Source organism: Komagataeibacter sp. FXV3 (genome assembly GCF_015155755.1).
Taxonomy (GTDB): Bacteria; Pseudomonadota; Alphaproteobacteria; order Acetobacterales; family Acetobacteraceae; genus Komagataeibacter.
This window is the reverse complement of record NZ_VWPI01000143.1, coordinates 1-40,450: the sequence shown is the minus strand read 5'-3', so window position 1 is coordinate 40,450 and position 40,450 is coordinate 1. Positions and strand designations below refer to the sequence as shown.

Annotated in this window: 32 protein-coding genes and 3 tRNA genes; 22 read left to right on the top strand and 13 right to left on the bottom strand. The window is 60.9% G+C overall.

Annotated features, from left to right (window positions below; genetic code table 11):
* Positions 1–377: SPOR domain-containing protein (locus F1542_RS13485; protein WP_193733481.1), on the top strand; the 377-nt coding region annotated here is incomplete at its 5' end.
* Between the two features lie 150 nt (positions 378–527).
* Here the strand turns inward: F1542_RS13485 and F1542_RS13480 are convergent.
* Complete coding sequence (locus F1542_RS13480; RefSeq protein ID WP_227672742.1) at positions 528–2,570, bottom strand: glycoside hydrolase family 3 protein; 2,043 nt, start codon at positions 2,568–2,570, stop codon at positions 528–530.
* Between the two features lie 225 nt (positions 2,571–2,795).
* Between F1542_RS13480 and F1542_RS13475 the strand changes: the two genes are divergently transcribed.
* From F1542_RS13475 to F1542_RS13450, 6 genes are all read left to right on the top strand, one after another.
* Positions 2,796–3,329, top strand: a complete 534-nt coding sequence (locus F1542_RS13475) for a DUF3576 domain-containing protein (RefSeq protein ID WP_193733480.1) — start codon at positions 2,796–2,798, stop codon at positions 3,327–3,329.
* Between the two features lie 104 nt (positions 3,330–3,433).
* Positions 3,434–6,067 (top strand): leucine--tRNA ligase, encoded by a 2,634-nt coding sequence (gene leuS, locus F1542_RS13470; RefSeq protein ID WP_193733479.1) that lies wholly within the window; start codon positions 3,434–3,436, stop codon positions 6,065–6,067.
* Positions 6,068–6,070: 3 nt separating this feature from the next.
* A complete protein-coding gene (locus tag F1542_RS13465) occupies positions 6,071–6,925 on the top strand; it encodes a hypothetical protein (protein WP_193733478.1) in 855 nt (284 codons plus the stop codon).
* A gap of 5 nt (positions 6,926–6,930) precedes the next feature.
* Complete coding sequence (gene holA / locus F1542_RS13460) at positions 6,931–7,950, top strand: DNA polymerase III subunit delta (protein WP_193733477.1); 1,020 nt, start codon at positions 6,931–6,933, stop codon at positions 7,948–7,950.
* A 1,550-nt stretch (positions 7,951–9,500) separates the two neighbouring features.
* On the top strand, positions 9,501–10,736 hold the full coding sequence (locus tag F1542_RS13455; protein WP_193733476.1) for an NAD(P)-binding domain-containing protein: 1,236 nt from the start codon (positions 9,501–9,503) through the stop codon (positions 10,734–10,736).
* A gap of 53 nt (positions 10,737–10,789) precedes the next feature.
* Positions 10,790–12,118, top strand: a complete 1,329-nt coding sequence (locus tag F1542_RS13450) for an ATP-grasp domain-containing protein (protein WP_193733475.1) — start codon at positions 10,790–10,792, stop codon at positions 12,116–12,118.
* A 144-nt stretch (positions 12,119–12,262) separates the two neighbouring features.
* On the opposite strand, the gene F1542_RS13445 is transcribed toward F1542_RS13450, so the two are convergent.
* From F1542_RS13445 to F1542_RS13425, 5 genes are all read right to left on the bottom strand, one after another.
* Positions 12,263–14,395: an EAL domain-containing protein gene (locus F1542_RS13445; RefSeq protein WP_227672741.1), complete on the bottom strand. Its 2,133-nt coding sequence runs from the start codon at positions 14,393–14,395 to the stop codon at positions 12,263–12,265.
* Positions 14,396–14,543: 148 nt separating this feature from the next.
* Positions 14,544–16,262 (bottom strand): OprO/OprP family phosphate-selective porin, encoded by a 1,719-nt coding sequence (locus F1542_RS13440; RefSeq protein WP_193733474.1) that lies wholly within the window; start codon positions 16,260–16,262, stop codon positions 14,544–14,546.
* A gap of 162 nt (positions 16,263–16,424) precedes the next feature.
* Positions 16,425–17,417 (bottom strand): phosphate ABC transporter substrate-binding protein PstS, encoded by a 993-nt coding sequence (gene pstS, locus F1542_RS13435; protein ID WP_193733473.1) that lies wholly within the window; start codon positions 17,415–17,417, stop codon positions 16,425–16,427.
* A gap of 239 nt (positions 17,418–17,656) precedes the next feature.
* Entirely contained in the window at positions 17,657–19,114 is a 1,458-nt protein-coding gene (locus F1542_RS13430) for a mannose-1-phosphate guanylyltransferase/mannose-6-phosphate isomerase (protein ID WP_193733472.1), read from the bottom strand.
* 52 nt (positions 19,115–19,166) lie between these two features.
* Positions 19,167–19,844 (bottom strand): hypothetical protein, encoded by a 678-nt coding sequence (locus F1542_RS13425; RefSeq protein ID WP_193733471.1) that lies wholly within the window; start codon positions 19,842–19,844, stop codon positions 19,167–19,169.
* 172 nt (positions 19,845–20,016) lie between these two features.
* Between F1542_RS13425 and F1542_RS13420 the strand changes: the two genes are divergently transcribed.
* The 3 genes from F1542_RS13420 (at position 20,017) to F1542_RS13410 (ending at position 23,818) form a co-directional block, all read left to right on the top strand.
* Positions 20,017–21,285 carry a histidine-type phosphatase gene (locus F1542_RS13420; protein WP_193733470.1) on the top strand — a complete coding sequence of 423 codons (1,269 nt, stop codon included), beginning with the start codon at positions 20,017–20,019 and terminating at the stop codon, positions 21,283–21,285.
* A 208-nt stretch (positions 21,286–21,493) separates the two neighbouring features.
* Positions 21,494–22,245 (top strand): IS5 family transposase gene (locus F1542_RS13415; protein ID WP_193732857.1). Its coding sequence is split into 2 segments (ribosomal slippage): positions 21,494–21,824 and positions 21,824–22,245, totalling 753 coding nucleotides; the frame shifts between segments, so codons are not numbered across the junction.
* 223 nt (positions 22,246–22,468) lie between these two features.
* Positions 22,469–23,818: a gluconate:H+ symporter gene (locus F1542_RS13410; protein ID WP_193733469.1), complete on the top strand. Its 1,350-nt coding sequence runs from the start codon at positions 22,469–22,471 to the stop codon at positions 23,816–23,818.
* Positions 23,819–23,912: 94 nt separating this feature from the next.
* On the opposite strand, the gene F1542_RS13405 is transcribed toward F1542_RS13410, so the two are convergent.
* Together F1542_RS13405 and F1542_RS13400 are read right to left on the bottom strand one after the other, a co-directional pair.
* A complete protein-coding gene (locus tag F1542_RS13405; protein WP_193733468.1) occupies positions 23,913–24,239 on the bottom strand; it encodes a hypothetical protein in 327 nt (108 codons plus the stop codon).
* 389 nt (positions 24,240–24,628) lie between these two features.
* A tRNA-Thr gene (locus tag F1542_RS13400) sits at positions 24,629–24,703 on the bottom strand.
* Positions 24,704–24,798: 95 nt separating this feature from the next.
* Between F1542_RS13400 and F1542_RS13395 the strand changes: the two genes are divergently transcribed.
* The 3 genes from F1542_RS13395 to F1542_RS13385 are packed head-to-tail and all read left to right on the top strand — an operon-like array spanning position 24,799 to position 28,590.
* The gene (locus tag F1542_RS13395; RefSeq protein ID WP_193733467.1) at positions 24,799–26,292 is read left to right on the top strand and encodes a paraquat-inducible protein A; all 1,494 of its coding nucleotides are present in this window, start codon (positions 24,799–24,801) and stop codon (positions 26,290–26,292) included.
* Positions 26,289–27,953 (top strand): MlaD family protein, encoded by a 1,665-nt coding sequence (locus F1542_RS13390; protein ID WP_193733466.1) that lies wholly within the window; start codon positions 26,289–26,291, stop codon positions 27,951–27,953. Before F1542_RS13395 ends, F1542_RS13390 begins: the two co-directional genes overlap by 4 nt.
* A 4-nt stretch (positions 27,954–27,957) precedes the next feature.
* Positions 27,958–28,590, top strand: a complete 633-nt coding sequence (locus tag F1542_RS13385; protein WP_193733465.1) for a membrane integrity-associated transporter subunit PqiC — start codon at positions 27,958–27,960, stop codon at positions 28,588–28,590.
* Positions 28,591–28,751: 161 nt separating this feature from the next.
* Here F1542_RS13385 and nusG read toward each other — a convergent pair whose 3' ends face one another.
* From nusG to F1542_RS13370, 3 genes are all read right to left on the bottom strand, one after another.
* Complete coding sequence (nusG, locus tag F1542_RS13380; RefSeq protein WP_010508943.1) at positions 28,752–29,282, bottom strand: transcription termination/antitermination protein NusG; 531 nt, start codon at positions 29,280–29,282, stop codon at positions 28,752–28,754.
* Between the two features lie 8 nt (positions 29,283–29,290).
* Positions 29,291–29,485 carry a preprotein translocase subunit SecE gene (gene secE, locus F1542_RS13375; protein WP_007397644.1) on the bottom strand — a complete coding sequence of 65 codons (195 nt, stop codon included), beginning with the start codon at positions 29,483–29,485 and terminating at the stop codon, positions 29,291–29,293.
* A gap of 134 nt (positions 29,486–29,619) precedes the next feature.
* Positions 29,620–29,696, bottom strand: a tRNA-Trp gene (locus tag F1542_RS13370).
* A gap of 226 nt (positions 29,697–29,922) precedes the next feature.
* On the opposite strand from F1542_RS13370, the gene F1542_RS13365 reads away from it, so the two are divergent.
* The 7 genes from F1542_RS13365 to atpC all read left to right on the top strand — a co-directional run bounded on the left by F1542_RS13365 (position 29,923) and on the right by atpC (position 36,821).
* A tRNA-Gly gene (locus F1542_RS13365) sits at positions 29,923–29,996 on the top strand.
* Positions 29,997–30,094: 98 nt separating this feature from the next.
* Positions 30,095–31,519, top strand: a complete 1,425-nt coding sequence (locus tag F1542_RS13360) for an MFS transporter (protein ID WP_193733483.1) — start codon at positions 30,095–30,097, stop codon at positions 31,517–31,519.
* A gap of 303 nt (positions 31,520–31,822) precedes the next feature.
* Positions 31,823–32,419 carry an ATP synthase F1 subunit delta gene (gene atpH / locus F1542_RS13355; RefSeq protein ID WP_029329624.1) on the top strand — a complete coding sequence of 199 codons (597 nt, stop codon included), beginning with the start codon at positions 31,823–31,825 and terminating at the stop codon, positions 32,417–32,419.
* Positions 32,419–33,957, top strand: coding sequence for a F0F1 ATP synthase subunit alpha (gene atpA / locus F1542_RS13350; RefSeq protein WP_193733464.1), 1,539 nt, complete (start codon positions 32,419–32,421; stop codon positions 33,955–33,957). The genes atpH and atpA overlap by 1 nt, the downstream gene beginning before the upstream one ends.
* Positions 33,958–33,973: 16 nt before the next feature.
* On the top strand, positions 33,974–34,855 hold the full coding sequence (locus F1542_RS13345) for a F0F1 ATP synthase subunit gamma (RefSeq protein WP_193733463.1): 882 nt from the start codon (positions 33,974–33,976) through the stop codon (positions 34,853–34,855).
* A gap of 32 nt (positions 34,856–34,887) precedes the next feature.
* Entirely contained in the window at positions 34,888–36,363 is a 1,476-nt protein-coding gene (gene atpD / locus F1542_RS13340; protein WP_141261241.1) for a F0F1 ATP synthase subunit beta, read from the top strand.
* Between the two features lie 32 nt (positions 36,364–36,395).
* Complete coding sequence (gene atpC / locus F1542_RS13335; protein ID WP_193733462.1) at positions 36,396–36,821, top strand: ATP synthase F1 subunit epsilon; 426 nt, start codon at positions 36,396–36,398, stop codon at positions 36,819–36,821.
* 392 nt (positions 36,822–37,213) lie between these two features.
* Here the strand turns inward: atpC and queF are convergent, their stop codons facing one another.
* Positions 37,214–37,693, bottom strand: coding sequence for a preQ(1) synthase (gene queF / locus F1542_RS13330; RefSeq protein WP_193733461.1), 480 nt, complete (start codon positions 37,691–37,693; stop codon positions 37,214–37,216).
* 138 nt (positions 37,694–37,831) lie between these two features.
* On the opposite strand from queF, the gene rnd reads away from it, so the two are divergent.
* Together rnd and F1542_RS13320 are read left to right on the top strand one after the other, a co-directional pair.
* Positions 37,832–39,019 carry a ribonuclease D gene (rnd, locus tag F1542_RS13325; RefSeq protein ID WP_193733460.1) on the top strand — a complete coding sequence of 396 codons (1,188 nt, stop codon included), beginning with the start codon at positions 37,832–37,834 and terminating at the stop codon, positions 39,017–39,019.
* A 145-nt stretch (positions 39,020–39,164) separates the two neighbouring features.
* Positions 39,165–39,788, top strand: a complete 624-nt coding sequence (locus F1542_RS13320) for a GcrA family cell cycle regulator (protein WP_193733459.1) — start codon at positions 39,165–39,167, stop codon at positions 39,786–39,788.
* A 210-nt stretch (positions 39,789–39,998) separates the two neighbouring features.
* Here F1542_RS13320 and F1542_RS13315 read toward each other — a convergent pair.
* The coding region (locus tag F1542_RS13315; RefSeq protein WP_227672740.1) for a polymer-forming cytoskeletal protein at positions 39,999–40,450 on the bottom strand (452 nt) is incomplete at its 5' end.

Below are 40,450 nucleotides of genomic sequence, written 5' to 3'. Positions count from 1 at the left end.
CCCCCGTACAGCAGCGCACCGCCTGCGTGCAGGACGCGAACCTGGCGTATGATCCCACCAGTCCCACATGTCATACCGATGCCCGCACGGCAGCCGCACCGGCGGCCAGCGCCGGGGCCGGTTACGGCGCATGGATGGTGCAGGTCGGGGCCTTCACCGCGGAAGGGCAGGCCCGCTTCGCCACCACCATGGCCCGACAGGGGGATTTTGCCGCCCTGCAGGGCGCGCGCAGCATGGTCATCCCCGTCAACAGGCCCGCAGGCGGCATGATCTATCGCGCGCGCCTTGCCGGACTGTCACAGGCGACGGCCACGCAGGCCTGCGCCACGCTGAAAAACCAGGGCCTGCCCTGCACCGTGATCCGGCCGGGGCAGTAAGATTGATAAAAGATGGGAAAAGTTTTCGGGTGCCTCCTTTTTTCAAACAGGTGGCGTTCTTTGAAGCCTTCTGAAAAAAGCTTCACCAAAAAACTTCTCTGATTTTCAAACAGGCTTTCCATCCCGACAGGACTGATCGCGGCCTGTTCCCTATTCAGCCGTTACAGCCGACGCGGGCGTGCCGTCCAGCGTGCCGGGCACATGCAGCGCAGGCAGGTGCAGCGTCGCATGCCGCACCATCATGACGGATGACAGCCCGAGCGACAGGGTATAATCCCCCGCCGCCACATTCCAGTTGCCACCCGCCGGGTTCCACTGTCCCACCAGCCGCAGGCTGAACGGCACGCTCAGCCGTACCGTATGGCCCGGCGCCACCATGACGCTGCGCCAGCCGGCAAGGCGGCGCGCCGCACCCGGCAGGTCATCGGGCATTTCCACATAAAGCTGCGGCACCGCACGCACCGGCGTATCATCGGGATTGGTGACAGAGAAATTCGCGGTCACATGGTTCCCGTCACGCACGACACGCAGGTCACTGACCGTCACATGCCCATGCGTTGACAGGCCATAACCAAACGGAAACAGCGGAACCACATGGGCGCGCGCGAATGCCCGGTAGTCCGCATCCGCCATGCCCGGTGGATAGAAGCCCCCCGTCAGCGTGACCGGCAGATGGCCGGAAAAATCCTGCTGTCCCGACAGAAGGGCCGCCAGAGGCTGGGCATATTCATCACGCCATGCCCATGCCTGCACCACGCTGTCCACCGTATCCAGCCATGGCATCTGCCGGTCGGGATCATCGGCCACCAGCACAACGGCAACATGACCGCCCATTTCCGCCAGCGTGGAAATCATCTGGTTGTCGTCATTGCTGTTACTCAGCACCAGCGTACGGGCGGCCTGTGCCGTGGCGGGCGGCAGGGTGCCTGGGGCGCCCGCGCCCTCCGTCGTGACGGACAGCGTCACATTCAGCCCCGCATGGCGCATTGCGTCCGCCAGTTTTTCAGCCGCCGGACGCAATGCGGGACGGACCAGCATCAGGACAGGCCCCCAGGCAGGATCAAACGGTATGACCCTGTTTTCATTCTGCAGCAGGACCGCACCCTGCGCCTCCACATCCGCCACCAGCGTATCGGCGGATGCGGACTGCGCACCATCATGCACGCTGGCGAAAGAGGGCGGATGGTCAAGACTGCCCGACATGTAGAACGAGGCGAGGATATGCGTGACCATCGCCTGCACCTGCGCCGGTTTCAGGCTTCCGTCGCGCACGGCCTGCCGCAGGGCCACGCCAAGGACATCATGGCCGTCCTCACCCGGCGCCACCTGTTCCATGTCCACCCCTGCCGCCACGGCGGCCAGCGTGGGGGCGATATCCGTATCCCTGATCGTGCCCGCACCACCGGGCAGCGCCATGACCATGCCGGGAAAATGCCAGGCGTCATGCACCATGGCCCCAAGCCCGGTTACGGTCTGGCATGGCGCCAGGCCACCACACAGTATGGCACCCCCATGGGCCGTTTCCAGCGCCATCGCGATACCCAGCAGTCCCTGTGACGCCAGCCGGGCCGCAGGCACCGGCGTCATGCGGTCGGGCACGGTGCCATCGGCACGGGCGTGTTCTTCCCGCACCACCGAACCAAAGACCGGCAGCACGTGCCCCGCCAGTAGCCCCGCGCCGATCATGCCCGCCATGCTTCCGGCAAGGACCTGGTCCTCGCCTGCCTGCAGGCGTCCCGATGGCAGCAGATCAACACCACCCACACGCAGCACCGCACGCGCCTGCTGCCATTCGGCCCGTGCCCGCGCGCTGCCCGCACGGCGGGCCAGGTCGGGGTCCCATGTCGCGGCCAAGGCCAGCCATGGCAGCAGCGGGCGGGCATTGCCATCGGCAGGGGCGCGCGCGAAATCAGGCATGCGCAGCACCGGCAGGCCAAGCCGGGGCACGCCCGGCCATGCCAGCAGGCCCGCAGCCCCCGTACTTGTGCCCGTGCCCGGCGCCGGGGCGGGACGGGCCTGCAGGACCGCCTGCTGTTCGGCAGGCTGCATGCGCGCGGCCATGTCCGCCGCGTGGGCCGCCCCCGTGCCGCCGCCTGCTACCCCGGCCGCATGGGATGGCATGACCGACAGCGGCAGGAAGGCGGCACCCATGCACAGGGCGGTGACGTAGCATATGGCTGAGTGTCTCATCATGTCCCGTTGCTGTTGAAAGGTGCCCCCATTTTTGCGCCTGTAGGCCCGGATTGTCACGCGACGGCGGGTAAAGTGGCCGTGCGACTTGGCGGGACAGGCGGGGCAGGATATGAAGAACGGACAACGCGACAGGCCAGAACGCACCCTGCCCGGCATGGCCGGCAGTTCAGGCGCATGGCTGGATTACCACATGCGGGGGCCATCCCCGGCGTCCATAGAGGCATCATGACCCTTCGTCCGCCCAGTTTTGCCCCTCCTGCCGCCCCTACGGGCCGCCACCTGCTGCCGCGCGCGGCTGTACCAGCCCTGCTGGCCGTAAGCCTTCTGGCTGGCTGCGGCAGCGCGCCACAGCACGACAAAAGCGGGCTGGCCATACCCCAGAATCGCCTGCTGAAGGAAGATCGGGGCGCCAATGGCGGTTCAACCCCGCTGGAAAGCAACGGGGTCAACGCCTTCCTGTGGCGTGGTGCGCTGGATACGCTGTCCTTCATGCCGTTCGCATCCGCCGATGCGGTGGCGGGCGTGATCCTGACGGACTGGTACACGCCGCCCGCGACCAAGGATGAACGCTTCAAGATCACCTGTTTCATCCTGTCACGCAGCCTGCGTTCGGACGCGGTGCGCGTATCGGTGTTCCGTCAGGTGTTCCAGGACAACCAGTGGGTCGATACCCCGGTCGCGGCCAATACCGTATCCGACATCACCGCGCGTATCCTGACCCGCGCGCGCCAGTTGCGCACCGATAGCGGACAGCACTGACCCCAGCCTGACCCGTTGCCGATCCACCGGGTGGCGCGTCAGCGCATGGCCCGTACCTTTCCGGCGGGAATAGCCCCGCCCACCGCATACCGAACCAGAAGAAGATGACCGAAACCAGCACCCCACCGGACAGCGCCACCCCCGCCTATGATTTCCACACGGCCGAACCACAGTGGCAGGAACGCTGGGCTTCATCAGGCATCTTCGATGTCCCCGACGTCCCCCCCGCCGACCGGCCCAAATACTACGTGCTGGAAATGTTCCCGTACCCGTCGGGGCAGTTGCACATGGGGCATGTGCGCAACTACACGCTGGGTGACGTGGTGGCGCGGTACAAGCGCGCGCGCGGCTTCAGCGTGCTGCACCCGATGGGCTGGGACGCCTTCGGCCTGCCGGCGGAAAACGCGGCGCGTGAACGTGGCGTGCATCCGGGCCAGTGGACGATGGACAACATCGCCGCCATGCGCGCAACGCTCAAGCGGCTGGGCTTTTCATTCAACTGGGACCGCGAAATCGCGACCTGCCTGCCGGAATATTATGGCAAGCAGCAGAAGCTGTTCCTCGACATGCTAAGGGACGGGCTGGTTGAACGGCGCGAAAGCTGGGTCAACTGGGATCCCGTGGACAACACCGTGCTGGCGAACGAGCAGGTGGTGGACGGGCGCGGCTGGCGTTCGGGCGCGCTGATCGAACAGAAGAAGCTGTCGCAGTGGTTCCTGAAAATCACGAAATTCGCCCCGCAACTGCTTGATGGCCTGTCCACCCTGCCGCGCTGGCCCGAACGCGTGCGCACCATGCAGGAACGCTGGATCGGCCGGTCCGAGGGCGCAAAGGTCCGTTTCGGCCTGCATGAACCCCCCGCCGGTTTCGACACCGACCTTGATTCGATCGAGGTCTTCACCACCCGGCCCGACACGCTGTTCGGCATGTCCTTCCTGGCCATTGCCGCAGACCATCCGCTGGCGGCCAAGGTTGCGGCGAAAAACGCGGCGGCAGGCGAATTCATTGCTGAATGCCAGCGTCTGGGCACATCAGAAGAAGCGATCGAAACAGCAGAAAAGCGCGGTTTCGATACCGGCCTGCGGGTCAATCACCCGTTCATGCCCGATAAGTCCTTTCCGGTATGGATCGCGAATTTCGTGCTGATGGATTACGGCACGGGTGCGGTGTTCGGCTGCCCGTGCGGGGACCAGCGCGACCTTGATTTCGCGCGCAAGTACAACCTGCCCGTCACCCCCGTCATCCTGCCGCCGGGGGCGGAAGCCGCGACCTTCACCATGACCGACAAGGCGTGTGACGGGCATGGCACGCTGTTCAATTCCGGTTTCCTTGACGGACTTGATACCGAGGCTGCGAAGAAGGAAGCGATTACCCGGCTGGAAGGCATGGGAATCGGTCAGGGCGTGGTCAACTGGCGGCTGCGTGACTGGGGCATTTCGCGCCAGCGTTACTGGGGCTGCCCCATTCCCGTCATCCACTGCACCGATTGCGGCGCGCAGCCCGTGCCCGATGACCAGCTTCCGGTAAAGCTGCCCGAGGACGTGACCTTTGACCGTCCCGGCAACCCGCTGGAACATCATCCGACATGGAAGCACGTGGCCTGCCCCAAATGTGGCAAGCCCGCCCAGCGCGAAACCGATACCTGTGACACGTTTGTGGACAGCTCATGGTATTTCGCCCGCTTCACCGCGCCGCACGCCCCCACGCCCACCGTGCCCGCCGCGGCTGATGCCTGGTTGCCGGTGGACCAGTATATCGGCGGGATCGAACATGCGATCCTGCACCTGCTCTATGCCCGCTTCTTCACCCGCGCGATGCATGAGACCGGGCACCTGCATGTGGACGAGCCTTTCAACGGGCTGTTCACGCAGGGGATGGTCAACCATGAAAGCTACCGTGACGCGCAGGGCAACTGGCTTTACCCCGAGGAGGTCGAACGCCGGGGCGACAGCGCCGTACGCCGCGACAATGGCCAGCCCGTCACCATCGGGCGCGTGGAAAAGATGTCCAAGTCCAAGCGCAACACGGTGGCCCCTGTCGCCATCATCGAACGCTTTGGCGCGGATACGGCGCGGTGGTTCGTGCTGTCCGACAGCCCGCCGGAACGCGACATGGAATGGACGGAATCCGGCGTTGCCGCCGCCGCCCGCTTCCTGCAGCGCCTGTTCCGTATCATTCGCACCGTGGCGGAACAGGTCCCTGCGGGCACGGCGTGCCCCGCGACACTGGCACGCAATGCGGATGCCCTGCGCCGCGCCACCCACCGCACCATCGCGGCGGTAACCGATGCGCTGGAAACCTTCAGTGTCAACGTGGCGGTCGCGCGCCTGCATGAACTGACCTCCGCCCTTGCTGACGCGGAAAAGACGGCAGGCGAGGACGGCATGGCGTTCGCCCGGCGCGAAGCCGCCGCCACGCTGGCGCTGCTGTGCGCACCGATGGTGCCCCATCAGGCGGAAACGATGATGGCGCAGCTTGAACCCGGTGGCCAGCCGGTGGTGGAACGCAACTGGCCGGTGGCCATCGCCGACCTGCTGAAGGCCAATGAACTGACCATTGCGGTGCAGATCATGGGCAAGCTGCGCGGCACCATTGCCGTGGCGCCCGACCTGCCGGCGGATAAGGTGATCGCCATGGCCGAAGCCGAACCGAATGTCGCGCGCCTGCTGGACGGTGCGCGGATCGTCAAGCGCATCCATGTGCCGGGCCGGATCGTCAACTTCGTGGTGGCGAAATAATCCATGGCGCATCCCGTCCGTCATGCTGTCGTTCTGGGCGCCCTGCTGCTGGCGGGGTGCGGCTTTTCGCCCATGTACAAGACGACGGGAAAGCATATCGGCGCGGATGGCAAACCCACCGTGACCGATGTGCTGGCGGAACTGAAGGAAGTGTACGTACCCGTCATCAAGGAACGGTACGGCCAGCAGCTACGGCAGTTCCTGCAGCAGGACCTGAGCGGGGCATCACCGGAAAAACCGACCCGCTATGCGCTGCAGATCCGCACCTATCTCATGAACGAGGCCGTGGATATCCATGCGGACAATACCAGCGGCCGCACGCGGACAACCGCCTTCGCCCACTGGCAGCTTTACCTGCTGGGGGACAGTCCACGCCTGCTGGCGGGGGGCGATGCCTCGGTCGTGGATGGAACCAACAATACATATGAACAGTATTTCGCCCTGACGCTGAACCTGGAAACCGTGCGTACCCGTGTGGCCAAGAACATGGCCGATCAGGTGACACAGCAGGTTGCGACATGGTTCCGCACCCACGCCACCCCGGCGGTGGACGGGTCGATCGCGGACCAGAACCAGCCGCGCTATGTCGATCCCAACAGCATCGTCAATCCCAACAACCAGATGCCGTCCCAGCAGCCGGGCGCGGATGGCCTGCCCGCACTGGCGACAGGCCGGACCGATTCCCAGCTGAACGAGGAAAATAACGAAGGCAGCAGCATGTCCACCGAAAGCGGGCCGATGGACAACATACCGCCCTCCACCTCGGGCAGCGGTCAGGGCGGTTCGCAGTCCGGCGCCACGGCACCGGATAACGATACCGTTCCCGGTTCGGGCATCAGCATAGGCGGTGGGAACTAGGTCCGGTGAAGATTGATGCCCGCAGCACCAATGCCACCCTGCAGGCACCCGGTGCGCTGCGGGCCATCATCCTGCATGGGGAAGATGCGGGCCTGATCCGTGAACGGGCCACGACCGCGGCGAAAGCAGTCTGTCCCGACCTGCATGATCCATTCCGAGTCGCCATCCTGGGCCGTGAGGACCATGACCGGCTGGAGGAAGAAACAACCGCCCTCGCCCTGACCGGGGGACGGCGGGTGGTCTGGCTGCGTGACGTGGGCGACAGCGTGCTGGCGGCATTGCAGCACAGTCTGGCCCAGCCATCCGATACGCTGGTCATCATGGAAGCACCGGGGCTTGCCTCACGCTCGAAACTGCGAACCTTTGCGGAAAAGGACAGGCAGTGCGGGGTGATCGGCTGTTACCCAGAAGAAGGACGCACACTGGAAGCCGTCATCCGGCAGATGCTGTCAGCGCAGGATGTCGGCATCGACCCTGATGCGCTGGGGTGGATGGTGGAACGCGCAGGCCCCGACCGCGCTGCGACACGCAGCGAAGTGGAAAAACTGGCCCTGTTCGCGGGTAAGGGTGGCAGGCTGGGGCTGGAGGATGTCCGCGCCTGCGTTGGGGACGCGGCGGGCGTATCACTGGAAGATGCCGCCTTTGCCGCCATGGCGGGCGACCGCAGGGGGGCAGATGCCGCAGCCGAACGCGCGCTGACCACCGATGGCAGCAGCCCCATCGCCCTGACGCGCGTGCTGCTGTCGCATATCCACCGGCTGCGCCGGGCGCGCCTTGCGGTGGATGGGGGGGCAAGCCGGGCGGACGCCATGCGACAACTACGGCCCCCGGTCTTTTTCAAACGCACCGACAGCTTCGGGCAGGCCATGATGATATGGTCAGCCAGCGCCCTGCTGCACGCGGCGGAGGAAACACAGGCGCTGGAACTGGCCTGCAAGCAGACCGGCAGCCCCGATGTCGTGCTCTGCCTGCGTCATGTTGCGCGGCTGTGCGCACAGGCGCAGCAGATGCGCAGGCGCCATTGAAGGCGAAATATTCCCTCCGCTTTCGTGAAACACCTTGCCGCGCGTCGGGGCCTCGTTTAGAAAACCCAAGTGTGTCCGCGTAGCTCAGCCGGATAGAGCACAGGATTCCTGGTTTGCAATTGGGCGTCACGACGGGAAACCACGTGGCGGATCTGCTCAAATTCGGGGAACGCTCTGGCAAATGCCGTGCCAATCCCGAGCCAAGGCCGGTTTTCCGGCAAGGTGTAGAGACTGGATGGGCAGCACCTGTCAACCGCATGCGGTTTATGGTGAAGGGACAGTCCAGACCACGAACGCCATACCCCTATGGCGGCGGTGAAAGCCGAAGTGGTACGAATCCTGGGGCCGTGGGTTCGAATCCCGCCGCGGACACCACAAATCCCACATTGTCATGTGGCGCCTTCTGAAACCTGAAAAACGGTTTTCACGCGCGGCATCCTGCCGCCATGCGAAAGATCGTTCGGTCCCCAACCGACACGGCAGCAGAACAAAACCACATCCAGCCCCCATCACATCCCGTACCCACGCTGAACATGACATGCTGCCATCAAGGCGGGGTTGCCGTACGTTTTCTCCTGCCCGGAGGTAATCCACGGCACGGCACGCGCCAATGCCGTGCAGAGCAGCCAGGCTGCATCCGGCAGGGGGACCTGCCGCCAGGTTGCCCTGAACCCGATCATCCGACCGCATGACGTCCCTGTGCCGGGTTCATGGTCCTGCGTGATGTGGTCTTGAGACACTGTCCATGACCTGCCCCACGCATTATTGAAGAACAGCCTTCAAAAGCAGAATTAGAGACTGTTTGAAAAGTCGGCACATAATAGCACTTTAAAATTAAAGAAAGTTTTTGGTGAAGCTTTTTGCAAAAGCTTCAAAAGAACGCCGCCTTTTTGAAAAAAGGCAGCACCCAAAAACTTTTATTGTTTTTTTATCAATTGGTTGTTTTCAAACAGTCTCTTAACAAAATCAGTCCTTATTTATTAATGATCTATATGATAATCATCCAGAATTTACCAATATACATGCAATGAATTGCATAAATCACATAATTATTAATGAAAATATTAATCAATAAGGTAAAATAAAATAACAGATAAATATTACAAAATATAAAAAATAATCAAGACATTATAAAAAATAACAAAACATTTCCTTTTCATTCCATTAGTATCCGATCCATAGAGGACAAAATACATCCTGTTTTCGAAAAGCATGCGAATAGAAAAAAGTTCCATCGCCACAATAATTTATAAACGAAAATATTTCGCGACCCGATTCACGCATGAGAAACCGTTGAAAGTGTGTGATTTGTACCAACCCCACCATTGTAGGCCTGAACTGTTTTTTTTGTGATTGTTGTCCGAGATACGGTAAATGTATGGTTAAGATATGGCGGAACATAATGTCCGTTTTGAGCATCCTCGGGTCCTGACAGGCCTGAAACAAGAAACGTGCGCGTGTTTCGTTCCATACCGTAAGTAAAAACCTGCGTTTCCTGTTCCTCGCTAAATAACGCTCCGCTCTCGGACTTACTGGCTGGTGGATTTCTGATGAATACCGACGTAGCCATTATAGGGGCTGGCCCCTATGGACTTTCCCTTGCAGCCCATTTGCGTGACAGGGGGGTAAACTTTCGTATTTTCGGACGCCCGATGGGATTCTGGCGCGAACATGTTCCCGCCAGCCTGCGGCTGAAGGCGGAAGGGTTCGCGCTGGACCTGTTCGACCCCGGTCGCCGGTCTACCCTTGCGCAGTTCTGCAGGGAACGGGGATATCCCTATGCCCCCACCGGCGAACCCATTCCCACCGCGGTTTTCACGGAATACGGCGAAACGTTCCAGAAAACCCATGTACCGCAACTGCAACCCTGTCTGGTCACGCACCTGTCGCGCACGCTGGAAGGCTTTGTCGTGCATCTGGATAATGGGGAAACCGTCATGGCGCGGAATGTGGTCATGGCGGTGGGGATCCAGCATTTCGCCCATACCCCCCCGGCCGTGCGCGGCCTGCCGCCCGACCGGGTCAGCCATACATTCGACGAAACCACGTTCGAACGCTTTGCAGGCAAGCGGGTCGCCGTGATCGGGGCGGGTTCATCGGCGGTGGATACGGCATGTTTCCTGCACAACGTGGGCGCGCAGACCTTCATCTGCACCCGCAGGCCAAAGATCTGGATCAATCATCCCCCCCGCAAAATCAGTGGCCTGAAACTGCTGTGGACCCGGATCAAGAAACCCGTTTCCGGTCTGGGAACGGGATGGCGTTCCCGCATGGCCTGTGACCTGCCGGATGTGTTTCACATGCTGCCCGCACGCCTGCGCCTGCGCATTACGCGCGGCCATCTGGGACCGGCGGCAACATGGGTAACGGGCGATGTCGTGCGCGACAAGGTGCCGATCTGGCTTAACGTCGACCTGCAGTCCGCACGGATGCACGACAATGTCGTACAGCTGGAATTCCGGGATACACAGGCGGGCTGCCCGCGTGTCGTGGATGTCGATCATGTTTTCCTGGGTACGGGGGTCAAGGTGGATATGGAACGCATCCCGTTCCTTGACCGCGTGCTGGCGCGCGCCATCCGTACCGAAGACAACATGCCCGCCCTGTCGCACAGCTTTGAATCAAGCGTGCCGGGACTTTACTTCATCGGACCCATGGCGGCTGGCAGTTTTGGCCCCCTTCTACGCTTTGCCTGGGGCGCGCGCTTTGCCGCGCGCCGCCTCAGCGCCCGGCTGGGACGGCAATCCGTGTCACAGCCTGTTCCACAGCCCGCATTCGCGTCGTGACACCCATACGCCCCCAGGCTTGCGTCCTGACATGAGCTGGAAAGTCCTGAATCATGAAAAACGATTTTACAGTTCTCATCATCTCGTCCGTGTGGTGGTCCGCCATTACACGCGCTGCGGTGGAATTCATCGAAAGTGGGGTAACGGTCCATGCCATCTGCCCGGCCGGCCATCCCCTGCGCTGCCTGCAGGCGATCGAAAGCATACGGACCTATCCGTACGTCGCGCCGACCGTGGCACTGGCTGGCGCCATCGCGCAGCTACGGCCCGACCTGATCATCCCGGCAGATGACCGGGTGGTCGTGACGCTGCACCAGGTTTACAATGAGGCCGATCCCACAACCGCCATGGGCCACCTGTGTCGCAACACGATCGAACGCTCACTGGGGCGGCACGAATATTTTGGTTATGCACAGACGCGGCTCAAGCTGATCGATGTCCTGCGCGAACAGGGCATCCCGACACCTGCCGCCGCCAACATGGCCACCATGCACGATGTCAGGCAGTGGTGCGCCACCACACCCGGACCATGGGTGTTCAAGCGTGACCGTAGCTGGGGCGGGTCCGGCGTGGTGATCGCTGATACGCAACAGGAAGCCGAAAGTGGCTTCCACCGCCTGTCGCAACCGGTGCGGATGGTCTGTGCGCTGCGTGTGCTGCTGGCGGACCGCGATATCTATTCCTTCATGGAAGCAACGGCGCGCCGCCCGCTGCCCGTCATTGCACAGGCGCATGTAACCGGCATGCCCGCCAATATCATGGTGGCCTGCTGGGAGGGGGAAGTGCTTGGCACGCTTGGGGTCAATGTCGTGTCCTATCAGGGGCGCACGGGGGCGGCGACAGTCATCGAGATCACGCAATCCGCCGATATGGAACGCGCGGCGCGGGTGACCTGCGCGACATTGAAACTGTCGGGTTTTTTTGGCCTGGATTTTGTACGTTGCGCAAAAACCGGCACCTATCATTTCATAGAAATGAATCCCCGCCTGACCCAGATCGGGCACCTGTGCCATGGCGGCAATACGCTGATCCGCCGCCTTTTGCAGCATGTGCGCGGACGGGCACAGGTCGCCATGCCCGCCGCCGCCATGGAACTGCGCGAACACACCATGATCGCCCTGTTCCCACAGATCCTGCGCACCGAGCCGGAAACACTGGACAGCACGGCTGCCTGGATCGACATCCCGTGGCGCTACCCTGAACTGGTGGAGGAACTGCTACGCCGCCCATGGCCCCGGCGCGGATCGGTCGCGCGGCTGGAGGAACGCCTGCGGCCCAACATGCCCTATGGCAAGTCGGTGGACAGGGGGGAAGCACTGGGCAAGCTGTCCACGCTGCTGCGGGCCGGAATGATCACGGACATGCCCATGGCCACCCTGTGAATTTCAGGATAACAAATTGATAATGAAGTAATGACCGTTTTGGGATGCCGCCTTTTCCCAAAAAAGGCGGCATCGTCTGACGCTTCGGGCAACAGGCTGTGGCAGAACCTTCCTTGCGTTCCGCAGGCAGGCTGCCGAAACCGTTCAGGCATGTGAAATGATGGACTGGCGGATCATATCGGAAGGCTGCGGCCGACCCAGCAGGAAGCCCTGGACCTGATTGCACCCGAGGTCATTGAGGTGCGTCCACTGGTCTTGCGTTTCCACCCCTTCCGCCGTGATGGGGATATCCATGCTCTGTGCCAGGCTGATAATCGCCCGTACGATGCCCGATGCGCTGCGTTCGGGCAGTTCCTGCACAAAGGAACGATCAATCTTGATTTTCTGGAACTGGAAGGAACGCAGGTATCCCAGCGAGGAATAGCCCGTACCGAAATCATCCAGCACGATACTGCATCCGATCCGGCCCAGCTGCTGCAGGATATCGCGGTTGGTGGCGCTGTTCTGGACAAAGATGTTTTCCGTAATCTCGATTTCCAGCCGGTGTGGCGCAAGGCCAGAATGCGCCAGCGCATTTTCGACAATGCCAAGGAAACGCGGGTTACGTAACTGGATGGGCGACACGTTCACCGCGATCTTGACCTGCGCGGGCCAGTCCGCCGCTTCCATGCAGGCCGCCCGCAGGACCCATTCCCCCAGGTCATGGATCAGGCCGTTTTCTTCCGCCAGTCCCACAAACTGGTCCGGCGGGATCATGCCATGCGTAGGGTGGTACCACCGCACCAGTGCCTCACATGCGCTGATCCGGTTGCCCGGCATTGAATACAGGGGCTGGAAATGCAGGCTGATCTCGCTGCCGGCAATGGCGGCGCGCAGTTCATTGCCCAGCCGCACGCGTGTCCGGATTTCATCACGCAGGGCCGCATCAAAGAACTGGAAGCCATTACGTCCCTGTGACTTGGCACGGTACAGGGCGATATCGGCATATTGCAACAGGGTTTCGGCGTTATCCGCATCCTGCGGGTACAGCGCCGAACCCACGCTGGCCCCAATGACGATATGATGGCCGTCAATGACATAGGGTCTGCTTACGGTCTCGACGATTTCACGCGCCCGGCGTGTCAGTTCCACCGGTTCGGGAACAAGCGGCCAGATAATGGCGAATTCATCCCCGCCCAGCCGGGCCACCAGGTCTTCGGGCCGGCTGCAGGCCAGCAGCCGTTCCGACACCAGCCGCAGCAGCGCATCCCCCGCCGCGTGGCCATACACGTCATTGACCGTCTTGAAGTAATCAAGGTCGATACACAGCAATGTGGCACCCCGCGCGCCCGCGCACAGCGCATCCAGCCGGGAACTGAACAGCGCACGGTTGGCAAGGCCGGTCAGCGGGTCATAATGCGCAAGCTGTTCGACCTGGTGCTGGGCATTGCGCCGTTCCGTGACATCATCGGCCACGCACAGTTCCCAACGCGGCCCCCCGCGTTCATCCGCAATGGTGACATGGCGGGTGGAAATGGCGCGCGGTTCGCCGCGTTGGTTGCACAGGACCTGCTCACGCACGCCCTGCCGGTCCGCGTCCGGGCGGCTGACCAGCAGGAAACCGATTTCCTCCGCGCCAAAGGCCTGCGCGGTATCCTTTTCAATCAGCAGGTCACGCCTGCATCCCATCATCTCCTCGGCCGCACGGTTGACCAGAACGGGATGACCATGCCGCACGGACCGGACGACAAGGGCGGAGGGAATATTTTCCACAATCGTATCAATGAACAGCTTGTCGCGTAATATCTTTTTATTTGCCCGGCGCAGGTCTTCCGCCGCTTCTTCAAGGCTGGCGGCGGACGCCACCGCATGGGAATGGGATGCGTTGATCAGGTCCAGCGCCGATCCCGTCCCCCGGTAACATCCGTTTTCCGTAACAATATAGCCACGGATCAGGTCGGATGGCTGGCCCATCAATGTCTGGGCCGTAAAATCGGATGCGGATACCCGTGCGTCAATCATGACCGGGCTGGCATCCATCAGCAGGGCGACAGGGCGGCGGTTGAAAAGCGAATGCCCGAATTTGCCCGATACCTTCAGAAAAAAAGCCTGTCGCTCGACCAGACCGACAGGCACATCATCCTCCCCCACAACCGCGACCAGCATCAGTTCCGGGTCCGCATGAAAAAGATCGAACAGACATTCCCCCAGATCGGAGGGCCTTATGACGGGACCCTTCCGGGCGATGTCGCCCATGACAAGAAAGGAAGACGGCCCTGCCGGTACGGTAATGTCCATCAATCAGATCCCCGCATCAATTGCTTTTTATTATGATTTTTTATTCAATTACTTATTATTTTATGTAATCCGGTCGTCATGAAAAAGCATCCTGCCAGTATCCACATGGCACTGGCAGGCATCGCGTCATGAAATGATGGAAGGCACCTTAGAACGCTGCCTGGATACGCCCGGCGACGGAGTTGCCATCACGACCGACCGCGTCATACAGGAAGCTGTCCTTGCTGACGATGATGTGGTTGTAATCCAGCATGAAACGGAAATGCCGGTTGGGATACCAGTTCAGGCCCGCGGACCAGACCGTCTGCTGCCCACCACGGATTGCAGTGGCCGTGCCAAGCCCGCTGTTCAGGTCCGCCACACTGTAACGGGCCGAAACTTCCAGCGCGCCCCAGTGACCATGGGCCGGATCGAATGCGTGATCCACACCGGGGGCGGCAAATGCGCCTTCCTTGATGTTGTAGGAACGCGCCTTGCCAAAGATGGTATAGTTGGCCGCACCGTAGAAACCCTGGAAGCCAACCGAACCCCGGCTGCTTGCACCTGCGGCATAGTTGTCGCCGCGCGTCACGCCAATGTGGTAGTATTCACCCTTCAGCACCAGCCGCTTCCAGCGAAAGCCCAGTTCGGGACCGGCGGACCAGACACTACCCACATTCCCCACCGTCTCGTTCAGGAACTTGGTGGTCGTCAGGTCAACTTCGGGCCCTTCGGCAAAATTCGCGCTACGTACGCCATTCTTTTCCGCCACCTTGAACGCGGCGATGCCAGACACACCCACATGCACGTCAATATCCTTGGACATGTAAGGACGACCCGCGATACGGAAGGTGCCACCACTCTGGCTGTCGGTCACACCGCTCGTCACGCCAGAACTGGACACCGCTGCTGCATTCGAGCCTCCACGCGCGCCGTAGCTCTGCCCGGTCAGATAACCGGCAATCCACCAGCGCTTGCCATAATGCAGGGCGCCGACACTCATGCGGGCATCACCGGCAGCGATGTTACGCACGATATCGGTGATGGCGGGACGTTCCATCATCTCGAATTCGTTCGAGCTTTCGGAATCTTCTTCCGTCACGCGCGGCTGGAAATAACCTGCGGTGATGACGGTGTTGTGGAAGCCAGCATAGTTCAGGTTGGCTTCATACAACGTGGCCGCACTATCAGAACTGGAAGCGCCGAAATCAGGCGTGATGTTGGCAATCCAGTTCTTGTAACGGAACGAGATGGGAATACGCAGACGGCGGGCATTCTCGGTCAGGCCAGCGAAGTCACCCTTCACCTCACCCGCACGGGGGGACATGCCCATGAACCCGCCAATGTCCTCATGGAAGGCCAGGCCGATGGACATGGCATACATGCCGTCTTCAGACGAGATGGTGGGACGCCCACCGGGGAAGCCCACGATCATGCCGCCCATGTGCACGGCTTCTTCCTTTTCCGTCGCCGCACGGAACGACGCCCAGGAGGATGAGACACCACGGTCAGACGGCGGCGTGCCCAGATCAGCCTTCTGCATGGCGCTGCCCAGGCTGCTGCCCAGCCCGCCACCCATGCCGCTATCACCACCGATATGGATGTCACGTGCGTAGCTTTCGGGCAGTGGTTCACCCTTGCTGGCTGCAACCCGGCGGGCCTGTGCCGCGTTGGCTGCGGGGGTGTTGCGGGCTTCGGCCCGGACCAGGCGCTGGCGCAGCACGCTGATCTGACCGGACATTTCCCGGCGCATTTCCTGCATTTCACGCTGCAGGGCCTGGATCTGCTGGGCATCCGACGCGGATGCTGCATGGGCCTGATGGAAGGAGGATGCACCCCAGAGGGCGGATGAACCAAGCAACAGCGAAACAGCGGACCGGCGGATCATATTAATTATTCCGTAATGAAGGATGAGTTCATTTAGAATGTCCGCACATTCCTGTGTGTTATGTTTCCGATACAGTTTTATGAAGGATTTATGACAGTCCATAAGACAGAAAAGCCGCCCGGAATCCGGGCGGCTTCGCACTGTCATTACTGTAAAGTTATATTATTTGGCCGCATCCCACTGCTGCAGGATATCGGTTTTTACATTCGCAGGCACCGGCACATAATCCAGACGGTAGGCGGCAGCGTCCCCGTTCTTCAGCGCATAGCCAAAGAATTTACGCACTGCCGGGCCATGTTCGGTTTTGCCCGTCGGCACCGGCACCAGCACGTAAGTGGGGGAAACAATCGGCCATGCCCCCGCGCCGCTGGTATCCAGCAGGTCAACGGCGAAATGCGATGCATCCTTCCAGTCGGCGGCTTCCGCCGCACGGCTGAAGCTGTCCATGCCGGGGGCGACATAGGCGCCGCTGTGGTTCTTCAGCTTCACGGTGGTCATGTGCGCATTGGCGGCAAAGGCATATTCGACATAGCCGATCGCCCCTTCCGTATTGCGCACGGACGCGGCCACGCCATCATTGCCACGCGCCCCGATCCCGCCGGGCCACGAAATGGAAGCACCCGCCCCCTGCCCTTCACGCCATTCGGGGGAAACACGGGCCAGATAGCCGGTGAAAACTGCCGTCGTGCCCGACCCGTCCGCACGATGCACGGTAGCAACAGCGGTATCAGGCAGCTTCAGACCGGGATTGAGGGCCGCGATCCTGGGATCATTCCACTGTTCGATCTCGCCACGGTAGATCGCGGCCAGTGTCGGGCCATCCAGCTGGATCTGGTTGGCGGCAATGCCGGGCAGGTTGATGACCGGCACGATGCCGCCCATGACGGTCGGGAACTGGAACAGGTGGGCATTTTCCAGCTTCTGGCGATCCATGGGCACATCGGATGCGCCAAAATCAACCGTGCCGGCCAGAATCTGGTTCTGTCCGGCGCTGGATCCCACGGTCTGGTAATTCAGGTTGACGCCAGCAGCGCTCCGTCCGTCAGCCCCCCATGCCCCGTAAATGGGCGCGGCAAAACTGGAGCCGGCACCGGTAATATCCGCAGCATGCGCCATGACCGGCAATGCGGTCGCCAGCAGGGCACATGTAAGCATTCGAGCAGGAAAGTACATAATACTCATGTTCTCCGACATGAAGAAGACAGACGTGTCTGGCTATCCATCAGACATGTGGGGACATTAAGAAACTGCCGGAACAAATAACAATGATATGTCCATGACAGTTTTATGAAGGATTCATGAAATTTCCTGTCCGGTTGTGCCTGCCCCAAAATAAAAGGGCATGGAATGGCCGCAGCCCCCATGCCCCGATACGTCAATAATGAAAAAACAGGTCAGGAACGACTGTAGACGTCTTCCAGCCGGACAATATCATCCTCACCAAGATAGGGTCCGGACTGGACCTCGATCAGGGTCAGGGGAATGCGACCGGGATTTTCCAGCCGGTGCACGGCACCAAGCGGCAGGTAGACGCTTTCGTTTTCACGTACAAGGATCATTTCCTCATTACGCGTCACCTGTGCCGTCCCTTCCACCACCACCCAGTGTTCGGCACGATGATAGTGCTTCTGCAGTGACAGCTTTTCCCCCGGTTCCACCACGATCCGCTTGACCTGGAAACGGTTGCCTTCGATCAGGGTCTCGTAAAAACCCCACGGGCGGTAACAGCGGCTGTGGGTGGTCGCTTCCTTGCGGCCGTCTTTTTTCAGTTGCGACACGATGGCCTTTACATCCTGCGCATGGTCACGATGCGTCACCAGCACCGCATCGTCATTGACCACCACCAGCAGGTCTTCCACCCCGGTTACGGCCGTCAGGACACCATCGGTACGCACATAGCTGTTGGATGTATTGAACACCGCGACATCACCAATGGTCACGTTGCCATGGTCGTCTTTCGGGCCAAGTTCCCACAATGCATCCCAGCTTCCCACATCGGACCAGCCGAAATCACCGGGGATCACGGTCATGAGGTCGGTGCGTTCCGCCACCGCGTAATCAATGGAAATATCGGGCGAACTGGCGAAGGCTGCCGCATCCAGCCGTTCAAAATCAATATCCGACCTGCGCTCCTGCACGGCCTGCCGCATGGCGGTCAGGATGGCAGGTTCATATTTTTCCATTTCCTGCAGCATGGTGCGGGCGGTGAACACGAACATGCCGGAATTCCACAGGAACTGACCTGTTTCCAGCATGCGTGCGGCATTCGCGGCATCGGGTTTTTCAACAAAACGTGCAACGCTGTAGGCCCCATCATATCCGGCCAGTGGCGCGCCCTTTTCAATATAGCCGTAACCCGTTTCCGCCTTGGTGGGCGTCATGCCGAATGTCACGATCCGGCCCGCACGCGCCACCTTTACCGCGATATCCAGCGCAGGCCCGACATTTTCAGGTTTCTGGATCGCGGCATCGGCCGCCATGACCCACAGCACGGCGTCGGGATCGGTTTCAGCAGCCAGCAGGGCGGCCGCCGCAATGGCGGGGGCCGAATTACGGCCAACCGGTTCCAGAAGGATGCGCGGCGCGGTAATGCCGACTTCCTTCAACTGTTCCGCCATGACGAAGCGGTGTTCGTTGTTGCAGACGATAATGGGCTGGGCAAATCCCGGTCCCTGGCTGCGCAGCGCGGTTTCCTGCACCATCGTGCGCTGCGAGACCAGCGGCCAGAACTGCTTGGGAAAGGAACTGCGTGAGACGGGCCACAACCGGCTGCCACTGCCGCCAGACAGGATAACAGGCACCACTGGCGTAGAGGGAGACTGCGATGGTGCATGCGTGACGGAAACGATCATTCTCACTCCTGAAAAACCAGTAATCGGGGCATGTTAAAGTCTGCGGAAGCCCTTAATGGACTGTCTGTGCCGTCGTACGCAAAACGTCCAGGGACGCACGCAACTGCATTATCTTTTCAAAATCAGCTATTTCCTGCCGTTTGGCGGCAAACAGGATGGCATCGACATGAATGACCAGCTTGCGCAGGCGCCAGAACTGCTCGGCATCCATAATCAACGTGCGCGACATGTCCTCCAGCGCACCCACCTGTACGTATTTGGTGTGTTTGACGGGATCATCATGCAGTTCCTCGACAAAGATCGGAACGAAGCATAGCGGCACGGAACAGGGCGCGGGGACAAAAGGACGTGTTTCATGCCCGTCATAGACCTTGACGCGGCTGATATCGAATTTGCGGTATTCCTGCAAAAGCCAGGCCATCTGTGCCGGGGGGGCAATCTGGGCGAACTCGGCACGCGTGATGTCAAGGAACACACGGCGGTCGCGTATGATCGTCGCATCATATTGCGCAAGCTGCTGGGCGTAGGCGGCTTCTTCCTGTGAATGCTTCATCAGGATATTATGCCTGGCAAAATTGGCATCGTTGTGGCTGCTCCAGCCCAGATAGCCGCCAAAGCCAGCCAGCACGCACAAAAGGACCGGCAGGGCCATGCATATCCACCAATGCCGCATCATGAACGCCCATAGACCCGTGCGCTCCAGTGCCTGCACCGGATGATAGATCATCATCCACCGGTTCTCCCTGACTGTATGCCCCGCCCTGACAGGAATGCATCATGCGTCAGGCAGTTTCCTGCCCCTTGCGGACAGGGCCGTTTTTCTGCGCTGACATACTAGCAGAACCGGCATGTTGCTGTCATGCAGGGATATATTCCCTGTCCCCGATCAGGATCGTGCCCGCATGTCCCGTCTGTTGCGCAGTCTTGCCATCCTGTCCTGCATCTGGCTGCAGGGGGCGGACGCGCGGGCCGCGACGCCTGCATCGCCCGCTGCACCCGTGCTGGAACGCGTGGTGCTGGTCGCGCGCCACGGCATACGCAGTCCTACCCACCCCATTGCGGAACTGGATGCCCATACCCACCGGCAATGGCAGGCATGGCCCGTCCCCCCGGGTGAACTGACCGGGCATGGACAACGTGACCTTGCGCTGTTGGGAACGGCGCTGGGACTGCATTACCGGCAGGCTGGCGTCCTGCCCGCACAGGGATGCAGGACGGGGGAACTGGCGGTCTGGTCCGATGCAACGGACGAGCGCACGCTGCAGACCGGGGATATCATGGCCCATGCCCTGATACCTGGCTGCCCGGTCACACCCGGCAGCCTGCCCCCCGGCACGCATGACCCGGTTTTCAATGACCTGCCCATGCAGGCCAGTCCCGCGCTGCAACATACCATCATGACCGACCTGTCCACCACGCTGGCGCATGACCGGGAAAACCGCCCGGCCGATGTGCGCCACGCGCAGGCGATGGCGCAGGCCGTAATCCAGCCTGCCGGATGCACCACGGGCATGCCCTGTTTCACCCGGCCGGACAGGGCTGGATGGCACAAGGGCGCCCCGCACCTGTCCGGTGGCCTGTCACAATCGGCGGATGTGGCGGAAAACATGCTGCTGGAATACACGCAGGGCATGCCATGCGCGGCGATTGGCTGGGGATATCCGGACATGCGCCATGTCATTGATACCCTGCAGCCTGCCCACAATCATGCCAGCCGGCTGGTGCGCCGCCTGCCCGCCCTGGCCTTTCCGCGCGGGCATGTCCTGGCGGTCATGATCGTGGATCTGGTGGCGGGCCGGGCCGTGCGTGAACCCGATGGCGGCATGATCGTAGCCACCACGCCGGTTATCCTGTTTGCGGGACATGACAGCACGCTGGACATGCTGGCGGCGATTTTTGACCTGGACTGGTCCTTTGCCGACCTGCCGGACCCCACTGGCCCCGACACCACGCTGGGGTTCGAGACATGGCGCATGGCAGATGGCCAGCGCCGTGTGCGGGCCGTGATATTTCATCAGGGAATGGATGCGCTGCGTACGGAACAGCCCGTGACGGCACGGCCTGAAACCCTGCCCCTGCCGGCCTGCCACCCCGAACAGGATGGGAGTTGCGCACTGGGTGATTTCACGCGGACCTTTACCGAACGCCTTGATGCCTACCAGTACAAATGACGGCACCTGTCAGCAACCGAAAAAACATTCCAGAAGCCTGCCAGTGAAATGCTCTGAAAATCAGAGGCACTATGGGGAAAGCTTTTTTTTAAAGCTTCGGAAAACGTCGTCTTTTTGGAAAAAGGCAGCACCCAAAAACTTTTATTTTTATCAGGGTCTGTTGGGAATTATACTTTTTCAAAGTCACCAAATGTGATTCAAAATCCGTATGGATCGCTTCGTACTGACAGACGCCCAATGGGCGCAAATGGAACCGCTGTGCCTTGGCAAGAAAACAGATCGCGGGCGCAGCGGGCAGGACAACCGTCTTTTCATTGAGGCGGTCCTCTGGATTGCCCGGACCGGCAGCCCATGGCGGGACCTTCCGACGTATTTCGGACATTGGAACTCTGTCTATTCCCGTTACAGCGACTGGATGAAAGCCGGTGTTTTCAAACGGCTTTTTGAAGCGGTCTCTGACGATGCCGACATGGAATATGCGATGATCGACGGCACGGTGGTCCGGGTTCACCGCCATGGCCAAGGCGCAAAAGGGGGACCCGAAGTCAGGCGATAGGACGCAGTGTGACGGGATGGTCCACCAAGATCATCGCCATGACTGACGCCCTGGGCAATCTGGTACGCTTTACGCTTATCCCCGGCCAGCATTACGACACGGTCGGGGTGGCGCCGCTTCTCGAACCGGCTGATTTCGAGGGACTTCTTGCTGACAAGGCGTTCGATGTCCACTGGATCGTGGACACCATACGCGCGCAAGGGGCCCGCGTGGTCATTTCCCAGCGTCGGAACCGCCTCGACAGGCGATCCTTCGATGGCGCCCTGTTCAAGGCGCGCCATCTCATCGAGAACTTCTTCTGCAAGCTCAAGGAGTTCAAGCGCATCGCCATGCGAAGCGACAAGACCGACAGATCATTCGCAGCGATGATTTATCTCACCGCTGCAATCATCAATTCGCGTTAATTCCCAACAGACCCCAAAAAGCTTCAGGGAACGCCGCCTTTTTGAAAAAAGGCAGCACCTGGAAATGTTTATTTTTATCAATGCTCTGTTTTGAAACAGTCTCTGACTGACCTGCATCAGGTCTTCCTGTCCGGCCCTGATATAGTAAACACCATGTCCACACCCGCTGGCTGATGCCATGACAGGGCACGCATCGGGACAGGAAATTGGGGGATAGGCGTCAATGTCGGTCGGAATGGCCCTGTTACTGGCTGTTGTGGCCATATGCGTTGTCGTTTTCCTGATTGAACGGGTCAAGCTCAATCCGTTCCTTGCACTGCTGATTGCATCCATGCTGCTGGGGTTTGCCGCCGGCATGCCCGCTTCACGGGTCGTGGCGTCGTTTGAAGGCGGGGCGGGGCAGGTGCTGGGGCAGATTGCCTCGGTCATTGCGCTGGGCACCATGCTGGGCAAGATGCTGGAGGTCTCGGGCGGCGCTGACCGCATCGCCATGACGGTGGTGGCGCTTGCGGGGCCGCGGCGGCTGGACTGGGCCATGATGGTGATCGGCCTGCTGGTCGGGTTGTCGGTGTTCTTTACCGTGGGCTTCGTCATCCTTGTGCCGCTGGCCTTTTCCATCGCGCGCCAGACCGGGCGGCCCATTCTGCATGTGGCGCTGCCGGTGACCGCCGCCCTGTCGGTCGTGCAGGGCTACATGCCGCCCCACCCCGGCACCATGTTCGCCCTTGCGGCCTATCATGCCGATATCGGGCGTGTAATCTGGATGGGGGCCGTGGTCAGCGTACCGGTCGCGATCATTTCGGGGCCGCTTTATACCCGCTTCATCGTGCCACGCCTGCCTGCGGATACCGGGGCCGGCGCGGCACACGCCCATGGGCATGATGCGCCCCGCACACATGCGGACCTGCCAGGATTTGGCATTACGCTGTTCACCATTCTCGCTCCCATCGTGCTGATGCTGGCGGGATCAGCCGCCCGGTTCATGGGACCGGTCACGGGGGGCTGGGTCGAAGCCCTGCGTTTTATGGGGGATCCCAATGTGGGGCTGGCGCTGGCGGCGCTGCTGTCGTTCTGGACGCTGGGGCTGCGGCGGGGACTGGCGCGTGAGAAAATCCTGGCCTGTTCCAACGAGTGTCTTGGTCCGCTGGCCAGCCTGCTGCTGATGATTGGCGCGGGGGGCGGTTTTGGCGCGGAACTGATGGATAGTGGCATTTCCGATGCGATCGCCCGCGCCGCGGTGGACATGCATGTCCCGCTGCTATTCTTGGCATGGGGGCTGGCGGCAGGCATGCGTGTGGCGGTGGGATCCGCCACCGTAGCCATGAGTACCACGGCCGGAATCGTGGCCCCGATCATGGTGCATGGGGCAGGTGCCTCGCCCGAACTGCTGGTGCTGGCGACGGGGGCGGGGGCGGTCATGTTCGGGCCGATGAATGATTCGGGCTTCTGGCAGGTGCGTGATGCGCTGGGTCTTACGGTACCGCAGACATTGCGCACATGGTCGGTGATCGAGACCCTGATTGGCGTGGCGGGGCTGGGGATGTGCCTGCTTCTGGGATGGTGCGGTTTGTAAGGTGCGGCGGAACGCACGGCATGCAGCATTATAAAGACAGAGCCACCCGTTTGATCGACCGGGTGGCTTTATTATGTATATAGGTTTCTATGTTTTAGTCGTGTTTCATAAATAGCTTAATGTCCAGTCCTATGCCTTTTCTTGATATTGTAACTTTTGGATATAAATAGGGATTTGTTGTTATATAGTCATCAAAATCAACAACATAATATTCATCGGCCATATGGAATACAAAACCGTCCTTTGTATTGAATATGGTCCTTTCCTCCTGATCGTATAAAAAATCGTGTAAAATGTCCGCTGTATCCGGGATAACTTTTCCATCTTTGCTTATGGATATCTCATCAATAGCGATATTTTCTATATAAAACGTATCTTTATAATTCCCGAAGAGGGAATTGAGATTGTTGATTATCCCCATGACAGGTGCTCCTCATATGTTGCAGTTGGAATACAACAAAAAGCCTGCTTGTAATTACAAATTATTTCAAATAAGACATATTCTGTAAGTATTTATAATACCAATGGTCGGACAGCCTGATACCGGACACGATAAAGGTGTCCGGGCTGGTTGGATGGTTATGACTATGGAAAGGGTGCCGAATGGCATGGCGGTTTCATCCGTGCCGGGATGTCGGCCAGATGAGACAGTCGGAATCGATCGGGGATTCGCATGTCCTCGAATCCGTTTCCGGTCGCGATCCGGGGCGCCGCAAAATGGATGGCCTTGCCCACGCGCTGCCCCATGGAACAGGGGAACGGCTTGCGAATTCGGGTAAGTTTTGAAATCTTGAAAAATCAGGGGGAAGGTGGTGCCGACACTCGGAATTGAACCGAGGGCCTACTGATTACGAATCAGTTGCTCTACCCCTGAGCTATGTCGGCAGACCTGTGGCGTCTGATAAACGATGGTCTGGCATGATGCAATATCTCAAATGCGGCATTCCCCATTTTAATTTGGTCTATATGCTGTGTTCGGTATGAACACGTCCTCTTCCTCCCCGCATCTACGCTGTGATGATGTCGAACCCGGTCCCGTCCGTCATGTGCGTGTCATTGGCGGATTGTCGGAATGTCCCGGCTGTGGCCTGTACCAGCGCCTGCCGGACCTGAATCCGGGGCAGCAGGCATCATGCGTGCGCTGCGGGCAGAAACTGGCGCGCCGGCGGCGCACCGCCCCACTGGCAACACCGCTTGCGTTCTGCATAAGCTCGGCTGCGTTCTATCTGGCGGCCCTGGCGTCATCGCTCATGACGCTGGATGTGTATGGCAGGCAGCGCACGGTGGACCTGCTGACCGGGCCGATGGAACTCATGCATGAAGGGTGGGGGGAAGCGGGCGTGCTGGTGGGCGCGGTCACGATCCTGGCCCCGGCCATTGCGATCGGGTTCATGTTCGCCATCCTGTATGCCGCGTCATGCCGGCAATTGCCGGACTGGGCGCCGCGTGTCCTGGTCTGGTATGACAAGCTGCGGCCATGGTCGATGGTCGAGGTCTATATCCTTGGCATTTTCGTTGCCTATACCAAGCTGACCGACATGGCCCATGTCGATGTGGGACCGGCCGTGTACCTGATCGGCGCGTTGATGCTGACCATGGCGGCCACGGATTCGACGCTGGATACCGAAATGATCTGGCGGCACCGCCGCATTGATTCCCTGACCCGCGCCGAAGGGGATGAGGCGGTCGAGGTGGATTACGTGCATGTGGACGATGTGGGCATGCCGCCGGTGGACCATCTGGTGGCCTGCACGTCGTGTGGACTGGTGGGGGAACTGGCGCATCCGGTTTCCAATCTGACCTGCGTGGGGATCTGCCCGCGTTGTGAGCACAAGGTCTGGCGTCGCCTGCCACAGTCGCTGACACGCACCACCGCCTTCCTGATCGCGGCCATCGTTTTCTATATTCCTGCCAATCTGTACCCGGTCATGACCTTCATGCGCATGGGCGGCGGCGGTGGCCATACCATTGTCGAAGGCGCGATCGAATTGTGGGTGGACGGCATGATCCCGCTGTCGCTGCTGGTGTTCTTTGCCTCCATCACCGTCCCGATGCTCAAGATCGCAAGCCTTGGCTGGATGGTCTGGCAGACATGGCATGGCGCGCGGGGGCACCTTGTGGCCCGGACCCGGCTGTTCCGGGTGGTGGACATGGTGGGCCGGTGGTCCATGATCGACGTGTTCATGATTTCGATCCTTGTCGCGGTCGTGCGCTTCAACGCCATGGCCAGTGTCACCGCCAATGCGGGCATGGTGGCCTTTGCCGCCGTCGTGGTGCTGACCCTGCTGGGGGCATGGAGCTTTGACCCCCGCATCATGTGGGATGCAGCAGGCCGCAATGGCCGGGTGGTCGATGGCCTGCCCCCGTCCGTGCTGCGCGCGCAGGTAACGCGGGATTCCGGACAGACAACCCCTTCACCTTCCCTTTCCCCGGTCGGCACCGGACCGGCCAGCATGGAGCCAGATCAGGCGTGAATGACGATTTCCTTTCCAATGACCCGCGGGGGGACGTGCCGCAGGCCCGTACGCGGCGGTACCGTTTCTCCGTGGTCTGGCTTGTGCCGATTGTCGCCATCCTGATCGCGGGTTACCTGGGCTGGCGCGGCCTGACCGAACGGGGGCCGCTGATCGTCATAAGCTTTGATACGGCCGATGGCCTGACCAGTGGCCAGACGGAGGTCAAGAACAAGGCGGTGCCGCTGGGCACGGTCGATTCGATCCGGTTGAGCGATGACCTGCACCATGTCGAGGTCGCCGTGCGCATGACCTCGTCTGCTGCCCGCACGCTGACCGATCATGCCCGTTTCTGGGTCGTGCGGCCGCGTATCAATGGCGCCAGCGTCACCGGTCTGGAAACCGTCATGTCCGGCGCCTACATCGCCATGGACGCGGGGGAACCGGGTGGTCATTACACCACGCATTTCAAGGGGCTGGAATCGCCACCAGGCGTGCGTTCGGACCAGCCGGGGCATACCTATACGCTGGTCACGCAGTCCCTTGGCTCACTCGGTCAGGGCGCACCGATCTTCTTCCGCGACGTGGTGGTGGGTGAAGTGCTGGGCTACACCATGCCGCCCGAAGGCCGCGGACCGATCAAGGTGCAGATTTTCGTGCAGGCGCCCTATGACAGTTACCTGCGCACCACTACGCGCTTCTGGAACGTGTCCGGCGTGCAGGTGGGCCTTGGTCCGGGTGGGCTGAAGGTCAAGCTGCAGTCATTGCAGGCGCTGCTGTCCGGTGGGGTCGCGTTTGACCCGCCCGATGCGCGCAATGAAAAGAACACCCTGCCCAGCACCGCCGGGCCCGACACCACCTTCCTGCTGTATGACAGCGCGGAAGACGCCAATAGCGCGGGCTACCGGGAGCGCATTCCCCTTGTCACCTACCTGACCAGTTCGGTGTCCGGCCTGACGAAGGGGGGACGCCTGACCATGTTCGGCATTCAGGTCGGCATGATCGACGATGTGAAGCTGGAGGTTAATCCCGCCACCGGCAAGGCGCATGTGCGCGTGGCCATGGAACTGCAGCCCGAACGCGTGCTGGATAATCAGCAGGTGCCGCCCGATGCCATGGCCGGGCTGCTGCGTACGCAGGTGGCGGACGGACTGCGCGCGTCGGTACAGAGCACCAGCATGCTGACCGGCGAATCCGAAATCGCACTGACCTTCGTCAAGAACGCGAAGCCCGAGCAGATTACGATGGAAGGCGACGCCATGGTCCTGCCGGGACAGGCGGGTGGCATGGCGGGCATCATGGATTCGCTGTCCGTTATTGGCGACAAGATCGCAGCCATGCCGCTGACCCAGATGGGCGACAACCTGACCAGCCTGCTGGCCCATGCCGATGCGCGGATCAACAGCCCCGATACAAAGCAGGCGCTGACCGCGCTGCGCAGTTCGCTACAGAACCTGCAGGTCATATCGCGTGATGCCCGCAGCGAAATGCCGCAACTGCTGACCGGTATGGACAAGACGCTGAAAAACGCGAACTCGGTCCTGTCCAGCTATGGTGGCGATACCGATTTCCAGCGCAACCTGCAGCAGATGATGCAGCAGCTTAACGACGCCGCGCGCTCGCTGCGCTTCCTGTCGGACTTCCTGACCCACCATCCCTCGGCATTGATTACGGGACGATAAGATCATGCGACGCCCTTTCTTCACACATTCCGCGCGGCGGATCATGGCCGCAACGGCTGCCATGGCGGGCACGCTCCTGCTGGCCGGGTGCGGGTCGTCCGACCCGACGCTGTATTCACTGGCCCCGGTGGCCAGCACGCAGCCTGCCGTCGCCGGGTCGCAGGTTCCCGCCGTGATCGAAGTCCGCACGCCCGGTGTCCCGTCCTCGCTGGACCGGCAGACCATTGTGGGCGTGCAGGATGATTACAGTGTCACGCCGCTGACGGGTGCTGCGTGGAGCGAGCCACTGGCGCTGATGCTGGGCCACGTGCTGTCCACCGACCTGCAGCAGCGCCTGCCGGGCCGGACTGTCTTTGCCCAGAATGATGCGACCACCGTACCGGCGGAGGGCGCGGTCGAGGTCGAGATCACCCGTTTCGCGCGCGATTCCGCGGGGCTGGTGCATCTTGCGGGCAGCCTGTCCGTGCACAGGGTAGGGGATGCGGATCACGGACTGTCCGTGCCGCTTGACCTGAGTGCGTCCCCCACCGGCACCGGCACGCGCGCCATGGTGGCGGCGCTGAGCCAGCTTACGGGACAGGTGGCGGACATGGCAGCCGAACGGTTGCAGGCGTTGCCTGCGGCCCACCACTCCTGAACAGAGGATAAAAGTTTTTGAGTGCCGCCTTTTTGAAAAAAAGGCGGCATTCTGCGAAGCTTTTTGAAAAAAGCTTCACCAAAAACTTTTGATTATCTGCAGTCTGTCACAGGCAATAAAAAAGGCGCCCGGAGGCGCCTTTGTCGTCAGGTAGGGAAGGGTCAGACCTTCTCCACCTGATTGTATTCCAGATCCACCGGCGTAGACCGGCCGAAGATGGAAACGCTGACCTTCAGGCGGCCACGTTCCTCATCCACTTCCTCGATCGTGCCGTTGAAGGAGGTGAAGGGACCATCAGCCACGCGGATCTGCTCACCGATCTCGAAGGTGACGGACGGACGGACGCGTTCCACGCCTTCCTGCGCCTGCTTCATGATCCGTTCGGCCTCGACCTTGGGAATGGGCGAGGGACGGGTCTTGCTGCCAAGGAAGCCGGTGACCTTGGGCGTGTCCTTGACCAGGTGCCATGCCTCATCGGTCAGTTCCATGTTGACCAGCACGTAACCGGGGAAGAACTTGCGTTCCGAATTGACCTTCTGGCCCCGGCGCACTTCCGTCACTTCTTCCGATGGAACAAGGATTTCACCGAAATGATCGGCCAGGCCCTTCTGGGCGGCCTGTTCCGTGATGTGCTGGGCTATCTTCTTTTCGAAGCCCGAATAGACGTGGATCACATACCACCGCTTGGCCATGGCTGAACTCAGCCTCCCAGTCCGAAGAGTTTCCGTACGGCAAGGCCGATCACCTCGTCGACGAGGAAAAAGAAAACCGATGCAAGACCGGCCATGGCCAGGACCGCACCCGTTGTCATCAGGGTGGCGCGTCGTGTGGGCCACGTGACCTTTCTGGCCTCGGCACGGACGTCTTCAACAAATTTCGCGGGACTGACCGACACGAAATACCCTTCCTGCAACGCCACGGCGCACCAACCGGACTGCTCCAGCCAGTGCGGGGCCTAAGAACCGGTGCGGGCCATTGTGGCCCGACCCATCGGGTGCCAGGCCGGAAGGGTAATGCCCGACCGGAAAATGGCAGGGGTGGAGGGTCTCGAACCCGCAACCTCCGGTTTTGGAGACCGGCGCTCTAGCCAATTGAGCTACACCCCTGCAAAGCCGCCTGCATCAACCCGAAACATCATGGCGTGGCGATTGCCGCGCCGTTTCGGGCCATCCATGCGAACCCGGCACAGGAAGCGGAAAAAAGTATGACTCGCGTCGAAAGTCAAGGGGGTGGAGCATAAAAATGAAAGTTTTGCCTGTTTGCCCCGCGCCATGGGTTTATGGGCTTGCCACGCGCATGGCGGAAACGGTATAGGTTCTGCCAACCTTATGAGCGGGCGTAGCATAGTGGTAATGCAGTAGCCTTCCAAGCTTCTGAGGAGGGTTCGATTCCCTTCGCCCGCTCCATACTCCCCTTGAAATAAACAGATATATCGCCAGACAGGAATGTCGGATTCGTTGCCGTCGGGCTGCGCTGTCGGCAGGGGGGGTAACCTTACATGACAATGACCGGTTCTTCCGCGATTCACCCGCGTATCGTGCTGGGCACGTGCTGTCTCAGCCTGCTGCTGGTCATGATGGACGTGACGGTTGTCAACGTCGTGCTGCCTTCCATCCGCGCGGAAATGCATGGCAGTTTTTCCACCCTGCAATGGGTGGTGGATGCCTATACCCTGATGGTCGCCAGCCTCATGCTGCTGGTGGGGTCGCTGGCGGACCGGTTCGGGCGGCGACGGATGTTCCTGCTGGGGATCGGGCTGTTCTGTGGCGGGTCCGCCCTGTGCGGGATGGCGCGCAGTGTCGAAATGCTGGTCATGGCCCGCGCGGTGCAAGGCATTGGCGGGTCCATGCTTAATCCCGTCGCGCTGTCGATCCTGACCAATGTGTATGTGGAACCCCGCGCCCGCGCGCAGGCGATCGGCATCTGGGGCGCGACATCAGGCGTGGCCCTTGCGCTGGGGCCGGTGGTGGGCGGCATTCTGGTGCACTGGGTGGGATGGCAGGCGGTTTTCTGGGTCAATGTGCCCATTGGCCTGATCGCGATCGTGCTGACACTGCGTTTCGTACCCGAATCCCGTGGCGGGCGCGGGCGCAGCATTGATGCGCCGGGACAGCTTCTGGCCATCGTGGCGCTGGCCATGGTCACGTCCGGGTTGATCGAGGCCCATAATTACGGCTGGTCCTCCCCCACCATTTCCGGATTCCTCGGTTTCGGCGGGCTGTCGGTCCTGGGGTTCATCATCGTTGAACGGCGGACGGCCTCACCCCTGATCGACCTGCGGTTTTTCCGGGCATGGCCTTTTTCCGGCGCGATCGTGACGGCAGTGCTGGCCTTTGCCATTTTCAGTGCGTTCCTGTTCCTCAATACCCTCTACCTGCAGGATGTGCGTGGCCTGCCCGCGCTGCAGGCCGGTCTGTGCACGTTGCCCTTCGCCTTTGGCAGCATGACATGTGCGCCGCTGTCGGGGCGGCTGACGGGCCGGTACGGCGCGCGGCTGCCGTTGCTGATCTCGGCAGTCGGATTCGGGATCAGCGCGCTGCTGCTGACCGGGCTGGACGCGCATACGCCGCTCTGGCTGCTGCTGGTGTCCTACAGCCTGTGCGGGTGCGGGTTCGGGATGTGCAATGCGCCCATTACCAATTCCGCCATTGCGGGCATGCCGCGCACGCAGGCGGGAGTGGCGGCGGCCATTGCATCCACCAGCCGGCAGGTGGGGGCGCTGCTGGGCATTGCGCTGGGCGGTGCGCTGAGTGCGGGTAGCGTGCGGGCCGGTGGCGTGCAGTGGGAAGCCTTCCCCCAGGCCACGCATGTCGTCTGGTGGTGCATGGCCATTGCCGCCGCCGGGATCGCCGGTCTGGGGCTGGTTTCAACCGGAATCCGGGCGAAGGAAAGCGCGCGGCAGGTTGCGGCGCTGCTCGATTCAAACTGATGCATCATTGATATGCGTTTTATGCATATCAATGCCTAATGATCCCGCCACCGGAACCGTGCCAGGGCGCAACAAAATCGCGGGTTTCCTGTTTCCGAAATGGTGTCCTGCATGTATGATCCCGCCAACCTGTAGCGGGGGCGTTCACGTGCGCGGGAAAACGGGCGGTTCAGTGGTGTCGGTCGATGCCGGCAGGCTGCCTGATCTGTTGCGTGCGCTTACGCTGCGTGCTAGAGCCGCGCCAGCAGCGCACGGGGCCAAGGTTTCCGGGTAGGCGGCTTGTGTTTGAATCAAGATTCTGGATTGGAAAAGCGGACAGTGGATTCGGGTGGAACGACCTCAATACCGATCGCCTCCATTGCCAATGGCCTTCCCGGTCGTTATGCGACGGCGCTCTATGAACTTGCGGCTGACCGCAAGCAGCTTGACCCTGTTCTGGAGCAGGCATCCAGCCTTGCCGGACTGATTGACGGCAATGCCGACCTGCGCACCGCGCTGACGGATCGCACGCTTGATATCCGTGATAGCCGGAAGGCGGTCGATGCCGTGCTGGAGGCTGAAGGCTTCAGCCCCCTTATGCGTGATTTTGTTGGCGTGGTGGCGAATAACCGCCGCTTTCCGCGCCTGCGTGAAATTCTTGCCGCGCTGGCGGCTATCGCTGCGGCCCGGCGCGGGGAAGTGGTGGCGGATGTCGTGTCCGCCCATCCCCTGACCGATCTGCAGCGTGTCCAGCTTCGCAGCCGCCTTGCCGAGGCCGGCTATTCCAAAGTCAATATCCAGGAGCGTGTTGACGCGGCCCTGCTGGGCGGTCTGGTCGTGCGCATTGGCGCCCGCCTGTATGATACCAGCCTCAGATCCCGCCTTACCCGCCTGCACCATGCCATGAAGGGAGCCGCGTGATGGAAATCCGCCCCTCCGAGATTTCGGATATCCTCAAGCAGCAGATCGCTACGTTCGACAAGGCCGTTGACGTTGCCGAGACAGGTACCATCCTGTCGGTGGGTGACGGCATTGCCCGTGTCTACGGCCTGCAGAATGTTGAAGCCGGCGAAATGCTGGACTTCCCCGCCAGCGGCCAGCAGGGCATGGCCCTGAACCTTGAGAATGACAACGTCGGTGTTGTCATTTTCGGTGATGACACCGCAATGCGCGAAGGCGACACCGTCGCCCGCACCGGCAAGGTGGTTGAAGTCCCGACCGGCAAGGCCCTGCTGGGCCGCGTGGTCGATGGCCTTGGCAACCCGATCGACGGCAAGGGACCGCTGGTTGGTGAAGTCATCAGCAAGCGTGCGGAAATCAAGGCCCCCGGCATCATGCCGCGCCAGTCCGTCAGCGAGCCGATGCAGACCGGCATCAAGGCCATTGACGCGCTTGTGCCCATCGGGCGTGGCCAGCGTGAACTGATCATCGGCGACCGCCAGACCGGCAAGACCGCCATCCTGATCGACACCATCGTCAACCAGAAGAGCGTCAACGCCCTGGGTGACGAAAAGAAGTCGCTTTACTGCATCTATGTCGCCATCGGGCAGAAGCGTTCGACGGTTGCGCAGCTGGTGCGCACGCTGGAGGAAACCGGCGCGATGGAATATTCCATCGTCGTGGCCGCCACCGCGTCCGACCCGGCCCCGATGCAGTATCTTGCACCGTATGCCGCGTGCTCCATGGGTGAATACTTCCGCGATAACGGCATGCATGCCCTGATCGTGTATGATGACCTGTCCAAGCAGGCCGTCGCATACCGTCAGATGTCGCTGCTGCTGCGTCGTCCGCCGGGACGTGAAGCGTATCCGGGTGACGTGTTCTACCTGCATTCACGCCTGCTGGAGCGCGCGGCGAAGATGTCCGACAAGTATGGCGCAGGTTCCCTGACCGCCCTGCCGGTGATCGAGACGCAGTCTGGCGACGTGTCCGCCTACATCCCGACCAACGTGATTTCCATCACCGATGGTCAGGTCTTCCTTGAAACTGACCTGTTCTACCGTGGCATCCGCCCCGCCGTGAACGTCGGTGGTTCCGTGTCCCGTGTTGGTTCGGCGGCGCAGATCAAGGCGATGAAGCAGGTGGCCGGCAAGATCAAGCTGGAACTGGCGCAGTATCGTGAAATGGCGGCGTTCTCGCAGTTCGCATCCGATCTGGATCCGGCCACGCAGAAGCAGCTGGCCCGTGGCGCGCGTCTGGTCGAGCTGCTGAAGCAGCCCGAAACGTCGCCCCTGTCGGTTGAAGAGCAGGTTGTCGTCCTGTTTGCCGGCACACGTGGCTATATCGATGCCGTGCCGGTCGATCAGGTGACGACTTACGAAAAGCGCCTGCTGGACGATGTCCGCACGTCGGGCAAGGACATTCTGGAATCGATCCGTACCCAGCGTCAGCTGACGAAGGATATCGAAAGCCGTCTGAATGATTTCCTGACGACGTTCGGCCGTCAGTTCGCCAACTGAGGAAGATCGGGCAACCATGGCTTCCCTGAAGGAACTGCGCGCACGGATCGGCAGCGTCAAATCGACGCGAAAGATCACCAGCGCGATGAAGATGGTGGCGGCGGCAAAGCTGCGTCGGGCGGAAGCCCGCGCGGCGGCCGCACGGCCCTATGCTGATGCAATGCGCCGCATGCTGGCCGAAGTGGGTCGCAGCGTGGCGGGCGAAGGCGGGCAGCCTGCGCTGCTGACCGGAACAGGTCAGGACAAGGTGCATCTGCTTGTCCCCATGTCCAGCGACCGTGGTCTGGCCGGTGCATTCAATTCCAACATCAACCGTACGACCCGTAACCTGGTGCTCAGGCTCCAGGCGGAAGGCAAGACGGTCAAGATCCTGCCGGTCGGGCGCAAGACGTATGATTTCCTGTCACGAGATTTCGCTGACCTCATCATCGGTCACCGTCATCTGTCCGGCAGCAAGGAAATCCCCTTTTCGTCCGCGACGGAACTGGGTGAACAGATTACGTCCCTGCTGGAAAAGGGTGAATTCGACGTCTGCACGCTGGTTTACAACCAGTTCCGCAACGTCATGACCCAGACGCCGACGGAAATGCAGCTTGTACCGCTGGCGCTGCCGGAAAACGACAACGCGGAAAATTCCGACGTCGCCAGCTATGAGTTCGAGCCGGACGAAGGCACGATGCTGTCCAGCCTGCTGCCCCGCAACCTGCAGGTCCAGCTGTACGCGACCATGCTGGAAACTGCGGCGGGTGAAAACGGCGCGCGGATGACCGCGATGGATAACGCGACCCGGAACGCTGGCAAGGCCATCGACCGTCTGACCCTGACCTACAACCGTACGCGTCAGACCAATATTACCAATGAACTGATCGAGATCATCTCGGGCGCCCAGGCTGTCTGAGGATCGATCTTCACGCTCACAGGAGCTGTCCCATGTCGGAAACCACAACTCAAGAGGCTCCTGTCTCCACGCAGGCGCAGAAAAGCAATGTCGTTGGTCGCGTGACGCAGGTCCGCGGCGCCGTTGTTGACGTTCAGTTCGAGGGTACGCTGCCGCATATCCTCGAAGCACTGCACGTTCAGCTGAACGGCCAGACCTTGGTGCTGGAAGTGGCGCAGGAAATCGGCGAACACGAAGTCCGCTGCATTGCCATGGATACCACTGACGGCCTGAGCCGCGGCGCGGAAGTGTCCGCCACCGGCAGCCAGATCACCGTGCCGGTCGGACCGGGCACGCTGGGTCGTATCCTGAACGTGATCGGCGAACCGATCGATGACCGTGGCCCGGTGCAGTGCAAGGGTCGCGCGCCGATCCACCGCGCCGCCCCGGCATTTGACGAGCAGGCCGCCGCAACCGAAATCCTGCCCACGGGCATCAAGGTGGTTGACCTGCTGTGCCCGTACCTCAAGGGCGGTAAGGTCGGTCTGTTCGGTGGTGCCGGCGTGGGCAAGACCGTCATCATTCAGGAACTGATCAACAACATCGCCAAGGCGCATGGCGGCGTGTCGGTCTTTGCCGGTGTCGGTGAACGTACCCGTGAAGGTAACGACCTGTATTACGAAATGCAGGATGCGGGCGTCATCAAGCTTGATGGTGATTCGACCGAAGGGTCCAAGGTGGCGCTGGTCTATGGCCAGATGAACGAGCCGCCGGGTGCGCGTGCCCGTGTTGCCCTGTCCGGTGTGACGGTTGCGGAATACTTCCGTGATGTCGAAGGCCAGGACGTGCTGTTCTTCGTCGATAACATCTTCCGTTTCACGCAGGCTGGCGCTGAAGTGTCCGCGCTGCTGGGCCGTATTCCCTCCGCCGTGGGCTACCAGCCGACACTGGCGACGGAAATGGGTGCGCTGCAGGAACGCATCACCTCGACCAAGAAGGGTTCGATCACTTCGGTGCAGGCCGTTTACGTCCCTGCCGATGACCTGACCGATCCGGCACCTGCCGCGACCTTCGCCCATCTTGACGCGACCACGGTGCTGAACCGTTCCATCGCGGAAATGGGCATCTATCCGGCTGTTGACCCGCTGGATTCCACGTCCCGCTCGCTCGATCCGAAGATCGTTGGTGACGAGCACTATCAGGTAGCGCGTGACGTGCAGCGTATCCTGCAGACCTACAAGTCCCTGCAGGACATCATCGCCATCCTGGGCATGGATGAACTGTCGGAAGACGACAAGCTGATCGTGGCACGTGCACGTCGTATCCAGCGCTTCCTGTCCCAGCCGTTCCACGTGGCCGAAGTGTTCACGGGTGCGCCGGGCAAGCTGGTGTCGCTGGAAGATACGGTGCGTTCGTTCAAGGCGATCGTGGCTGGTGAATATGACCACCTGCCCGAAGGCGCTTTCTACATGGTCGGTGCGATCGAGGAAGCGGTGGCCAAGGCCGAGAAAATGAAGGAATCGGCCTGAACCCCGACCCACTGACGCAAGGAAGATAGACCATGTCCATTAAGGTCAAGATTGTCAGTCCGGAGAAGGTGCTGTTCGCGCATGACGCCGATATGGTCGTCATGCCGGGGTCGGAAGGTGACATCGCGGCAATGCCGGAACACGCACCGCTTATGCTGACACTGCGCGGTGGTGTGGTTGATGTGTATGAAGGTGATGTCGTGATGCATCGCTTCTTCGTGGCGGGTGGGTTTGCCGATATCGCGCCGACCCACTGCACCATCCTTGCCGACCGGGCGCTCAAGGTGGAAGACCTGTCGGTTGATGATGCGGAAGCACGTCTGGCCGCGCTGGAAAAATCCTATGAGGAAGCGGACAAGATGAACGTGCCTGCGCTTGATATCCTCATGGACAAGATCCAGTCGGCCCGTGCCGAGATCGAAGCCGGACAGTCCGCCGTTCCGGCCATGTCCATCTAATGGTCTATTCCGCCCCGTAACCGGGGCGGGATCATGACGGACCTGCGAAAAAGCGCCCCATGCAGGGGCGCTTTTTTTATGCCTGTCTTTCAGGGGGATTTGAAAACGATCCCTTGATAAAAATACAGACATGCCCGGATATCGTCTTTTTTAACGGCGACGTTTTTCAGATCCCTGTAAAAAATGGCACCAAAAGCCCCCGGTATCTTCGGGCTGTTTCATATGAAGCTCTGTGAAATAGCTACCTACAAAACAGTCTGGGAGACTGTTTGAAAAGTCAGCCCAGAAAACAGCCAGCAATCATAAAAAGCTTTTGAAAATGCCGCCTTTTTGAAAAAAGGTGGCATCCAGCAACTTTTATTTCTGTAACAATATTATTTTTTAACAGGCTGTTAGCCGCGACCGCGATAGCCGGGTACGTCCTGTGCCGGGATCCACACCCCTTCGGGTGGTGCGCCGGTCTGCCAGAACACATCAATCGGCATGCCGCCACGCGGATACCAGTACGCCCCGATCCGCAGCCATACAGGCTTCAGCAGGTCCACCAGTGTCGTCGCAATCTGTACCGAGCACTTTTCATGGAAGGCGCCATGGTTGCGGAAGCTGGTCAGGAACAGCTTGAGCGATTTGCTTTCCACAATCCATTCATCGGGAATGTAGTCGATGACGATATGCGCGAAATCCGGCTGTCCTGTAACCGGGCAGAGCGATGTGAATTCCGGCGCGGTAAAGCGCACGACATAGTTCCGCCCGCGTTCTGGCGCGGGCACACGCTCCAGCCGGGCTTCTTCAGGGCTGTTGGGCTGGCGGGTATTCTGGCCCAGCTGGGTCAGGAACTGGCTGCCATCATCGGTGGTGGGGCGGGTGTTCATCTGGGGTCCGTCAGGAATGAAAAAAGGGATATGTGGCTGATGCCGGAAGGGATGGGGCACCGTCAACGGAAATGCAGGGGGGCGTCATGCGGTTTTCCCCGCTTTCGCAACAGGGCACAGGCATGATAACTGCACCGCATGGCACGTGTATCCCGACCCGAATTTTCCGCCCCTGTGCTGGTGACCACCACAGCGGAGCTTGAGGCTGTAACCGCGCGACTGCGGCATGAGCCATTTGTGACGATCGACACCGAATTCGTGCGCGAGCGGACTTACTGGCCCGAGCTGTGTCTGGTGCAGCTGGCCGGGGAAAAAGACGTGGTGGTGATCGATACGACCGCCCCGGGCATCGACCTGTCTCCCCTCGGGGCATTGCTGGATGATGCCAGCGTGGTCAAGGTGTTCCATGCCGCGCGGCAGGATCTGGAAATCTTCCTGCATCTGTTTGACCGCCTGCCGGCCGCCCTGTTTGATACGCAGGTCGCGGCCATGGTGGCGGGATATGGTGATCAGGTGGGGTATGACAACCTCGTCTCCTCCCTGCTGGGGGTGCAGATTGACAAGTCACACCGTTTTTCCGACTGGGCGGCGCGTCCGCTTTCCCCGGCCCAGATCGGGTATGCGGCGGCGGATGTCACCTATTTGCGGCTGGTTTATGAAAAGCTGCTGGTCCAGCTGGAACGTGAAGGGCGTCTGGACTGGGTCGCGGCAGAACTGGATATCCTGAACAATCCCACCACATTCCGTCCTGACCCGCTGACATTGTGGGAAAAGATGCGCCCGCGCACCAACAACCGGCGGATGCTGGGCATATTGCGTGCCGTCGCTGCGTGGCGCGAGGGGGAGGCCCAGCGCGTCAACGTGCCACGCCAGAGGCTGCTCAAGGATGAAAGCCTGATGGAAATCGCGGCGACAGTGCCCGGTACGGTCGATGCGCTGGCCCGGGTGCGTGGTGTTTCACGTGGTTTTGCCGAAGGACGCAGCGGTCAGGCCCTGCTGGAAACCGTGGCGCAGGCGGCCATGGAACCGGAAGCGGACCTGCCGCGCTTACCCAAAGGGCGGGCAAAGGATGCGCAGCGTCCTTCACCGGCCCTGATCGCGCTGCTCAAGGTGCTGCTGGCCACCTGTTGTGAGACGCATCGTGTCGCACCCAAGCTGGTGGCCTCGTCCGAGGACCTGGACCGTTTCGCGCTGGATGACGCGGCGGATATTCCAGCCTTTCATGGCTGGCGGAACGAGGTATTTGGCAAGCTGGCGCGTGAACTCAAGGCAGGTCATCTGACCATGAGGGTTGAAGGTGGGAAGATCAGGCTGATCCACGCCTGACCTGATTTGGTACCCCCAGTCGTGTTTTACCGGGGTTGCAAACAGGTTATGCGCAGAACTGTCCACAAGATTCTGTATTATGGCAGTTGAGCCGGGCACAGTATAAGCCTAATTTCCCACCATTCCGCGTAAGGAGTGCAGAACGATGGCGATGGAATGGACCGAGGAGACGATCGCGCGCCTGCGTGATCTGTGGCAGCAGGGCTTATCGACCGCAGAAATCGGCCGTCAGCTATCTGTTACCAAGAACGCGGTGGTTGGCAAGGCGCACCGTCTGGGCCTCAAGCCGCGTCCATCGCCCATCCGGCGTGCGGCAAAGGCGGCCCCTGCACCAGCCGCCACGACAGCGGAAGCCACGGCGGCCCCACCCGCTGTCGAAAATACGCCAGCCGCCCCAAAACCCGAAGTGACGGCAACTCCGGTTACATCCGCCGCCCCAGCATCGGAAAAGGCTCCCGCCAAGGCGCAGGCGGTCCCGACGCCCGCACCGCAGCCCAAGCCCGCGGGGGCAACCCCGGTGGCAGAGGATGCGGCCCCCGCACCTCGTGCCACCCGCGCACAGCCCCGTGCCGCGGCGAAAGCCGCCCTGCGTCCGGTCAGTGAGCCGCGTCGGCGCAGCAGTCAGTCCTGCTGCTGGCCGCTGGGTGACCCGGGTACGCCGGGCTTCCATTTCTGTGGGGCCACCCCGTTGCCGGGCAAGCCGTACTGCGCGGAACATGCGCAGCTTGCCTATGTCAAACTGCGTGATCGTCGCGATAACGTGGCCTGAGCCGTTTTCCCTCAGAAATTTCTAAAGACGTCATGAAAGTTTCTGGGTGTCGCCTTTTTTCAAAAAGGCGGGGTTCCCTGAAGCTTTCTGGGAAAAGCTTCATCACTGTTTCAAATGGCGTCTTGGGAATTGCATTAAAAAACGCCAGGGCATGACTGCCACTGGCGTTTTTTTGTATCCGCCCGACAGGATGCGGGCGGATCGGACCACTTATTCCGCAGCCGGGCGCGGCGGCGCGGCGGGGGCAGCAGGTGCCGCAGGGGCGGCCGGCGCGCCGGGGGTGGTGATCATTTCAAGCTGGCCAGTGACCTGACCACCATCTTCCACCTTCAGGCGACGGCACTTTGCCTTGCCCAGCAGGCGACCGGTCGAACGGATGGTCAGGCTGCCACGCACCGTCAGCGTGCCATCGATCGTTCCCGCCAGTTCAGCGTCCTCAACCTCAACTTCGCCCTTGAACACGCCGCCCTGCGCGATCTGGAGTTCGGATGCGTTGATCAGGGAAGATTCAACCGTTCCTTCCACAACCAGGCGCTCGGCGTCCTGGATGGTCCCCTGCACGCTGATGCCACGACCCACGACCAGGGTGCGACGGTCATTTTCCTTTTTGGCGGCCGTAGCCCCCGGTGCACCGGGACGTGCCCCGCCAGGTGCGGGAGGGG

Coding starts and splice junctions, on each gene's coding strand:
- F1542_RS13480 (WP_227672742.1), bottom strand. CDS start 2,570: ATGATGAGACACTCAGCCATATGCTACGTCACCGCCCTGTGCATGGGT.
- F1542_RS13475 (WP_193733480.1), top strand. CDS start 2,796: ATGACCCTTCGTCCGCCCAGTTTTGCCCCTCCTGCCGCCCCTACGGGC.
- leuS (WP_193733479.1), top strand. CDS start 3,434: ATGACCGAAACCAGCACCCCACCGGACAGCGCCACCCCCGCCTATGAT.
- F1542_RS13465 (WP_193733478.1), top strand. CDS start 6,071: ATGGCGCATCCCGTCCGTCATGCTGTCGTTCTGGGCGCCCTGCTGCTG.
- F1542_RS13455 (WP_193733476.1), top strand. CDS start 9,501: ATGAATACCGACGTAGCCATTATAGGGGCTGGCCCCTATGGACTTTCC.
- F1542_RS13450 (WP_193733475.1), top strand. CDS start 10,790: ATGAAAAACGATTTTACAGTTCTCATCATCTCGTCCGTGTGGTGGTCC.
- F1542_RS13445 (WP_227672741.1), bottom strand. CDS start 14,395: ATGGACATTACCGTACCGGCAGGGCCGTCTTCCTTTCTTGTCATGGGC.
- F1542_RS13440 (WP_193733474.1), bottom strand. CDS start 16,262: ATGATCCGCCGGTCCGCTGTTTCGCTGTTGCTTGGTTCATCCGCCCTC.
- pstS (WP_193733473.1), bottom strand. CDS start 17,417: ATGCTTACATGTGCCCTGCTGGCGACCGCATTGCCGGTCATGGCGCAT.
- F1542_RS13430 (WP_193733472.1), bottom strand. CDS start 19,114: ATGATCGTTTCCGTCACGCATGCACCATCGCAGTCTCCCTCTACGCCA.
- F1542_RS13425 (WP_193733471.1), bottom strand. CDS start 19,844: ATGATGATCTATCATCCGGTGCAGGCACTGGAGCGCACGGGTCTATGG.
- F1542_RS13420 (WP_193733470.1), top strand. CDS start 20,017: ATGTCCCGTCTGTTGCGCAGTCTTGCCATCCTGTCCTGCATCTGGCTG.
- F1542_RS13410 (WP_193733469.1), top strand. CDS start 22,469: ATGTCGGTCGGAATGGCCCTGTTACTGGCTGTTGTGGCCATATGCGTT.
- F1542_RS13405 (WP_193733468.1), bottom strand. CDS start 24,239: ATGGGGATAATCAACAATCTCAATTCCCTCTTCGGGAATTATAAAGAT.
- F1542_RS13395 (WP_193733467.1), top strand. CDS start 24,799: ATGAACACGTCCTCTTCCTCCCCGCATCTACGCTGTGATGATGTCGAA.
- F1542_RS13385 (WP_193733465.1), top strand. CDS start 27,958: ATGCGACGCCCTTTCTTCACACATTCCGCGCGGCGGATCATGGCCGCA.
- nusG (WP_010508943.1), bottom strand. CDS start 29,282: ATGGCCAAGCGGTGGTATGTGATCCACGTCTATTCGGGCTTCGAAAAG.
- F1542_RS13360 (WP_193733483.1), top strand. CDS start 30,095: ATGACCGGTTCTTCCGCGATTCACCCGCGTATCGTGCTGGGCACGTGC.
- atpA (WP_193733464.1), top strand. CDS start 32,419: ATGGAAATCCGCCCCTCCGAGATTTCGGATATCCTCAAGCAGCAGATC.
- F1542_RS13345 (WP_193733463.1), top strand. CDS start 33,974: ATGGCTTCCCTGAAGGAACTGCGCGCACGGATCGGCAGCGTCAAATCG.
- atpD (WP_141261241.1), top strand. CDS start 34,888: ATGTCGGAAACCACAACTCAAGAGGCTCCTGTCTCCACGCAGGCGCAG.
- atpC (WP_193733462.1), top strand. CDS start 36,396: ATGTCCATTAAGGTCAAGATTGTCAGTCCGGAGAAGGTGCTGTTCGCG.
- queF (WP_193733461.1), bottom strand. CDS start 37,693: ATGAACACCCGCCCCACCACCGATGATGGCAGCCAGTTCCTGACCCAG.
- rnd (WP_193733460.1), top strand. CDS start 37,832: ATGGCACGTGTATCCCGACCCGAATTTTCCGCCCCTGTGCTGGTGACC.
- F1542_RS13320 (WP_193733459.1), top strand. CDS start 39,165: ATGGCGATGGAATGGACCGAGGAGACGATCGCGCGCCTGCGTGATCTG.